This is a genomic window from Caecibacteroides pullorum, from assembly GCF_019239235.1.
Lineage (GTDB): Bacteria > Bacteroidota > Bacteroidia > Bacteroidales > Bacteroidaceae > Bacteroides > Bacteroides pullorum.
Genome location: NZ_JAAZTS010000009.1, coordinates 1 through 57671, shown reverse-complemented (window position 1 = coordinate 57671; position 57671 = coordinate 1). Strand labels below are relative to the sequence as shown.

The following is a 57671-nucleotide window of genomic DNA, read 5'->3' as shown; positions in this document are numbered from 1 at the left end:
CTTTCCACAGTGTGAAGTCGTTGCGCAGGTTCCAGTAGATGGGAGGAGCAGTGGTTCCCTGATAAATCTTATCGTTGTCGTTGTAAACAGGGATGCGAGTACCGTCTTCCAGAATTTGATCGTCTTCCGTATAGTGGTTCACTACTTTCGGATCACCCGGCTTCTGGCCTACCAGGGCAGCAGCCTTGATGTCTTCGGGAGTATTCTGCCAAACACCGTCTGTTTCGTAATACCAGATGGTTCCGATAGGCTGTCCGATGAACCAACCGTTGGAAGTATCATCTTTTTCTACACCATTCTCGTCATAATCGTAATAGATGTGGTTGATCTTGTTCTTGTTGATGGAGAAACCGGCAGAAGTGTTCCATGTGAACTTCTCGTTCTGGATGTTGGTGGAGTTCAAGGCAATTTCGAAACCTTGGTTCTGTACTTCACCCAAGTTGGCCATGATGGAGCTGAAGCCTGAGAAGTTCGGCAGACGCTGGCTCATGATCATGTCTGTGGTTTTCTTGAAATAGTAGTCCATGTTAGCGGTCAGTCGTCCGTTCAGGAATGAGAAGTCCAAACCGACGTTCCATGCCTGTGTCTTTTCCCATTCAAGGTTAGGAGCTGCCAAACGGCTCATGTAAAGCGGGTTGACAACATTGGAATTTCCGTTCTGGTAGTAAACCATGTTACCACCTGCCAGTGCCAGGTTGGCCAATGTAGAGTAAACATCACCGAACTCGCGGTTACCGTTGGTACCCCAAGACAGACGCAGCTTACCCATATCCATCCAGTCGTGTGTATCAGCCATGAAGCTTTCTTCTGAGAATACCCAGCTGACACCTACTGAACCGAAGTTACCCCAAGGATTGTTGGCTCCGAAACCGGAGTAACCATCGCGGCGGAACGTTCCGGTGAACATGTAGCGGTCCTTAAAGCTGTAGAACAGACGTCCCAGATAGGAAGCGGCGGTATAATGGCTGTCATTGGTGCTGAAGCTACTTTGGGTCTTGTTGGCACCTTGTGTGTAGTGGAAGCCCAGGGCATCGCTCGGCGTGATGTTACGTGCATTGATGACGTCGCTCCAATAGCGATGTTCTTCAGCTTCTTGTACTAACGTAGCAGTGAAGTGGTGGTCACCGAATATCTTATCCCATGTGATTGTGTTGTTCAAGTTCCAGTCGAAGTTTTTACTCCATCCGCGGTCAACTCCTTGGCTGGACGCAGAAGAGTTTGGCAGGTCGGCCGACATCCAGTAACGGTTGTAGTACCATTGGTAACGGGGAGCAATGTTGAACTGGTAGGTAAAACCTGCGGGCAGGGTGACTTTGGCATTGAAGATGGTGTTCAATACAGTATAGCCTTTTTCCAAGTCGTAATATTGACGATAGTGATAGTAGTTGTAACCACCGTTCGTGGGCAGGCCGGACATAGGATATTGTTCATAGCCACCGTCTTCAGTGTACATGGAAGCGTAGGGTGAGTTGCGGAGCATGTTGTTGTCCCAGTAGTTGCTGCCGAGGGATACCTGAATATCGCCGTCCGAACGATCCTGGAAGTTTACATTGGCACCTACTTCCAACCAGTCGGTAATCTTGGCATTGATCTTCATGTTGGAACGGAAAGCGTTGTATTCATTTCCCTGTACAGCACCTTCGTTGTTGATGTAACCCAATGAGAAGTAGTAGTTTACACGTTCGGTAGCTCCCGAAATGCTGGCGTTGTAGTCCTGGTTGAAACCGGTGCGGAAGGTATAGTCGTTCCAGTCAACCATACGACCGTTCAGGAAGTTCTCCATCATTAACGGAGAGTTGTTGAACTCCAGACGGCGCGCAAACAGGCTAAGCATAGACTCACCTTCGCTGAGACCTATACCACTTACACCAATATTGGAAGCCCAAGCGCTTTGCTCGGCTGCCGACATGGTACGGGGATCGTCATAATAACCTTCAGGGTACAGCAGGTTGCCGTTACCATCCTTGGCTTGATAATATCCATACAGTCCGTCTTCGCCTTGTCCGTAAGTATAGTACATCTTGCGCCAGTCCTGATGGAACTTCAGGTAGCCGGCAGCATCGTAGTAGTCACGATAGTCTGACTTGTTGGCTACTGAAAGGTTGGCACCTACATTAATGATAGGCTTACCCTGCTTACCTTTCTTAGTTGTAATGATGATGACACCGGCAGCAGCCTTGGCACCGTAGATGGCGGCAGAAGAGGCATCTTTCAACACGTCGATCTGGGCGATGTCATCGGGGTTGATTTCAGAAAGTTCACCATAGAAAGCCATACCGTCCAATACGATCATCGGGCTGGCGTTGGTTCCCAGTGAGTTCTGACCACGCAACTGGATGGAAGCGTCACTACCTTTGGCCGATGCATCGTAACCGATCTGCAAACCTGGTGTACCACGCAATACGTCCTGTACAGAGGTTGGGTTTTGGTCGGCTACCTTGTTTGCATTGATCTGTACAACCGAACCGGTCAAGTCTTTCTTACGCATTGTACCGTAACCGACTACCACAACTTCTTGAAGCATTTCGGTGTCGTCTTCCAGTACTACATCGATAGATTTTCCTGGTACGGCATCTACAACCACTGTTTTATAACCAATAAAGGAAATTTCCAGCTTGGTTGCTTTGGCAACGGACAAACTGAATTTTCCATCCAAATCAGTAATGGTTCCGTTTGTCGGATTGCTTTGTTCGCGCACATTAGCTCCGATTACGGGTTCACCTGTTGCATCTTTGATTACACCAGTTACGAACTTTTGCTGTTGCACCACGTTTAGTGATGAAACATCTTCTTTAGCTGACATTGCCAAAGGATGCATGGCAATGAATCCTGTGCAAAGAAGCAGAGCCATCATGGCTCGTCGATTGTTTTTGCAAGAATTAGATTTCATCATTCATTTTATTTTAGTTAAAAATTGTATGAGAATTAAATCGCTGCCAAAAGTAGGAGATAAATAAGAAAAAGAGATTATAAGAAATAAGCATATAAGATAGAAAAATTGTTCAAAGATGTCAAATGACGTTTTATTCTATCTTGCTTGCTGTTTTTATTGGTAGTTTTTAACATTTGAGAGGGGTGAAAAAGGAAACGTTTAGATGATTATCATGCATCAGAATCTGTGTTTTATAAGATGTGAACATCTAATTTCTCGTTATAAAACATCGTTTTTTTCGTCAAAATGCTATTTAAAAGTTTATCATTGTCTTTCTAAAGTCCATAGTTACGTCGCTAAAGTTCATAGTTACGTCGCTCAAGTTAATAGTTACGCTATAGGAGTGGCTGTTTTTCGTTTCCGGTCATTGATTGGGTATTGACGAAGGTGAAAGATTATTCAGATTAGCTGCAAATCTCTGTTGAAGTCTTTCTTTCAGAAAAAAACTTTCACGCTTTCACGGTCCTATAAATTATTGGAATTCAAAGGATTGTTGTGAAATCAATGTTTCATGCGTCCTTATAGGCATCTTTCACGGTAAATGCCTTGTACATAGTTGGTTACGGTGAAACTTCACGGGTGAAACTTCTTCATACACAATAGAAACGCTCGTAAACAGGATGAAGGATGTGAAACATCTTGAATAAATGGCACTACGTGGGAGATTTCATGCTTTTTGATAAGAACGGATAGAAAAAATGGTCATAAAGACTGTTCTATTCGGCTTATTTCATTATTTTTGCTGGGTACAATTAATCTGTTTAGTGTGATGATGATAAAAACCGGTTACCTTATATCGCTCATAGTATTATTGGGGTGTTTCCCTTTGAATGTACGTGCACTTCAGGACGATTTGATTTTGAAACGGATGGGTGTGGAACAAGGGTTGTCGAACAATTATGTGGTAGATATTACGCAAGATAACCAGGGCTGTGTATGGATTGCAACAGAGTCCGGACTCAACAAGTTCGACGGACGTTACTTCACTGTTTATAACCGAAACAATTCACAGATTAGCGGCAATGAACATAACGCATTGCTTTCCGTGCCGCAAGACAATACGATCTGGATAGGAACACAGCGCGATGGCATCAGTATCTTTGATGTGGGCAGCCAGACGTTTGAGACTTTAGACGTATATGGCGGACTGATTACAAACGACGTGACCGACCTGAAAATGGCGGCGGATGGTGGTGTCTGGATTACTCATTATCATTTGGGCATCGATCATTACGACCGGAAGACGAAGAAGATAGAGTGTTACAGCACGTCCAATGTCAAGGGATTTACGGGCCGTAACTGGACTTCGTGCGATGACGGGAAAGGTCATCTCTATGTGGGACACGTGAATGACGGTCTCAGTATCATAGACTTGAAGACACGTACTTGTGAGAATTTCCGCCATTCTACTGACGACCCCAAGAGCATTCCGAGTAATACGGTTCATGCCATTCTGATGGATAGCTCGGAACGGATATGGGTCGGTACGGAGAACGGCCTTTCTTTGTTCAATCCGGTTACGAAGGAGTTTACGACTTTCCGTAATCAGCCTGACAATCCCCGTTCCCTATTGTCCAATCAGGTGTACGATATTAGCCAGACACGCGATGGAGACATTTGGGTTTGTACCAATATGGGCGGAGTAAGTATTCTCGATTTACGCCAAAATTCTTTTATCCGTCCCGAACAGGTGCAATTTCGTAATCTTGTGGTTACAAATGATATTCACGGTCTGTCTTCACCCAATGCCCGGTGTTTGTTCGAAGATTCTTTCGGTAACATCTGGATCGGTAATTATCGGGGTGGAGTGGATGTCATCAGCCATTTGCAACCTTTGTTCAAAACGCTGCCTTATCAGATGAAACGCTATGGTGAGCACACCAACAAACAGGTGTGGGGCATCAACGTAGATTCGGACGGACACTTGTGGCTGGGCGGAGAGAATGAGGTTGCAGTATTCGACAAAGGGAAAATGAAAGATTTGCTAAGGCCACAGGCTGTGAAGAATACGCATGTGAATGTCATTTATACCGACCGTTCCGGCGACCTTTGGATGGGGATGTATCTGGATGGGGTGACGGTATATCGCCACAAAACGGGACGAATGGAGCGGATTAGCAGTGGATATCCTAATCTTGATGTCAGATGTTTCTATGAAGATACGGATGGTAAAATGTGGATCGGTACAGAGAGTGGTATCTACAGCTATGAAAACGGACAGCTTGGTTGCGAAGACAGCATCAATAATCAGTTGTCCGACAATATGGTTCACAGCATTCTGCGTGACAAGCAGGGAAAACTGTGGATCGGTACCTTTGGTAAAGGTATTCAGATATTGAACCGTCACAATAATTTGGTTTATAGCCTGACTACAGACAATGGAATGGCTTCGAATGCTGTATCCCATTTGGCTATGAATAGCCGTGGCGAAATCTGGGCTGCAACAAGGAATGGCCTTGTCTTTTTTGAACGGACAGACAATCCGAATGGATTCCGTATATATTCAGAGAAAGACGGCATAGAGAACAGTTATGTCAGAGCCATACAGGAGGATGAGAAAGGTAATATTTGGTTCAGTACAAACAATGGTATTTCGTGTTATGAGAAAGCGACAGGAATGTTCAGAAATTATAATTACCATGACGGCGTTCCCCGTGGTGACTTTATGGACGGATCGGTTTGTCGGACAGCTGATGGCACTATTTATTTTGGCTCGCAGAATGGTGTATGCTATTTTCATCCTGCTACTCTTGATAATGGTGACAAGGTGGCGCCAGTAGTCTTTACTGAGTGTCGGAGTATGACGGGGGATTTACGGCCGGAGTATGCCGAGGTAATGGTCCCCATCGTTAAGAATAAAATTAAGCTTTCTTATCGAAACAATAATCTGAGAATTGGCTTCAATGTGACCGATTTCTCACAAGCAGGTCAGGTGGAGTATATTTATCAGATGGAAGGGTTGAATGATTCCTGGTACAATACGCATGGTGAGAATCAGGTTACGTTCAGGAATCTGCCCTACGGAAATTATACGTTCAAGGTGAATGCCCGGATGAGAAATCAAGCTTGGACGGATGAGAATATTGCCTCATTGACGTTGGTAATCGAACCACCTCTATGGTTGGCGTGGTATGCAAAGTTGTTCTATGTGGCTGTAGCATGCCTGATTCTCTTTTTTATTCTGCGTTTCTATAAGCATAAACTTGATTTGGAGAATAAACTGAGTCTGGAGCACCAACAGCTGGAGAATGGAGAGAAACTTAATGCAGAAAGGCTTCGTTTCTATACCAACATTACACACGAGTTGCGTACGCCGCTTACGCTCATTATCGGGCCTTTGGAAGATCTCCTGTCGGATAAGTCGCTATCACAGAAACATGCGGAACGTATCGGTATCATACATAGCAATGCCAACAGGTTGTTGGCGCTGATTAACCAGATATTGGAGTTCCGAAAGACAGAAACTCAGAATCGGAAATTGCTGATAGAAAAAGCTAATCTTGGGAAGTTGGTAAGAGAAATCGGTTTGGGTTTTAAGGAATTGAATCAGAACAGTCGAGTCGATATCGAGGTGAAGATTGAAACGGAAGAAACAGAACTCTATTTCGATCCCGAAATAGTAAGGATTATCCTTAATAATCTGATGTCCAATGCCATGAAGTATACGCCTGAGGGAGTCATCACTTTATCTCTCGACAAGCGTGAGGAAGCCGGGCAGAACTATACTGAAATCAAGGTTAAAGATACAGGGTTCGGCATTGATCCGGAGTCAATACCTCACATTTTTGATCGTTATTATCAGGCGGAGGGCAAGCATCAGGCTTCAGGCACAGGCATAGGGTTGGCTTTGGTGAAGTCATTGGCCGATTTGCATGAAGCAAAGATCATGGTGGAAAGTGAACTGAATGAAGGTAGCTGCTTTACTCTCAGCCTTTTGACCGACAATACATATCCTCATGCACAACATAAGCAGGAGGTTTCAAGTAGTGCTAAAACATCTGTAGCTGAAACTGCTGTTAAGGATTCATTGGCTGAAGGGGAAGATGCACGTCCCGTTTTGCTAGTGGTAGAAGACAACAATGATATCCGTGAGTATATCCGAAGTTCCTTCGAGGATATGTATGAGGTACTTACTGCTTCCAATGGAAAAGAAGGCTGGGACATTGCCAAGGTGCGTATACCTAGTGTCATTGTCAGTGACATTATGATGCCCATTATGGATGGTATTGCTTTCTGTAAACGTGTGAAGCAGGATATGCGTACCAGTCATATTCCTGTGATTTTGCTGACGGCCAAAGATAGTATTCAGGATCGGGAAGAAGGGTATGCCGTTGGAGCCGATTCATTTATAGCCAAGCCTTTCAGTGCTCGTCTATTGACTCGGAGAATTGAGAATCTGCTGGCTGGTAGAAGAAAGTTGGCGGCCCTGATTGCTGCAAAGACTGTATCGTCGGTAGGTTCGTCTACTCAAGAGGCTTTAAAGGATCTGGGTGAAGGAAATCACACACTGAATAAGCTTGATCGCGAGTTTTTGGATAAGGTAGCCCGTATTATTGAAGAGAATCTCAGCATGGAAAAGATTGATGTGGGGTTCATTGCCGACAAAATGTGTATGAGTCATTCTACGCTTTATCGGAAAATTAAGTGTCTGACAGATATGTCGGTCAACGAATTTGTGAGAAAAGTGAAGTTGAAGAAAAGTGTGGATCTCTTGTTAGGTGGTGAGTATAGTATTGCTGAGATCTCAGACTTAGCCGGTTTCAGTAGTGTGGCTTATTTCAGACAGTGCTTTAAGGATGAATATGGCATGGCTCCTTCGGAATATCTGAAGCAGAAGAGCCGGGGTTGATATATTATATTTCAGGCACGAATGACAATTTATTTGTATCATTCGTGCCTGAAGGGTCGGACGCACCGTGGTGCGTCCCTACATGCTGTTATTATCAGAATAAATCCCACGTACGGATTTCATCCTTCCAATGGTGATCTTTGGGGAATGGTTGTTCGCTCCAAGCTCGTTTGCTGGTCCAGTCCTGGGGGGCATCGGTCCAGAATGGATGGCTGGCTGGCAGCCCCAAAGGCAGGAAAGCCAGGGAAGTCATGTATAAGCTACCATTGTTGGTGTACCAGTCTGCAATATTGGGCTGTCGTCCGCTGAATCCAATGGTCAAATAACCACCTTCATTGAAATTGTTGCCGCTGGCAAACATACGTCTCATGACGGCAGTGAGGGCGCAACGTACCTGAGCGTTGGTCACACCAGCCGGCAGTTCCTGATACCAGGCCATCAAAGCGAGGGGTTGCATGGTAGCCATGCGGTAGGGGATGGATCGTCCGAAGACAGGGAAGGTTCCTTCAGGTGAGATGAAGCGTTCCAGTATCAGGCTGTACTTCTGGGCACGGTGCAAGGCACGGTCATAATACTTGGAATAATGTATGCGTGTATAAGCCTTGACGTCTTTCATGGCCTGAAGAGTTTCCAGATACATGGGATGGAATACATAGCTACTGTAATAGTCGAAAGCAAAGCTTGGGCCGTCAGCATACCAGCCGTCTCCGGTATACCATTCTTCTACCTTGCGGATAGCGGAATTGATACGATAGGCATCATAAGGTGCCCCGGCTTTAGCCAGGAAACTTTCGATAGTGGATGAGAAGAGCAGCCAGTTAGTGTATGGCGGGTCGATACGGCGTAACAGCGTGAACTCTTCAATGTAGCGTTGCTTGGTGGTGTCATCCAAAGGTTTCCACAGCTGATCGAATGCACGGAGAAAGCTTTCTGCAATATAGGCTGCGTCTACTAGGGGCTGGCCTTCCTTACGCCACAGCAGGTAGTCGGGACTCTGAGGATCTACTGCGTTGGCGTAGCTTTTCAAAGCCCATTCGCGTAATTGCTTGCGCATGGCTCCTTCTGCTGTATTGTCATCGGGGAGGGTAAGCCATGGGGCGATACCTGCCATCAGACGGCCGAAAGCTTCCATGTAGGTTACTCTTTTGTCGCGACCGTCCCATGTAGGACTAACTTCTACAATCATGTTTTTTTGAAGTTCTCCTTTGGACATATTACTCAAGATCGGAGCAGCCATCTTGTAGGCAAGGTCGCACCAGTAAGCACGGTCTTGAGTCTTGGGAGCTTCCAGGTAACGTACATACTCACAGGCTGCCAACAGGAAGGCACCTACACCAAAGTTAGCGGTAGAGTTAGCATCGACAACCTGGCCGGGGATGGCTTTTTCGCCGATAGGTTGTACGTAACCCACAGCTCCGTTTTTCTGAAGAGCGGTTTTCGACAGGTAGTTCCATGCTTTGTTGACAATGGGCAGGTATTCAGCCTCGTCCAGATAACCGTTGTTGATGCCCCACAGGATACCATAAGTAAAGAAGGCAGTACCGCTTGTTTCAGGGCCGGGCGCATGTTCGGGATCCATCATACTGCGGGTCCAATAGCCTTCGGGTTGCTGGATGGCAGCTACTGCTTTAGCCAGTTTCTGGAATTTCTCCACGAAAAAGGCGCGATGCTTGTAGTCGGCCGGCAGATCTTTCAACACTTTAGCCAGTCCGGCCAGTACCCATCCGTCACCACGGGCCCAGAAGTCTTTTTTCCCGTTGACACTTTTGTGTTTGGGATAGACGTATTTGGCATCGCGGTAATAGAGATTTTCTTCTTTGTCGAACATGATCTGGTCGGAATAGGCGATATATTCGTATAACTTGTCCAGATAGAGAGAATTGTGAGTAATCTTATATAATTTTGTCATGACCGGCATAACCATGTACAGACCGTCGCTCCACCACCAATAGTCGTTTTGCGGAGTGCTCATCTGATATTCCATGACTTCGCGTGCACGCTTGATTTTATAGTCTTCAGGTGCCAGATTATAAAGGTCGGCATACGTTTGGAAACAAATCTGATAATCGCCGAACAGAACGTATTCGTCCGATTCTCCGTATGAATATTTCCACTGGGAACGGTCGTTGCTTTTGGCTCCTTTCCATTCGTTGTGTTTGGCCCATGCTTCGGAGTAGGCGCGGTAAGTCTCATTGCCTGTCAGGAAGTAAGCTTCCATGTTGCCGGTGTGATAGGCTGCGTTGTCCCAGAAAGAACGTACTTCTGGCTTGTTTTCAGCTTGCCAGTGTTGGTTCACTTTGTCAATGATCTTTCGGACCTGTTCGGCCTCGGAAGTCTTGGCAAATGTTGCAACCGGTAATAGTCCAATGAAACAGGCTGCAAATGTTTTAAGAATTTTGTTCATAAGTTTTGTATGTTAATTATTGTTTGGTATTGATCTCGAGTACATATACGGGAGTTGGTTCGGAAGCGATTTGTTTCTCGCCGTCGCCCTGATGGGTTTCTTGTACGAAAACATGAAGCTGACGTTTTTGTTTCCATAATTCTGTATCAAGACTGGGTTCCCATGCGTCGACACTGAAGTCGGTAAGATCAGTCACTTGCCATTCTCCGCTTTTGAGGTCAGCGGTATAGGCCATGGAGACCTTGCTGCCACGTTCAGCATCGCGAAAGAGGAAGAAAGCCCGTCCTTTGTCTACTGCAATGCGGGGGCGAGAAATGGGAATCATTTTGGTTCCTCCTCCTTTCAGAGAGAAGGCCTGTGTGCGATTCATGATGGGGCGGTTGTGCCAGTTGATGCCGTCATGCCAAACCAGACGATACTGGGGAATGGTATTGTCGGTATCGCGCCAGTAGGTGACAATATAAGGATGACCTTCCGTGTCGGCACTCATACTGGTTTGGTTGATAAGTTCGCTGTTTTGGGGGATACGGCAGGCGTATTCTGCATTAGCTTCACGTATGGGCAGATTATAAGTTTCGCCATTTGATTTTTGCCATGTTTTTCCACCGTCTGATGAACAGGCGTAGCACAGGTCGTGGTTGGTTTCTACCATCCATGTTTCCCGCCATACCCACGAAAGATGGATTACGTCTTTGGCATCTACGTACAGTTGCCAGTAGGCATTACGTTGTCCCTCGCCATCGATGAGCACGTCTTGGACACGTTGCCATTTACGTTGTTTCAATTTATAACGGTTTAATACGAGATTTCCTCTTCCGGATGCTCCTGAACGATAGACAAAGAGCAAATCTCCGGTGGAGAGACGGTAAAATTCTGGATAAGTGACATCGGCTTCGTCTTTACCGGTCATCGGTTCTTTCTCTCCTAAAACAAGGGATTCGGGAGCCGTACTGCGACAATAGTTCAGCGGTTGTCCATGATGATCAAAGGCAACATGCAAATAGCCTTCGCCATCTACCATTAGGCTGATGACATTGTGGGCATCAGTTACATTACCTTTGTATTGTGAACGCTGAAGTTCCCAATGTTCGGAACCTAGTTTGCGTTTACCGATAACCATATAGCCGTCGGCGTCGTAATAGGCTGTGTATTGATTTTGCTTGAAGGTAACAAGCGAACTGTTGCGGAATACGGTTGTGTTGACTGAAGTGGAACTGTAACCTTTTCCTATTTGAACTAAATGTTGAGCTGATACAGACAAGCTGCCTATAATGAATGTAAGTAATAAGGTGGCGTATTTCATGATAAATTATAGATTGTTTGTGCAATATTCGCAAAATTATTTGATACCCGCAATGTGTGGAGGGGTAATTTCGATTCCAACAGGTCAGATTGACGGATTTATGTATCTGAATGATTAATTTTTCGTTCTGTAATTGATCCATTTCTTTAGTAAATCAGTCGAAATTCTGCCCATACAGGCAGGTGATCGCTGATGCCTCCTTCGTATCGAGGGCCGATATAAGTACGGAAAGGCTGGACTCCGCCGAATCTTTTGTCCGGAACCAATAGGAACGGTAGGCGAGCTACTCCAGCATGTGCTTCACTGGTAGTGAGTGGAGCATCGGGCTTTAGCAGATTACCTGATACAATAAGGTGGTCAAGCAATCCCCATTCCCCCTGATATTTGTAACTTCCATAGTTTTTCTCCTTTTGGACCTTACGGGCTAGCAAGTGGTATAGCTGATCGTTACGAGGCGTATTGCCGGGAACGAGAGCTTCTGCCTGTATGATTTTCTTGATGGATCGATTGTGAGGATAGTCGTTAAAGTCTCCCATGATGAGTAGCTGTGGATATTGCCGAAGGCTGATGATACTGTCTGCTGTCTGTTTTAGCCGGTGGGCGGCCTTTAGTCGATATGGTTCACTCTCTTTCGCACCGCCTGAACGGGATGGGAAATGAGCGATCAGTATGTCTAAGGTATCGCCGTTCAATAATATCCCGCTTACATGCAAAATATCACGTGTAGGCCGGTCGGATGGTCGGGGTTTGTCGATGATTATGCTGTGATTGTCTAATAATTTAAACAAGCCACGTTGATAGAGTAAGGCCACATCAATACCACGTTCGTCGTTGGAGTGGGTCATCACATAACGGTATCCGACTTCACGCAATACGGAGTAGTGTGTCAGATCATACAATACACTGTCATTTTCAACCTCACATAGGGCTATTAGTGCTGGAGGTGTCCATTCGCCCACGGCAATGAGAGTGCGGCCGATGTCGTTCAGCTTTTTCTTGTATTTTGAATAGTTCCAATGGCGAACAGACTCGGGTAGAAACTCGTAGTCGTTTTTTAGTGAGTCATGATAGGTGTCAAAAAGGTTTTCTACATTGTAACTGACTACGCGGAAAGTCAAAGTATCATTGTTTTGTGCCTTGCATAACAGACTGTAGCTTGAAAAAACAAAGACACAGAAAGAATAAAATGCGAAACGCGGTTTCGTATTCTTCCTGTGTCTTTGTAAAAAGAGTATCATCCGTCTGTTCCGTAATTATTTAGTTGGAATGTTTTTCAGAATATCCAGCAGATGATCCCAGAATTTCTGAACCGTTGGTATCAGCATACGTTCGTCTGGTGAATGTACTCCTTGCAGAGTAGGACCAAACGAAATCATGTCGAGCGACGGATATTTGTCAAGGAACAGGCCGCATTCCAGTCCTGCATGGATTGCTTTAACCTTGGCATCGACGCCAAACAGGCGTTTATAGGAGGCAGTGGCCACTTCCAGTATTTCGGAATGTGGGTTGGGTTTCCAACCTGGATAACCGTCGCCAAAAGTAACAGTTGCGCCGGCCATTTCAAATACAGTACGTACCATGTTGGCAATGTCTTGTTTCGAGGAGGCCGTGGAACTACGTTGGCTGGTTTCGATACGGATAATATGGTTGGGTTTCATTTTGACAGAAGCCAGATTGGTAGATGTTTCTACCAGGCCGGGAATGTCCTGACTCATGGCAAATACACCGTGAGGACATGCGTAGAGTGCCTGAAGGAGTCGGCGTGTAGTATCGCGGTCAATTGCTTTTGCATGGAAGTTTTCTGATTCCATGATCAGTTGTAGATCTGGATCGATGACGTTATATTCATTTTGTATTTCAGCAGCAAATATATTCAGATCGGTTCGCAAACTGTGTTTGTCATTTTCAGGTATGGCAATGATTGCATGAGCTTCCCGGGCTATGGCATTACGCAAATTGCCTCCATCGATGTCACATAAGTAAAGGTCGTATTTTTGAGAAGCAAGACTCAGGAAACGAGTCAGAATTTTGTTGGCATTGCCCAATCCTAAGTGAATGTCTCCTCCTGAATGGCCGCCTTTCAGACCTTTTACTTGAATTTTACAGCAAAAGTATCCGGCTGGAACATCTATTTCGTGGTAATTGAATTCAGCAACAGAATCTACTCCTCCTGCACATCCGATGAACAGTTCGCCTTCATCTTCCGAGTCGAGGTTCAGTAAGATTTCTCCTGTCATGAATCCCTCTTTCAGGGCAAATGCACCTGTCAAGCCTGTTTCTTCATCCACTGTGAACAAGCACTCCAGAGGGCCGTGTTCAATCGTATCGTCGGTCAGAAGGGCTAATTCGGTTGCTACACCAATACCGTTGTCTGCTCCCAGAGTTGTACCTTTGGCTTTCAGCCATTCTCCGTCTACTTCGGTTTGGATGGGATCTGTCATAAAATCGTGTTTTACATCGTTATTCTTTTCACAGACCATATCCACATGGGATTGCAGAACTACGGTTTTACGGTTTTCCATGCCTGGTGTGGCCGGTTTCCTGATTAACACATTGCCAACTTCGTCCGATAATGTTTCCAAGTGGTGCTTTTGGCCGAATTCTTTCAGGTAAGCTATTATTTTTTCTTCATGTTTGGAAGGGCGTGGTACTTGGCAGATTTCCTCAAAATAGTGGAACACTCCTGCCGGTTTCAAATTTTTCTTTTCCATACTTCTTTTTGTTTTGGTTTTTGCCTTGTAGCAATCTGTTTTTCCTTTCTCTTAAGGACTGTTGCATGAACGATATATTGCTAAATATGGTTAAATAATGAATTATTCTGCCAACCCATCTTCTTTTTTTAGAAGAAAAAAGGCGGCTTAGTCCCTGCAAAGCCCTATATTTGCACCCACAAAATTAATGGAAATGCTCGAGACTGTATTGATAACTTTGTTAATAGTTGCTATTTGTGTGCTTCTGTTGGGTGTAAAGGTCTTTTTTGTAAAAGGAGGACGATTCCCTAATGGCCATGTAAGCGGTAATAAGGCGCTTCGTAAGAAAGGCATTGGATGCGTTCAGTCGCAAGACAGAGCTGCGCAGAAAAAATCTCGTTTTTCCATTGATGAATTGGAAAAAGCCTTGAATGAAAGTGTGAACTAATTAATTCTAAAAATATTATTGTATTCAAAATTATGAAGAAATTGAATTACCTCCTGAACGGTTTGGCTGCTTTGGCCTTTGTTGTTTTGTTTTCCCAATGTGCAGGCAATACAAACAATCAATCGGTTAGTGCTCCTGCTCAAGCCGGCCTGTCAGGCATGAAGATTGCTTATGTAGAGATAGACACATTGTTGGCCAAATACAATTTCTGCATTGACCTGAATGAAGCGATGGTGAAGAAGAGCGAAAATGTACGTCTGACTCTCAACCAGAAGGCTACTGAATTGGAAAAGCAAAAGCAGGAATTTCAGACCAAATATCAGAACAATGCTTATCTTTCGCAGGAAAGAGCTCAACAGGAATACAACCGTATTGCTAAGTTGGAGCAAGATTTGCAGGCCCTGAGCAATAAATTGCAGTCTGAACTGATGAGCGAAAATGAAAAAAACAGTTTGCAGTTGCGTGATTCTATTAATTCTTTCCTGAAAGAATATAACAAGACAAAGGGTTACAGCATGATTATCAGCAATACTGGTTTTGATAATCTGTTGTATGCCGATAGCGTTTACAATATTACAAAGGAAATTTTGGAAGGTTTGAATGCACGTTATTCTTCACCGGCCAAGAAATAAGGAAATAGGTGTAATCGATAGAAAGGGCGGTTCAAAAATGAGCCGCCCTTTTTTATGGGGTTATTCGTTATTTAGAAAATAAAATCTAATTCTTAAGAATAAGGAACATTAGATGTCTTCTTCTTCCGGTTCGTCTTTAGTGACTAGTAGTTTGTCTACTCGTCCGCGATCCATATCTACAATTTCAAAGTGCAGGTTTTTGTATGTGAAAAGATCACCGGCTTTCGGAACACGTCCTACAAGGAACATGGCCAGTCCGCTTAGTGTGGTGAAGTCTTCTTCTTTCAGATCATCATAATCGAGGATGCCCATGGCTTCCATGAAGTCGTCCAAATTCATGGAGGCTTCTACCAGTAACGAGCCATCCTGGCGTGCTACGATGTCTTGTTCTTCCATTTCGTTTTCTTCCAGAATATCGCCGAAGATGCTTTCTGTCAGGTCATGCAGGGTGATTATACCTTGTGTATTGCCATATTCGTCGACTACTACTCCAAATTTGTTTTTATTCTTCTTGAAGATTTCCAGAACTTTCTTTGCATAAAGGCTTTCAGGAATAAATTGGGCCGGACGAGCAATGCTGCGCAGGTCGAAACGTTGATTGGTATTGCCCATCATCAAGATGATATCTTTCACTGATACGACACCGATGATATCTTCCATGCTTTTGTCAGTTAGCAGGTATTTGCTGAAATGCTGTTCTTGGATTGTTTTCAGCACTTGTTCAGGACTGTCTGTCGGGTGGAGCACGACGATGTCGCGTCGGTAGGTCATCAAATCATTGGCACGTTTGTCCGAGAAACGGAATACGTCTTTTAGCATTTCGGTTTCGTCTTTGTCAATGACACCCTGTTCGGAGCTTTGGTGGAGTATCATTTTCAGTTCGTCTTGTGTCATTTGGCGTTCTTCGTTGTTTTCCATACCGATAAGACGGTTGGTCAGGCGTGTGGATGCGCTGAGGAGGCAGACAAACGGATAGGAAATTTTGCTGAGTACGATCATGAACGGACTGAGGCGGGTTGCCCATTTCTCAGGGTTGTTCATGGCAACGGTTTTCGGAACCAGTTCACCGATAATCAGGGATAGATAGGTGATAACGGCTACTGTGGTTATCATGGCCAGATTTGCTGCGTATGGCTCAGCTCCAGGAATCAGAGCAAATAGTGGAACCAGGTCGTCTGCAATATTTGCACCACCGTATGCACCGGAAACAATTCCGATGAGAGTGATGCCTATTTGGATTGTAGAAAGAAATTTTTCGGGTTCTTCCAGTTGTTTCAGTACCCCTTTAGCTCGTTTGTTTCCTTTGTTGACCAGAGTTTCTAGCCGTGCTTTACTGGATGATACAAGTGCGATTTCATACATGGCAAAAATGCCGTTCAATACTAATAAAAGTAGAATGATAATAAATTCCATATAATAAATGAAGTGTTTTCGCTGCAAACATACTAAATTTGGAGCAATTTTGTAGTCTTTTGTAATAAAACATCTGTAATTAATGAAAAAAGAGTTCTTTTTGGCAGGTATGCTGCTATGTTTGGTTGTGTTGTCTGTACAGGCGGCACGGGTGGATACGGTAATGGTTAAAAGCCGTTCCATGGATAAGGAGGTTCAAGTTGTTTATGTTGTGCCTGACAAGGCAGAAGGCGATCGGGCTCAGGCGTGTCCGGTAGTTTATTTATTACATGGTTACGGTGGAAATGCCAAGACATGGATCAATATCAAACCTCAATTGCCTTCCATAGCCGACGAAAAAGGTATTATATTTGTTTGTCCGGATGGAAAAAACAGTTGGTACTGGGATAGTCCGGTGAACTCTTCATACCGTTATGAAACATTTGTATCTTCCGAATTGATTGCTTATACGGATAGTCATTATAAGACGATTGCAGCACCTCAGGGTCGTGCGATTACAGGACTGAGTATGGGTGGCCACGGTGCTTTGTGGAATGCCTTCCGTCATAAAGATGTATTTGGTGCTGCCGGCAGTACCAGCGGTGGAGTGGATATCCGTCCTTTCCCGCTGAACTGGCAGATGAATAAACAGCTGGGAGAGTATGCTGCCAATAGGAAACGTTGGGACGAACATACAGCCATTAATCAGATAGACAAGATAGAGAATGGTGATTTGGCCATTATATTCGATTGCGGTGAGAGTGATTTCTTTCTTGAGGTGAATAAAGAACTTCATCAACGTTTATTGGGCCGGGGGATCGATCACGATTTTATTACCAGACCCGGCACACATAATAATATTTATTGGAATAATTCCATTGATTACCAGATTTTGTTTTTTGAGAAATTTTTCGGAAAACAGAAGTAACCCAGATTTTATTGGCTGAAAAAGAATTGATTGAAAGAAGCTTCGTGGGTTGACATTTACATGTGTATTGTCCTCGAAGCTTCTTCTCATTTATGACAGGTTGTCTTTCTTCACAACTATTTTATACCCGATGGCTGCCATCAGGATGCTCATTAGCGGACTGATGAGGTTGAAGAAGCAGAAGGGTAGATAGACCAGTGTAGGTACACTCAAGATGGTGGCCTGGGTCATGCCGCAAGTATTCCATGGAATCAGTACGGAAGTGACTGTTACGGCATCTTCGGTTGTTCGGCTCAACAGACGGCTTTCGTAGCCTTGTCTTTTATAAATGTCTCCAAACATATTACCCAGCAGAATGATGCTGATATATTGGTCGGCTGTGGCTATGTTCAAAAAGAGTCCTGAAAAAACCGTAGAAGCTACAGTGCTGACACGGCTTTTAATAAAACGTACACATACGGATGTGATACTACCCAACATGCCACTGGCCGTCATGGCTCCACCGAAGCACATGGCGCATAGGATAAGCCATACGGTATTCATCATACCTGACATACCCCGGGTGGCGACCAGTTCAGTCAGGATGCTATTATCGGTCTGCAGGCTGGTACTTCCATAGCAGGTCATCATTGTTCCTTTGAACAAGCTTCCACCTTCTGCTACTTCGCGCAGCAGGTCGGGCTGAAAGATGAGGGCGGCTGCACAAGCCAGTACGGTCGAGATGGCCAAGGTGACAATAGAGGGTACTTTGCGTGCAATAAGAATGCCTGTTACGATGGGAACAAGCAACAGCCAGGGAGTAATATGAAATTTGTTTTCCAGTGTTGCACCAAATGCAGCCATTTCTTGGGCCGTGCTACCGCCGTCGTGCGTTAACCCCATGATGGTGAAGAGTGTGATAGCTATGAGTAGGGAAGGCACAGTCGTAATCATCATGTAGCGGATGTGGGTAAAAAGAGGAGTATCTGTAACCGATGAAGCCAGAATGGTCGTGTCAGACAGAGGGGAAACTTTGTCTCCAAAATAGGCTCCTGAGATGATAGCACCGGCTATCCATCCTTCGTGGAACCCTTGTGCTTTGCCGATGCCCATCAGGGCAATGCCGATAGTAGCGATAGTGGTCCATGAACTTCCAGTCATTACGGATACGAGAGCGCAGATAAGGCAGGTCGAAGCCAGAAAAAAATCAGGATGGATTATCTGCATGCCATAATATATTAAGGTTGGCACTACACCACTGATCATCCAAGTTCCGCTTAATGCACCGATAATAAGCAGAATGAGAAGGGCGGTAGAGACACCTGCTATATTATTGGTTATTGCCCGTTCAAAGTTTTTCCAAGGAATGCGGTAGAAGGCCATTCCGATAAGTGCACAGCAGGCAGTGGTTACTAATAAGGAAATTTGGCTACCACCGTTCAGCGCATCACTTCCGAAAGTACTAATGGTGGCAAACAACATTCCTGCCAGCAACGCAATAGGCAGGAGGGATACGAGGGGAGAGGGAATCTTCTTCGTTGAATTCATGCTTATTTTTCAATTTTGCGGCAAAGGTACGATAAAATTTATGCTTATTCCGTATCCGTAGGGGAATATTGCATAAAAATAATGTTTTGATAGGGATACTTTGGCTTTTATATTATTTTGTGTGAATATATATTCGGATTTTTACTAGTTTTTTTCTTTTTTCGAAGTTGAACCGATTTTGTTATCCATTAAATTTGTACATTCGCAATCTCAAAACGAATTGAAGAATAAAACTTGGATAATCAGATGGAAAACAAGCGATTGAATATTGGAAAGAAAGTGGTTACTTTCGGTGAGGTGATGCTTCGTCTGTCTACCCCCGGTTTCCGGCGTTTTTCGCAGACAAACGAATGGATAGCCACGTATGGTGGTAGTGAGGCTAATGTAGCAGTGTCGTTGGCTCATTTCGGGGTGCCGACTGAGTTTGTAACTCGTTTGCCGGACAATGCCATTGCTCATGCCTGTATTGATTCGTTACGTTCTTATGGGTTGGGCACGGAAGGTGTCGTTTTCGGTGGCAAGCGTATGGGGATTTATTTTTTGGAACCGGGAGCTGCTTTTCGTAATTCCAATGTCGTGTACGATCGCGAGGATTCTGCATTTGCGACTCTTCGTCCGGGTATGATTGACTGGGAGAAGGTGTTCGACGGAGCGGGATGGTTCCATTGGTCGGGTATTGCTGCCGCCCTTTCGCAGGAAGGGGCTGATGCCTGTCGTGAGGCGTTGGAAGTAGCCGATCGCATGGGACTGATTATTTCGTGTGATTTGAATTTCCGCAAAAAACTGTGGAACTATGGACGGACAGCAGCTGAAGTGATGATGCCGCTTGTGCAGTACAGTGATGTATTGTTTGGTGCCGAACCCGAGTATCGGGAGATTATGGGAGTTGAGCCTGTCGGTTTTAAGGCTGTGACCGCAGCTGATGTTTCATTTGAAACCAATCTGCCTGCATTCGAAACTTTCATGCGTAAAGTAAGTAAGGCTGTACCACGTTGTCAGAAGGTTTTCCTTGAGTTGCGCAATTCACTTACAGCCAACCATAATTTGTTGGCAGCTGTCCTTTTGTCCGATGGAAAGTTGCACCACACAGGAATCTATGACATCGAGCATGAAGTAGACCGTGTGGGTGCAGGTGATGCCTTCGTAGGAGGTATGATTTATGGTTTGCGAGCTTATCCCGATGATGCACAGAAGGCACTTGATTTTGCTTTGGCTGCTTCTGCCTTGAAGAATACGGTCTATGGCGATTTCAATCTGGTGACAGTTGAGGAGGTAGAAAGCCTGATGCAGGGAAATACTTCCGGACGTGTATCAAGATGATGTAAGTGTAAAAAACGGAAAAATCCTGCAAACAGATGCCTTTCTCCATACCTTCTCCGTACCAGGTCCGTACCTGCTCCATGTTTGGGTACTTGTATACGGAGAATGTACGGAGGAGGTAGTGGGTGTGTCATGCCCATTTTGGGGGTTGAAATAGTAGCATGTAGTGGTTTTAATAGAGTGTGAAATGTTATATTGAGTTAAGTTTGCGTTACTTTATGTATGGTTTGCTTGTCATTTTGTATTCTATACTTTATATTTGCATCGTAATCTTTAAAACCATTACGATATGAAAACCGATTATCTTTTGTCGCCCTCCTGCAAGAAAGTAGGATTGTGGTTGGGTATTCCTTTTGTGTTGGGAGGTCTTTATCTCTTGCTTGATGGATCTTGGATGGATACATTCTTATCCCAAATGGGGATGAAGGATTGTTTTGATGAACTTGTTGTGGTAGGTCTTGCTGTCTGCTTGTTGCTGGCTTCCTTTTCGTGTGAGAAGGATGAGGACGAATGTATTGCTCATTTGCGCATGCAGGCTTGGACGTTGGCTATTGTGTGCAACTACCTGATTCTGATTGTGGTAACACTTTGCATTTACGGAATGCCATATCTCAATTTTATGGCTGTCAATATGTTTACCGTATTGATTTTGTTTCTTGTCATTTTTCATTGGAAACTTTTGCGTTTCAGAAAGGAGAATCATGAATAATACTTTGCGCGTGCAGCGCGCCATCCATCAGATGACGCAGCAGCAACTGGCCGAGGCGGTAGGAGTGAGCCGCCAGACCATCAATGCCATCGAGACCAAGAAGTATGTTCCTTCTACGGTGTTGGCCCTCAAGATAGCAAAAGTTTTCGGCCAGCCGGTCGAAACAGTTTTCCAGCTGGAGGAAGGTGATTGATTAACTTTGCCCGACTTCTATACAATTGTGGGGCTGTATCAATAACAAGAGAGAATGCGAACCATTCTATCATGTTGTTGATGCAGCTCCATTGCTTTTTTACTTTTGTGTCACCACCGTGATGCCCAGTGAAATCAGCGTCAGTAGGGAGGCGACGGCCGATACGCCGCCCCAGCCCCACAGCTCCCAACAGCTGCCGGCCAGGAAGGTACCCAGCGAGCCGCCGATGAAGTAGGTGGTCATGAAGATGGTGTTCAGGCGGTTGGAGGCCGAAGGGCAGAGGTGGAAGATGCTTGTCTGGTTGCTGAGCTGGATGCACTGCATGCCGATATCTATTAGCAGGATGCCTGCCACAATGGCGGCAAAGCTGTTTTGCCCGAAGTAGAAGCAACACCAGGACAGGAGGATGAGCCCGCATCCGATGTAGTTGAAGTTGCGTACACCCACTTTCTTTACCCAACTGCCCACGAAGGAAGCCGTCAAGGCGCCGGCCACGCCGCACAAGCCCAGGAAGCCGATGACGTCGCTGTCGGCATAGAACGGTGCGCTGCCCATCTTGAAGGCCAGGCACGACCACATGCCCAGCATGGAGCCGAAGGCCAGTGCGGAGCGGATGGAGTAAATGCGCAGTTCGGGATAGTCCCTTACTAACTGGAAGAGCGATTTCATCAGGTCGGAGTACCGTCCGCTGAAGGTGGGGCGGATGTCGGGCAGCACCTTGAGCACCACCACAGCACATACTACCATCATGCCGGCAGCTATGTAGTACATTTCGCGCCAGCCCAGCAGTTCGCCGATGTAGCCGCTGACCACGCGCGAGGCCAGGATGCCCGTCAGCAGACCCGAGATGACGATGCCTACGTTGCGCCCCTTGTTCTCAGGGCGAGAGAAGACGGAGGCGATGGGCACGAAGATTTGGGGAATCATGGAACCTATACCCGTGAGCAGCGACGCGGCCCAGATGACATGGATGTCCTTGCTGACGGCCATCGTCAGCATGGAGCAGATGAGCAGGGTGAAATTGGCCAGAATGATTTTCTTACGCGGATAGAGGTCTCCCAGCGGGATGATGAACAGCAGTCCCAGCGCATAGCCCACCTGCGTGATCATGGCGATGAGGTTGGCGCTGAACTCCGTGATGCCCAGTTCCTGCCGTATCAGGTTGAGCAGGGGCTGGTTGTAGTAGATGTTGGCTACAGACACGCCTGCCACGATGGCGAGTGTCCAAAGGATATGGGCGGGAAGGCCGCCATTTTCTTTCAATTCCTGTTTCATGCGGATGTTGTAACTGCTTATAAAAAGAAAATCCCCATAAGCTTTTGCTTATGAGGATTACCACTAGTGGGTGGCAGATGGGACTCGAACCCACGACATTCAGAACCACAATCTGACGCTCTAACCAACTGAACTACAGCCACCATGTTAGTGCATTTCCTAAATGCGGTGCAAAGATATGGATTATATTTGAACTGGCAAAGCTTTCGGGAAATATTTTTTGTTTTTCTGCATCATTTTGTTTGTTCGCCGATTCCTTTGTTATATTTGGAGAACAGCTTGCGGGTGCTTTCTGTGAAGATTTTCAGACGGTTACGGGCCGCTGCAGACAGGCTGTCTGTCGGAGTCGTGACGGGGTAGAGAATGAAATTCTTTTTTCCGGTCAGCGTGGGGCGCCCCGTCCATACAAGGTCGTAACTGCAGGAAGCCAACCGGATGCGTGGAACGGTGACCGCAGTCGGAGGAGTTTTCTCCAAGGTCAAGCTGACGACGGCACCGCCGTCGGTGTGGCGAGCGCTCATGTTGGAGAGGTAGTTCCCCAGTGAGTAGACCAGCAGATGACGGTCGCCGCTGAGGCTGTCTGTGCGCACTTCCATGGGTTGCACCACGTGCGGATGACTACCGATGATGTGGTCCACACCTTGGGCAAACAACCAGTCGGCCCACTCCTGTTGTTCATGGCTAGGCAGCTGCTGGTATTCGTTGCCCCAGTGCAGGCAGGCGATGAGGACGTCGGGGCGCCAGGCTTGGGCGGTGTGGATGTCTTTCAGCATCTGGCGGCGATCCAGGTAGTTTACTTGGTTGGGGGCTTTGGGGCGCAGGCCGTTGGTGCCGTAGGTGTAGTTAAGTAGGGCGATGCGAAAGCCGTTCTTTTGTAGGAGTAGTGGATAGCGGTGGTGGCGGTCGGTGGAATCGCGGTAGGTTCCGGCCGAGAGAATCTGAAGGGAGTCGAGCTGGTGGAGTGTACGTTCCAGTCCTTTCTGCCCGCGATCCAGACAATGGTTGTTGGCGGTGAGTAGGATGTCGAAACCGGCGTCGCGGATGGCGTAGAGGTATTCATCGGGAGCGCTGAAGGCAGGATATCCCTGATAGGGTTGCCCGCCTAGCGTTACTTCCAGATTGCCAATGGCGATATCGGCTGCCTGTATTTGTGGCTTGACAAGGGAAAAACAAGACGAGTAGTCGTAGGTTCCTTGTGGGGTACGGGCAGCGTCAATTTGTGCTTGGTGCTGCATCAGGTCGCCTACAAATAATAGCGTAATCCGCTCCTGTGCGGAGAGGGTTACGCTATAAAGGAATAAGGTAAGGAGCGCCCACGTCTTCATTGCCTTTCAGAGTTGGGAGGTGTTTTTAGTCGTTGTAAACGGCTTTTTTGCCTGCCAGCAAAGTATTTTTCATCAGCGAGACGATAGTCATAGGGCCTACGCCGCCCGGCACGGGGGTGATGAATGAGCATTTGGGGGCCACTTCGTCGAACTTTACGTCGCCCGTTAGTTTGAAGCCCGATTTTTTAGTGGCATCGGGTACGCGGGTGGTACCTACATCAATCACGACAGCACCTTCCTTTACCATCTCAGCCTTCACGAAGTTGGGCTGGCCCATGGCGGCTATGATGATATCGGCTTCCTGGCATTCCTTCACCAGGTCACGACTGCGGCTGTGGCATACGGTGACGGTAGCGTCACCCGGATAGGCCTTTTGCATCATCAGCATGGCCATCGGTTTACCCACGATGTTGCTACGACCCAGGATGACACATTTCTTGCCTTTTGTGTCGATGTTGTAGCGCTTCAGCAGTTCGAGGATGCCGTTTGGCGTGGCCGACACGTAGCAGGGCAGGCCAATGGAGAGACGTCCCACATTGATGGGGTGGAAACCGTCCACGTCCTTACGGTAGTCAATAGTTTCGATTACTTTCTGTTCGGAGATGTGCTTGGGCAGGGGGAGCTGCACGATGAAGCCGTCCACGTCGGGATCGTTGTTCAGTTCGCGTACCTTGGCCAGCAGTTCTTCTTCGGTCACGTCGGCTTCGTAGCGGATGAGACTTGATTTGAAACCGCATACTTCGCAGGCTTTTACTTTAGCAGCTACATATGTTTCGCTACCGCCATCGTGTCCCACCAGGATAGCGGCCAGATGGGGGCGTTTGCCTCCGTGGGCCACGATTTCCGCCACTTCGGCGGCAATCTCCTGCTTCACTTGTTCTGAAATTGCTTTTCCGTCTATTAAGGTCATTTTTTTGTGTTTTAATGATGGATATATAAGTATCGCAAAAATAGCGGATTTTGGTGAATAAACCAAGGTTCGTGAGAAACGATGTGATACAAAAAGGAACGGAGACTACAAAACCAACAAGAATTTGTTTCCTGTTTTTAGTTTGTAACCTCCGTGCTTTTACAGTGGTGGAACGCTATGAAGCGTATTTATCATTTTTTCAACTTCGGCATCATCATTTTGCCCATCTTGCTGCCAGTTACCATCTTCATCATCTTGCGAGTCTGGTCAAACTGTTTCAGCAGACGGTTCACCTCCTGGATGTTTGTGCCGCTACCTTTTGCGATGCGCTGGCGGCGTGAGCCGTTCAGGATTTCGGGGTTGGTGCGCTCTTTCGGCGTCATGGAGTTGATGATGGCTTCGATACTCTTGAAGGCATTATCGTCGATGTCGATGTCCTTGATGGCCTTACCTACACCCGGTATCATGGAGGCTAGTTCCTTCAAATTTCCCATCTTCTTGATTTGCTGGATCTGGCTCATGAAGTCATTGAAGTCGAACTGGTTTTTCTGAATTTTCTTCTGAAGGCGTTTGGCCTCTTCTTCATCATACTGTTCCTGTGCACGTTCTACCAGTGAGACGATATCACCCATACCCAAGATACGGTCGGCCATACGGCTGGGGTGGAATTGGTCGATGGCATCGAGCTTCTCGCCAGTACCCACGAACTTGATAGGCTTGTTCACCACCGAACGGATGGAGAGGGCTGCACCCCCACGGGTATCACCGTCGAGCTTGGTCAGTACTACGCCGTTGAAGTCCAGACGGTCATTGAATTCCTTGGCCGTGTTCACAGCATCCTGACCGGTCATGGAATCGACCACGAAGAGGATCTCGTTGGGATTGATGGCCTGTTTGATAGCTGCGATTTCGTTCATCATCTCCTCGTCTACGGCCAGACGACCGGCAGTATCGACAATGACCAGGTCGTAACCTTTGGCCTTGGCTTCCTGAATGGCGTTTTGCGCAATCTTTACAGGGTTCTTGCTGTCCAATTCACAGTACATGGGTACTTCGATTTGTTCGGCCAATACGCGCAGCTGTTCGATGGCGGCAGGGCGGTAGACGTCGCAGGCAACAAGCAACGGCTTGCGGTTCTTCTTCGTCTTGAGCATGCGGGCAAGTTTGCCGGAGAAGGTTGTCTTACCCGAACCTTGCAGACCTGACATCAGGATGACTGTCGGTTTGCCGCTCAAGTCGATTTCGGAGGTTTCTCCACCCATCAATTGGGTCAGCTCATCGTGGACAATTTTCACCATCAATTGACTGGGTTTAACGGCAGTGAGCACGTTTTGTCCCATGGCTTTTGCCTTGACGGTGTCGGTAAAGTTTTTGGCCACCTTGTAGTTGACGTCGGCATCCAGCAGGGCTTTGCGTACGTCTTTCAGGGTTTCGGCTACGTTGATTTCGGTGATTTTGCCTTCACCTTTCAATATCTTGAACGACCGTTCGAGCCGTTCGCTTAAGTTATCGAACATAAGGTATTATCAATTATCAATAGTTCATTGTAAAGGGTTCATTATTCTCAGCTGTTCATGCTCATGAGGAACTCGTCGTTGTCTTTGGTCTTTTCCAGACGGTCCTTCACGAAATCCATGGCTTCGAGGGCATTCATGTCGGCCAGGTACTTACGCAGAATCCACATGCGGTCGAGTGTTTGCTTGTCTTGCAACAGGTCGTCGCGGCGTGTGCTCGAAGCAACGATGTTGACGGCGGGGAAGATACGCTTGTTGGCTAGGTTGCGGTCGAGCTGGAGCTCCATGTTGCCCGTACCCTTGAATTCCTCGAAGATCACTTCGTCCATCTTGGAGCCTGTATCAATCAAGGCCGTAGCCAGAATGGTGAGTGAACCGCCACCTTCGATGTTACGGGCGGCACCGAAGAAGCGTTTGGGCTTGTGCAGTGCGTTGGCATCTACACCACCTGACAGTACCTTGCCTGATGCGGGCGAAACGGTGTTGTAGGCGCGGGCCAGACGGGTGATGGAGTCGAGGAAGATGACTACATCGTGGCCGCATTCTACCATGCGCTTGGCTTTTTCCAGCACAATGCCGGCAATTTTCACGTGGCGTTCGGCCGGTTCGTCGAAGGTTGAGGCGATGACTTCAGCGTTGACGGTGCGGGCCATGTCGGTCACTTCCTCAGGACGCTCGTCGATGAGCAGCATAATCATGTATACCTCGGGGTGGTTGGCTGCGATGGCGTTGGCGATGTCCTTCATCAGGATGGTCTTACCTGTCTTGGGCTGTGCTACGATAAGGGCGCGCTGTCCCTTGCCGATGGGGGCGAAGAGATCTACTACGCGAGCCGAGAGCGAGTCGCTGTATCCGCCTTTGCAAAGCTTGAACTTTTCATCGGGGAAGAGCGGCGTTAGGTGTTCAAAAGGAACACGGTCACGTATGAAGGCCGGGTCGCGGCCATTGATCTTAGAAACTTTTACCAGCGGGAAATATTTTTCTCCTTCTTTCGGCGGACGGATGACACCGTCTACTACGTCGCCTGTTTTCAAGCCGAAGAGCTTGATTTGCGACTGCGATACGTAGATGTCGTCGGGTGAAGAGAGGTAGTTGTAGTCAGACGAACGGAGGAAACCGTAGCCGTCGGGCATGATTTCTAATACGCCAGTACCGCCGAGGATATCGTCGAAGTCGTATGCTTTTTCACGCTCCGGCTGTTTGCGCTCCGGCTGAGGCTGCGGGGCATTCTCTGCATTATAGGGCTGGATGGCTCGTTGTTGAGGTTGAGCGGCAGGGCGCTGTTGCTGATTGTTGTTGTTATTCTTGTTCTCAGCATTGTTGTCACGACGGATGCGTTGACGTTGCTGCGATTGTTTTTGTGGAGCTGGTGCCTGTACAGGTGGCTCTACACGAGTTGCTTCGAATTTGCCGATCAGTTCGGAAGGCAGTTCTATTTTTTCAGTCGGGAGATCTTCAATGGGGATGAAGTCGTTGTCGGCATTGACTGGGAGTGGCATCTCTTCTTTAGGTTCTGTTACTTCAGTTTTAGCCGTTTTTTCCTCTTCTGCCACTACTGCTTTGGGAGTTTCTTCTTCTTTGTTTACTGATGGTTCAGCAACGGTTTCTTTTTCTTTTTTCTCAGCTTTTTCTGCTGTCTTTTTTCCTTCTGCCTTAGTCTTGCGAGGACGTCCGGGTTTGCGTTTGGTCGATTCGGTAGTTTCTTCCGTCTCGTTTGTGCTTTCTACGGTCGGTTGGGCAGGAACTACAGCCGTTTTTTCAATGGTAGGAGCTTCGTTCGGATTGGGCTTGCTTAGCTCTCCGTTTTTGTCTGCCGAGAATACTTTATCCACGTTGTCCTTCTTGACAGTGACGCGTGATCTTTTCTGGCGTTCATTTTTACGCTCTTCTTTTTGTTTGTCAGCAGCAACTTTTTTAGTTGCGCCTACAATGGCTTGTTCATCAAGAATCTTGTAGACCAACTCTTCTTTTTTGAGTGATTCGGTCTTCTTGATACCTAATTCCTGCGCAATACTTTGAAGTTCCGACAAACTTTTGTCGTTCAGTTGAATAATATTGTACATATATACGTGTATGAATTATATTGTATAGGAGGGGGTAGCTTACTTAAAGCAGCCGTTGCCGACAATTAAGCTGAACCACCTTTTTGAAATCTATTATTTAAATAGGGATTATTTTTAGTCTATTGATGTCTTTTTGACGGCGCAAAGATAGAAAATTATTTTGGGTTTCATATACAATCAGCCTGTTTTTTTGAATAGAATATCCTATCTTTGTTTCGTGATAAACGTTTAGTTATGACTATTACTGAAATAAATCTGATTACTTTTTCGCCTACTCATACATCTAAACAAATAGGAGAGGCGATTGTTCGCGGCATGGGTATTGCCGACGTTTCTTTTGTAGATATGACCTTACAGGCGCCTGAGAAAAAGGAGTTTGGCTCTGACGCTCTGGCGGTGATAACGGTACCTGTATATGGCGGCCATGTGGCTCCTCTGGCTTTGGATCGGATGAAAGACCTTTGCGCCGACGGTACGCCAGCCGTGATAGTTGTGGTTTATGGTAACCGTGCCTACGAGAAGGCTTTGGTGGAGTTGGACGCTTTTGTTAGCGGCTTAGATTTCAAAGTGATTGCCGGCGGAACGTTTGTAGGTGAGCATTCGTACAGTAGCGACCGTTATCCCATTGCGGCCGGCCGTCCCGATGACGACGACCTGAAGTTTGCCGAAGAGTTTGGTGCCAAGGTGCGTATTAAACTTGCGAATGCCGCCGATGCAGAGCATCTGTATGGAGTGGATGTGCAGAATATTCAGCGGCCGAAGCAACCTTTCTTTCCTCTATTCCGTTTTCTGCGTCGGGTGATAAAGTTGCGCAAGAGTGGTGTGCCCATGCCTCGCACGCCTCAAGTGGACGAGAACCTCTGTACACATTGCGGCTTGTGCGTGAAGCGTTGTCCTGCAGGCGCCATTGTGAAAGGGGAGGAGTGCGTGACGAATGTTGAGAAATGCATCCGTTGCTGCGCTTGCGTGAAGGGATGCCCTCAGAAGGCACGTACGTTCGATACACCCTTCGCCGCTTTGTTGCATGATTGCTTCCAGCGCCCGAAGGAGAACCGAATCATTCTTTGATCATACGGACGATCGTCACTTTACGTGTGTGTTTGTCCACTCGAAAGCGGTTGTCTGTCCGTTCGCCCACCAGCCAGGCGATGTCTTCGCCGCAACACAACACCCATTGGCGTTGTTTTTGCAGGAGGGAGAATTTGCGGTCGGTCAGATAATCGCTTACTTTTTTGCGCCCCTTCATGCCGAAGGGCACGAACGTGTCGCCCGTCTGCCACAGGCGCAGGGTCAGTGTGTGGTGCAGTTTGGAGGTGTCGAAACAGGCGGTCAGCCGGTCGCGGGGGATGATGAAGTCGGGCGTCAGCTCCACTTCCGTCATTTCCAGTCGGGGCGGGCGGTTCATGGTTTGCTTGTCTTGCATCAGCAGCAGGTCGCGGTCCTTTACCACCAGCCAGCCTTCCGATTCGAAGGCCTTGCCTGCCTGCCCGTCGAGCGAGCGGAAGATGTCGTCCGTCTGTGCTTCGTTGAAGCCCAGCGGGTGGAGGATTTCATGGAGCAGCGCCTGCGGCTCTGCTTCCTTGAGCAAGGCGGCTATGCAGATGCCTTCGGGGCAGAGCACCCTTTCCCTGGCTTCGGCTATACCTATATTATATAAGGTGGCGGCTTCGTCCAGATGGGCAGCTGTGCGGAGGATGCTACGTCGGACGGACGGGTTGATTTCCTGCATCAGGGGCAGGAGGTTCAGGCGTATCTTGTTGCGCGTGTATTCGTCCTGCAGGTTGGTGCTGTCGGTGACGTACGACTGGCCTTGGCGGTCGAGGTAGTGCAGGAGGTCATCGCGCGTGAGGCAGAGTAGGGGGCGGACGATGTGGCCGTTGCGTGGGCGGATACCTCGCAAGCCGTTGATGCCCGTGCCCCGCATCAGGTTGAGGAGGAAGGTCTCCACGCTGTCGTCGGCATGATGGGCCACGGCTACGGCTTCGGCGCCTAGCTCTTGACGGAGGGTCTCGAACCATTGGTAACGCAGCTCGCGTGCGGCCATTTCGATGGAGATGTGCCGGTTGGTGGCGTGTTGCGTGGTGTCGAAGTGGACAACGTGCAGGGCGACGTGCCGCTCCTCGCACAGGCGGCGGACGAACTGCTCGTCGCGTTCGGACTCCTCTCCGCGCAGGTGGAAGTTGCAATGCGCCGCTTCGCATGCATAACCCAGCTCCGTCAGCAGGAGCAGGAGGGCCACGGAGTCGGCACCGCCGCTCAGGGCCACGATGACTTTGCCGCCTGCTTTCAGCAGACGTTCTTGGGCAATGTATTGGGCGACTTTCTTCTTTTCCATACCTGCAAAGGTAGTATAAACCGAGAGAAATACAAAAGACGAAAACAACGTTTTCGGGCTTTTTTATTTCCGAGGCGGCGTTGTCTTATTAGCAGGTCAGCATTCCTTTGGAAAGCACTGCTTTGCAACCTTTAAAGCATTGCTTTCTTCCTTTGAAAGCATTGCTTTCCGAAATGGCGCGTAGCGCGATGCGGACGGGGTTTGCTATCAGTTTCTTACGCCTTGTTATTTAAAAACATTCTAAATTGCTTGCGGGTTGTCGGCATATCTCGTATCTTTGCATCCGAAAAATCATAGAGAAAGGCAAATACTATGCGTTTATCCGAATTGAATACCGGCGAGAAAGGCGTGATTGTCAAGGTGATGGGCCACGGAGGTTTCCGCAAGCGCATTGTGGAGATGGGCTTCATCAAGGGCAAGACGGTGGAGGTGCTGCTTAACGCGCCTTTGCGCGACCCTGTGAAATACAAAGTGATGGGCTACGAAATCTCCCTGCGCCGCCAGGAGGCCGACATGATTGAGGTCATCAGCGAACAGGAGGCGAGGGAGCACAACGTGCAACCCGGCTACCACAAGGGACTGGAGGAAAACATCCGCCTGACCGAGGACGAAATGAGAACGCTGGCGCGCGACAAGCGCCGCACCATCAACGTGGCGCTGGTGGGCAATCCAAACTGCGGCAAGACGTCGCTCTTCAACATAGCTTCGGGGGCGCACGAGCATGTGGGCAACTACAGCGGCGTGACGGTCGATGCCAAGGAAGGCTTCTTCGACTTCCAGGGCTACCGCTTCCGCATCGTCGACTTGCCGGGCACGTATTCGCTTTCGGCCTATTCGCCCGAGGAAATCTACGTCCGCCGCCACATCATCGACCAGACGCCGGACATCATCATCAACGTGGTCGACGCCTCCAACCTGGAGCGCAACCTCTACCTGACCACCCAGCTGATAGACATGAACGTCCGCATGGTGGTGGCGCTGAACATGTACGACGAGCTGGAGGCCAGCGGCAATACACTGGATTACGTGAAGCTGGGCGAACTCTTCGGCGTGCCGATGCTGCCCACCGTGAGCCGTACGGGCCGCGGCGTGGAAAACCTTTTCCACGTCATCATCACCCTTTACGAAGGAGGCGACTTCCTCGACAAGAAGGGAAAGGTGCGCGCCGAAATCCTCGAAGACTTCCGCCAGTGGCACAAGGAATATGTGCCCGACCACGCTTTCGGCACCCATCAGGAAGAGGAGGAGCATCCGCGAGGTTTCTTCCGCCACATCCACATCAACCACGGCCCCGAACTGGAGCGCAGCATCGATGCGGTGAAGCTGGTCATTAGCGAAAACGAAAACATCCGTCACAAATACTCCACCCGTTTCCTTTCCATCAAGTTGCTGGAGAACGACAAGGACCTGGAGGGCATGGTGAAGACCCTGCCCAACGGCGATAAAATATTGGAAGTGCGCGACCGCGAGAAGCAGCGCATCCGCGAGGTGATGAACGAGGACAGCGAGCAGGCCATCACCGATGCCAAGTATGGTTTCATCTCGGGTGCCCTGCGCGAGACGTTCGTGGATAACCATCAGGACAAGGAGCGTATGACGCGCGTGATAGACGCCATCGTGACCCACCGCGTCTGGGGATTTCCTATTTTCTTCCTCTTTATGTTCCTGATGTTCGAAGTGACTTTCGTGCTGGGAGCCTACCCGCAGGACTGGATTGAGAGCCTGGTGAATGTCATCGGAACCTTCATCAGCAACAACATGACCGAAGGGCCGTTGAAGGATTTGCTCATCGATGGCATTATCGGCGGCGTGGGAGGCGTCATAGTCTTCCTGCCCAACATTCTGATACTCTATCTGTTCATTTCGCTGATGGAGGATTCGGGCTACATGGCCCGTGCAGCCTTCATCATGGACAAAATAATGCACAAGATGGGCTTGCACGGCAAGTCGTTCATCCCTCTCATCATGGGCTTCGGATGCAATGTGCCTGCCGTATTGGCTTCGCGTACCATCGAGAATCGCAAAAGCCGGCTTGTGACCATCCTCATCAATCCCTTGATGTCGTGCAGTGCGCGCCTGCCTATCTACCTGTTGCTGGTAGGCGTCTTCTTTCCCCATCATGCCAGCCTGGTGTTGCTGAGCATTTATAGTTTGGGCATCATTCTGGCCGTGGTCATGGCGCGTCTCTTCAGCCGCTTCCTTGTGAAGGGCGACGACACGCCGTTCGTCATGGAGCTGCCTCCCTACCGCATGCCTACCTCGAAAGCCATCTTCCGCCACACGTGGGAGAAGGGTGCACAATACCTGCGCAAGATGGGGGGTGTCATCATGGTAGCCTCCATCATCATTTGGGTGCTGGGGTATTTCCCGCGTCCCTCCGAGTCGATGGACCTGGCGCAGCAACAGGAGAATTCCTATATCGGCCGCATCGGCAAGGCCATCGAGCCGGCTATCGAGCCATTAGGCTTCGATTGGAAGCTGGGTATCGGCATCCTGTCGGGTGTGGGAGCCAAGGAACTGGTGGTCAGTTCGCTGGGCGTGCTCTATGCTGATGATGCCGAAGCCGACCAGACGACCTTGGCCCAACGGTTGCCCATCACGCCGCTTGTGGCTTATGGCTATATGGTTTTCATCCTGCTTTATTTCCCATGCGTGGCTACGCTGGCTGCCATCAGGCAGGAGGCGGGCGGCTGGAAGTGGGCGGCATTTGCGGCTGCCTATACCACTATATTGGCATGGATCATGTCCTTTGCCGTTTATCAGATAGGAGGATTGTTTGTATGACCGACTGGCAACATTGGGCGGTAGCCCTGATCGTACTGCTATGCTTGTGGAGCATTGTAAAGAGCATCCGCTCCTTTTTTCGCCGTTCGCGGAAAGGGGAAAATCCTTGTAGCGGATGCTCTTGCGGGTGTTCGGGCGGTTGTCCTTCGGCGGCCGTGAAAAAAGAAATGAAGAAAAAATGCTGCGGATAGTTGGTAATTAGAAAAATTGTACTACCTTTGCATCCGCAATCGGGAAGTAACCCCTTGCAAATCGATCTTGGTACCTTGGATGAGTGGCTTAGTCAGCGGTCTGCAAAACCGTGTACGGCGGTTCGAATCCGCCAGGTACCTCGAAATCCAATAGAAGCCCTGCCTTTAAAAAGGCGGGGCTTTTTTGTTTTTCTTGGTCCTATAGCATAAGTTTTGTGTTGAAAGTATATTGGGTTCGTTTCATATTGATTATATTTGTGTTTTAATAAAAATAGAATGAATATGAATACTCGGACACACTTGGATCTGAATCCTTTGCATGGAAGGCTTCCTCAGCTGATTCGTCATGAAAAAGTCTATCGGACCATTCATCGTCAGTTGATGAAGAAATGGTTTCAGTACTTTGTGTTGTTCTTTATTATCGGTTCAATCATTTCTATTGTATATGGTTCGTTTGCAGAGTCAGCTCCCTATCGTAGCTGGCTGTATTCATTCAATTATTTGGCTTCGTTTGTTTTTACAATCGAATATATCTTGAGGATTATAGCGGCTCCTGTCCAGTATGTCGATTGTAAGCATGCCTGGAAAGCCCGTCTGCGTTATCTGTTCTCCTTCTATGGCATCATCGACTTTGTGGCGGTCTTTCCGTTTGTGGTCATTTATCTCTATCAGGAGAGTCCGCACGTACATCTGGTGGTGCTGGCCTATATCCTGATCATATTCAAACTCATCCGTTATTCACGTTCTTTCCAGTTGATAGGTACGGTGCTCAAGACGGTAAAGGAGGAACTGATCACTGCTTATACGGCCTGCGGTATTATGTTGGGCTTTTCGGGGATATTGATGTATTACATTGAACGGGGAGCTCAGCCGGAAGCCTTTGCCAATATAGGTGACGGATTCTGGTGGGCCATCGTGGCTTTTACGACGGTGGGTTATGGAGATATCTATCCCATCACGGCATTGGGCAGGCTTTTGAGTAGCATTATCAGTTTGATAGGCATAGCGATGATTGCCATTCCTACGGGTATTATCAGCTCGGCTTTCATGAGCATGCTTTTGGATAAGAAGAAAAAGGAAGAGAAGAAAACTTCGTCGGAGTCGGAATGACGGCTCTTTTTTGCCCGAATCAGATTAAAGTGTATCTTTGCGAATGTGACAAATTTATAAACTCGAAACAACATGAAACGACTGAATCTATTCTTTTTCTGTCTGCTGACAATGATTGCTCTGGCAGGCAATGCTCAGGAAAAACAGGCTGACGCCAACGGGTATATTGTTAAGGTGGGCGAACAGGCTCCCGATTTTACAGTAAAGTTCACGGACGGGCAGAGCGTGAAGCTGTCCAGCCTGCGTGGCAAGGTGGTGATGCTCCAGTTTACGGCCAGCTGGTGTGGCGTGTGTCGCAAGGAGATGCCATTTATCGAGAAGGATATCTGGCAGAAGCACAAGGATAACAAAAACTTTTATCTGATGGGCATCGACCGCGACGAGCCTTTGGAGAAAGTCATTGCTTTCGGAAAGGCCACCAAAGTGACCTATCCGCTAGCTCTGGATCCGGGGGCCGATGTCTTTGCCCTTTATGCACAACGACAGGCAGGCATTACCCGCAATGTGCTGATAGACCGTGATGGGAAAATCGTTATGCTGACCCGTCTGTACAATCCGGAAGAATTCCAGCGGCTGGTCGAAAAGATAGACGAGATGCTGGCCGAGGAGTGATTCAAGCTTTCGGGCGAAGCCGGGCCAGGTAGTCGTAATGTTTTCCCTCTTTTACCAGTTCGGCTTCGAATCCGTTTTGTGCGGCGTAGAGGGAAAGGGTCTGGAAGTCGATGTAGAGCCAGTCGAACGGATCGCCTATGATATCCTTGTATTGCATCTTGAAATCTACCTCGCCGTAATAGTCGCCTGCGATGTCGATGACGAAACTTCCGTCTTCGTCTTCATACAGGTAGCGCAGGTCGCTGGAATCCATCAGGATGCTGCCTCCGGGGCGCAACAGTTGTTTGGCCTTCCGGAAGAAAGCGGGCAGGTTCTCCAGCCGTCCGATGATGCCGGATCCGTTCATCAGCATAAGGAGGGTGTCGTAGGAGCCGCAAAAACTTTCATTGAAGAGGTTGGCTTGTGTAACTTGCTTTACACCGCGTTTGCGCATGGCTTCTACCGATAGCGGAGAGATGTCGATGGCTTCCACTTCCTTCCCGGCTGCTTGAAGGATCAGGCTGTGGCAACCGCTTCCGGCACCTACATCGAGGATGCGGCCGGTAGCGAGTTGCAGGGCTGTCCGTTCCAACGGGGCCATCTGTTTTTCTGTGCGGAACAGGGTACGGACCGGTATCTCGTCTTCATCGAACTGGGAAGAGAATACGCGCAGCTTGTCGGCTTTCCCATGTTTCAGGTAGTCAAGGATGGCTGTTCCCATCGGGTCTTTGTCGGTTGTCAGCAGGTCGGTGTATATCATTTCTTATGTCTGTTGGCGCGTTTGCGGCGGATTTCGGCTTTCATTTTGGCGGCTCCCGAATTGTGGAGGCCGGTAATATAGGTTTTCTTTTTGGCTTTGGTTTTCACTTTGGCTTCGCCTTTGGGTTTCTCTTTTTTCCCCTTAAAGACGATACCGCCCATCATAGCTTCTTCTATACTCATAAGTTTTATTGTTTACGGGTGAGGAATGTGGATTATCGGGCAGGCAGAATTTCAATCCAGTAGTCATCGGGGTCGTTGATGAAGTACAGACCCATGGCTTCGTTCTCGAAGCATACCCAACCATTCTCTTTGTGATACTGGTGGACAGCATCGTAATCACCGTTGACACGGAAGCACAGATGACTTTCGTTTTCACCCAGTTCGTAGGGTTGGGTATGGTCTTTCAGACAGGTAAGCTCCAATAGGAAGGGGCTGCATCCGTCAGTCAGATAGACCAGGGTGAACGAACCGTCGGCTGCTTCTTTGCGGTGGTCTTCCTTGAGGCCCAGGGCTTTTTCATAGAACGCGATGCTGCGTTCGAGGTTGGTGACGTTGATGTTGAAATGGTCGAATTTGCTTTTGATTTCCATGATTGGTTTTGAATAATGGTTTATCGGGCGCGGGATTTACTGGAATCCCGCGCCCAGAGGTTTATTTCATTTGTGCTTTCACGATTTCGCCAATGTACATGCGTGGCTGGCCTTCCAACGGTTCCTGTGAGGGGAGTTTCTTACACTCGAGTACGACGCTGGGTTCCTGTTGTCCGTTGGGGTAGAAGCGGACGGTATAGGTGGCTGCCTGATCGAGCTGTTCGTGGGGTTGGTCGGGCGAGAGGAAGGTGTAGATGACTGCCTTGCCTGACATCTTGCCTAGCGAGCCTCCGGCGTTGGCTGTCATCATGGTCATGTTGAAGGCGTCGGTGCCGATGACGATAACCAGCTTACCTGCGCCTATCTGAATAGCATTGGCAGGTAATTGGTCGGGGGCTACTTCCTTGTACGCGCTCTGCTGCGAGGAAGGAGCGGGGGTTTGTTCAACCACAGGCTGGGCTGCGGGTGCTACAACGGGTGTCTCGGCCTGCTGGGCTACGGGCTGCTGTTTGGTGTTGATAACCGTGGTACCCGAGTTGACAATAGCTTTACTTTCTTTCTTTTCTTTTGCTTCTTCAACTTCTTCGTCGGTAAGGACCACGATTTGGTCAATGTTAGCGACGCTCAGTGCTTGGGTGGCTTCTTTGCAGAGTTCGTCGGCGAAGTCTACGGTCTTTCTGCGCCATTTGGCCAGACCCAATACCAGTTTAGTCTGGCTTTTGTTCAGGGCATAGTCATCGGTGATCCATTTTTCGGCTACATATTTTTCTTGGTCGCGGCCTTCGCGGTAGGTATAGCGTATCTTTTCAATGCGGAACTCACACTTTTCCGGTTGACAGAAGGCGCTGAGCTGATAGTTGATGAGGGTGCGATCCAGTGATAGGGCGCTGGAGCTGAACACGAGCCATTCTTCGCCTATGCCTATCACCTGGCCTTTTTCTTTGTTGGTATAGACCACACGACTGGTTTCGTTCTGGTTTTTCTTCAGGCGGAGGTCCATCCACTTCTGCATGCGTTCGAAGATTTCGTCCTGCGACATGCCGGGGATGCTGAATTCTTTGCTGAATACGACTTTGCCGTCTTCTTCGGGAACGGCTCCGGCCAGGTACTTGCTGTCGTCGCGCTTCTGGGCCTGGAGTACGGTGGGCAGGCAGAGGCAGAGGACGATGAATAGGAGTTTAGTCAATTTTTTCATTGCGTTCTATTTTTTTGATGTTAGATGTCGAAACTTTCGCCACGGTGGTCGATCGTGAGGAAGCGGCAACCGTGGGCTTCGGCTTGCGGACGGAAGGCGTTGCCACCTTCGTAGTCGTCGCCGAAATGCATGGGCACAAAGATACGGGTTTTTATCCGTTCTACGAACTGGAGGGCACCGCGCATGTAGTCACGGCCCATCCGGCGGTCTACGGGGAAGAGGGCAACGTCGACGGCAGGCGATTCCTGCTGCAGGTCGCGGATTTCGGCCAGGTAGTCGCCTTCGGCCTTGCGAATTTCCTGCGGGGTAGATTCCTCGCTCCAGTGCCAGTTGTTCAGGTCGCCGGCATGGAAGAGGCGGACGCCCTGCACGTCGAGTAGGAAGGAGACGCCTACGTCGGTAGAGCCGAAGGCCTGGATGCGTAGGTGGTCGTCTTCGTAGACGCCACCTTTATTTATATAGAAAGCGTCGTCGGCCTTGGCGCGGCGGTGCTTCAAAATGTCTTTCGAGAAAATGTAATGGATGTCAGGACGGACTTCATGCCAGCGGAGCACCTCGGGGTTGAAGTGGTCGGGGTGGAAGTGGGTGGCGAGGACGTAGAAGGCGCCGGGCCTGTGGAGCAGGCGGTCGCGCACCAGTCCCTGGCCCGCTTCGGCGGACGAGTCCTTCCAGTAGTCGATGAGGATGGTCGCGCCGTCGGCCTCGATGGCAAAGCCGCTGTGGTAGATGTAGTCCAGTTTCATGCTCGTTTTCTTTGTTACACCCTGCAATATTACGAAAAACTGGCCGAAACTCCGCCTGCGGGTGGCTATTTTATTGATTTTTTTGATAGGGCGGGGGCGGCTTGATGCCACTCTCCGCTTCAGAGCTTCACCTCGTTTTCCAGCGGCTTGCCCAGGGTGAAGTCCCTGACGTTCTGCAGGGTGGTGGTGGCGATGTTGCTCAGGGCCTCCTGTGTGAAGTAAGCCTGGTGGGAAGTGACGATGACGTTGTTGAACGACAGCAGGCGCGCCAGCGTGTCGTCGTCGATAATCTTGTCCGAGCGGTCTTCGTAGAAGTACTGGCTCTCCTCCTCGTAGACGTCCAGTCCGGCCGACCCGATCTTTTTGTTTTTCAGTCCTTCGATGAGGGCGTTGGTGTGGATCAGCTGTCCGCGGCCGGTGTTGATGATCATCACGCCGTCCTTCATCTTGCTGATGGAGTAGTCGTTGATGAGGTACTTCGTCTGCTCCGTCAGGGGGCAGTGCAGGGAGATGATGTCCGAGCTGTGATAGAGCTCGTCGAGTGTGGTATAGACCACCTGGTTCTCGCGGGCAAAGTTGTAGTCGGGATAGAGGTCGTAGGCCAGTATGTTCATGCCGAAGCCGCGGAGGATGCTGATGAGCTTCTTGGCAATCTTGCCCGTGCCGATGATGCCGGCCGTCTTGCCGTGCATGTCGAAGCCCAGCAGGCCGTGCAGGGAGAAGTTGCCGTCGCGCGTGCGCCACGAGGCGCGGTGGATTTTGCGGTTGAGCGAGAGCATCAAGGCCACGGTATACTCGGCCACGGCATAAGGCGAGTAGGCGGGCACGCGCACTACGGTGATGCCACACTCGGCGGCGGCCTTCAGGTCCACATTGTTATAGCCCGCGCAGCGCAGGGCCAGTAGCTTGACGCCGTTTGCGGCCATCAGGCGGATGACTTCGGCGTTGGCCGTGTCGTTCACGAAGATGCAGACCACGTCCACGCCTTGCGTCAGGATGACGTTGTTCTTGTTCAGGTGACCTTTGTAGAAACGGAGTTCGAAACCGAACTCTCGGTTTTTCTCGTTGAACGAAGCCTCGTCGTAGGGCTTCGTGCCGAAGAATGCGATTGTTGTTGCCATGATATTTGAGTCGTTTTTTAGGGGTTATCAGTCCATGCGTATGTCTCCATAACAATTCGGCGGCGGAAATGTTTACTTCTGCTCCCTCCGGCGGCGGATTGCCGGTGTAAAGATAGCGATTTTTGGCCATAGAAAGGCTTTCGGAGGTTCGGAAACTTTTTTCGCCTGCCTTCCGAAATGATATGACGGAGTGAAAATGCGACTTTTCATGCTAAAATATTAGTCTGATTGAATGAAAATGCACCTTTTCATTTTGAAATATTGATATGACGGAGTAAAAATGCGCCTTTTCGTACCAAAATATTAGTACGACGGAATGAAAATGCGCCTTTTCATGCCAAAATATTAATACGACGGAGTAGAAATGTACCTTTTCATGCTGAAGTATTAGTGCGACGGAGTGAAAATGTACCTTTTCATACAAAAATATTAATACGATGGGGTGAAAACGCACATTTTCATTCCGTCGTACTAATATTTTGGCGTTATAAGGCGCTTTATAGCCTCGTCATACTACTTCTTCGACCTGCCGAAAGCTTTCCGCGGCCCTCGGCGTCACTTCAGGCGTCTGCCGACGGCCGTAGAGGGGCCCCGGAAGGGGTTGTTTCATCCGAAACGGTTTCTTTTTCCGCCTCCGCAGGACGTTCGGAAGATAAATTTTGCACAATTTCATTGCCGGTGTGCAATTTTATTGTACCTTTGCCGCCGAAATCAATAAAAATACGAATAGATGAGAAAAAACTTGTTAATCGGCACAGCGCTGCTGATGGTTTCAATCCCAACTTTCGCGGGAGGTTTCCTGACAAATACCAATCAGAATGTCCTATTCTTGCGCATGCTGGCGCGTGATGCTTCGACCCGTATCGATGCTGTTTACTCCAATCCGGCTGGCTTGGCCTTCATCGAGGGTGGCGACGGCCTGCATCTGTCGCTGAACATCCAGAGCGCCTATCAGACGCGTCAGATAACTTCTACCTTCGCTCCCTTTGCCTATGGCGTGCAGAACGGGGGCAATGCCACCAAGCTCTTCAAGGGCGAGGCTTCGGCTCCCGTCATTCCCAGCTTCCAGGCGGCCTACAAGAACGGCGACTGGGTATTCTCGGGCAGTTTTGCCGTGACAGGTGGTGGCGGTAAGGCTACGTTCAACCAGGGCTTGGCCTCGTTCGAGTCCATCATCTCCATGCTGCCCGTCTTCGGACAGAGCATGGGCATCAACCGATACAATGTGGACAGCTATATGGAGGGCAGCCAGTTCTTCTACGGGCTTCAGTTGGGCGTCACATATAAGATCAACGAACATTTTTCTGCTTTCGTCGGTGGTCGCATGAACTACGTAAACAATAATTATACGGGCTACCTGCGTGATATCCAAATTAATATGCCGGGTACGAAGACAATGGTACCTGCATCTGCTACTTTCGAGTCCATGGCGGCACAATTGCCTGACGGGCAGCAGAAAGTTCTGTTGGGTATGCTGGCAAAAGCTACTGAGGATAAGGAATTGGATTGTGATCAGAAGGGGTGGGGGCTTACACCGATTATCGGCCTCGATTTCAACTGGAACAAACTGAATGTCGGTGTGAAATATGAGTTCAATACCAATTTGAATGTGGAGAATGACACACGCATCAATACGACTGGTTTCCCCGCCTACGACCACGGCATCAATACCCCCAGCGACATCCCCGGCCTGCTCACCGTCGGTGTGTCCTACGACCTGTTGCCAACGCTCCGTGCTTCTGTGGGCTATCACCACTTCTTCGACAAGCAGGCCGATATGGCCAACGGCAAGCAGAAGTTGCTTTCGGCCGGTACGAACGAATACCTGGCCGGCATCGAGTGGGATGTGCACAAGCGCATACAGATCAGCGGTGGTATGCAGCGCACGAAGTACGGCCTGACGGACGACTACATGGAAGACATCAGTTTCGTTACCAGCTCCTGGTCGTTTGGTTTCGGTGCGGGCATCAAGCTGGCGAAGAATCTCAACCTCAACATTGCCTACTTCTGGACGAACTACGACGACTATACCCGCGAAAGCAGCGACTACAACAACATGGTGCAGAAACTTCAGAACATCGGCCTGCCTGAGTCGGTGGCTTCCCAGCTTCCCAAATTGCCAGGTACTGATGTGTTCACCCGCACGAACAAGGTGTTCGGCGTAGGTATCGACTATAAGTTCTGACACTCGTTTTTCCCTTTGAAGCATTTACTTGAGAGGTTGTCGGCAGTATTTCGGCAACCTCTTTTTGTTTTCTCCTGTTGGCCATTTACGCAGAAAAGTTTATCTTTGCAGCCGATTTTTGAAATGAGATGCCGTGAATAGCGGCCGTGTATTCTAGGACAACCACGTAAAAAACAGGAGTATGAAGCAAAAAGTATCCGTATCTTTTATGCTGATGGGCATCGTGTTCAACGTGTGCCTCATCGCAGCCAATCTTCTTGAGACCAAGGTCATCCAGCTGGGCAGCCTTACCGTTACCGCCGGATTGCTGGTTTTTCCTATTTCTTACATCATCAATGACTGTATTGCCGAAGTCTGGGGGTTTCGCAAGGCTCGTCTCATCATCTGGAGTGGCTTTGTGATGAATTTCTTCGTTGTTACGCTGGGGCTGATAGCCGTGTCTCTGCCTGCTGCTCCGTTTTGGGAGGGCGAGGAACACTTTAACTTTGTTTTCGGCATGGCGCCGCGTATCGTAGCGGCCAGTCTGATGGCTTTTTTGGTAGGCTCTTTTCTCAACGCCTACGTCATGAGCCGCATGAAGATAGCCAGCCGCGGGCGCAACTTCTCGGCGCGTGCCATCTGGTCCACCGTGGTGGGCGAGACAGCCGACTCGCTCATCTTCTTCCCTGTTGCCTTCGGCGGTGTCATCGCCTGGCGCGAACTGGTAGTAATGATGGGCTTGCAGATTTTGTTGAAGTCGGCCTACGAGGTGGTTATCCTGCCCGTTACCATTCGTGTGGTGAAGGCTGTGAAGCGCATTGACGGTAGTGATGTTTACGACGAAGGCATCTCTTACAAGGTGTGGAAAGTGAAGGATATCTGAGTGTACCCATCTGCCTCCATCTGCGCAATCTGTAGTCGTTTTTCTTAACAGTATACCTAAATTATTATTGTATATGAACCGTGATACAGCTTTGGTTGTGTTCAGCGGAGGGCAAGATTCAACTACTTGCCTTTTCTGGGCCAAACGTGAATTCAAGAAAGTAGTAGCCCTGAGTTTCCTCTACGGGCAGAAACATCAGAAAGAAGTGGAACTGGCACGGCAGATTGCCGCAAAGGCCGGTGTCGATTTTGATGTCATGGATGTGTCGTTCATTGGTCGGCTGGGCCACAATTCGCTGACCGATACCTCGATGGTGATGGATCAGGAGAAGCCGGTCGATTCTTTCCCGAACACTTTTGTGCCGGGCCGCAACCTGTTCTTCTTGAGCATTGCCGCCGTCTATGCCCGTGAGCGAGGCATTAACCATCTGGTGACGGGTGTGTCGCAGACCGACTTCAGCGGTTATCCCGACTGTCGTGACGCCTTCATCAAGTCGCTCAACGTGACTATCAATCTGGCTATGGACGAGCAGTTCGTCATCCACACCCCATTGATGTGGATTGATAAGGCCGAGACTTGGGCGCTGGCCGACGAACTGGGTGTACTCGACCTGGTGCGCCACGACACGCTGACGTGCTACAACGGCATTCCCGGCGACGGATGCGGACATTGTCCTGCCTGCAAGCTGCGCCGCGAGGGACTGGAGAAATACCTGGCGAACAAAAACATGTACCTCAAAAAGAAATTTCTTTAAACCATCCGAACAATGACTGAACTGAAAGACCAACTGACCCTGCTGGGCCGCAAGACTGAGTATAAGCAGGACTATGCTCCCGAAGTACTCGAAGCTTTCGACAACAAACATCCCGAGAACGATTACTGGGTGCGTTTCAACTGCCCCGAATTCACCAGTCTGTGCCCCATCACTGGCCAGCCCGACTTTGCCGAGATACGCATCTCCTACATCCCTGACGTGAAGATGGTAGAGAGCAAGAGTCTCAAGCTTTATCTCTTCAGCTTCCGTAACCACGGTGCTTTCCACGAAGACTGTGTGAACATCATCATGAAGGATCTCATCCGCCTGATGAATCCCAAGTACATCGAAGTGACAGGCCTGTTCACTCCTCGTGGCGGTATCTCCATTTATCCGTATGCCAACTACGGCCGTCCCGATACCAAATACGAGCGCATGGCCGAGCAGCGGTTGATGAGCCGGGAATAATATAAAAATGCCCTCCGTCAGCGGAGGGCATTTCCAAGTAAAATCTATGGTCGTTGCAGGTTACCTGATGCGTCGGTAGCCATATACGGCCAGGTCGCCACCGAGTTCCTCCTCGATGCGGAGCAGTTGGTTGTACTTGGCCATGCGGTCAGAACGGCTCAGGGAGCCGGTCTTTATCTGCCCGCTGTTTGTGGCTACGGCAATGTCGGCAATGGTGGCATCCTCCGTCTCGCCCGAACGGTGGGAGGTGACGGTGGTGTAGCCGTGGCGGTGGGCCATCTCGATGGCATCGAGCGTTTCGCTCAAAGTACCTATCTGGTTCACCTTGATGAGGATGGAGTTGGCACAACCCATTTCAATACCTTTGCGCAAGAATTCCACGTTGGTAACAAAGAGATCGTCGCCCACCAGCTGGCAGCGGTGTCCGATGCGTTCTGTCAGCTGTTTCCAGCCTTCCCAATCCTCTTCGCTCATGCCGTCCTCGATGGAGTCAATGGGATATTTCGTGATGAGCTCTTCCAGGTAGGCTATCTGCTCGTCCACGCTCAGCTTCTTGCCGTCCGGGTCTTTGGGCATGCCGTTCTTCAGGTGCGTGTAGTCGTAGTAGAATTGGCCGTCCTCCTTCACGCAGAACTCGGATGCGGCACAGTCCATCGCAATGCGGACGTCTTCTCCCGGCCGATAGCCTGCTTGCCTGATGGCCTCGATGATGCAGTCCAAAGCGTCCTCCACACCGTTCAGTTTCGGGGCGAAACCGCCTTCATCGCCAACGGCCGTACTCAGTCCGCGCCCTTTCAGTACTTTCTGCAAGGCATGGAATACTTCAGCGCCCATGCGCAAGCCTTCACGGTAAGTGGGGGCACCGACGGGACGAATCATGAATTCCTGGAAAGCAATAGGGGCATCGCTGTGGGCGCCTCCGTTGATGATGTTCATCATAGGCACAGGCATCACGTAGGTGTTGGCTCCGCCGATGTAGCGATACAGAGGGATGTCCAGATAAGCGGCGGCGGCCTTGGCTACGGCCAGCGACACGCCGAGGATGGCATTGGCTCCCAGGCGGGACTTGGTGGGGGTGCCGTCCAGTTCGAGCATCTTGTGGTCGATGGCACGTTGTTGCAAGGCCGACATGCCGATGAGGGCGGGGGCAATGACCTTGTTTACGTTCTCTACGGCTTTCAGTGTGCCTTTGCCCAGATAGCGGCTCTTGTCGCCATCGCGCAGTTCGAGGGCTTCATTCTCTCCGGTAGAAGCACCGGAAGGCACGGCGGCTCGTCCCATGACACCACATTCTAACATGACGTCCACTTCTACAGTGGGATTGCCGCGCGAGTCGAGTATCTCGCGGGCTACAATCTTTTCAATCTTCATACTTTTCCTTTTTTTGAATATCATAATTGTATAGGAGGAATGTCCCCCATGAATCCTTGCAAAGTTCGATAAAAATCCGTTCCCTTACAATACCTACTAATAGGGAATTTGAGGGCGTTTTGTTGCCGGATAATTCCCATGTCGGGCAGTCGGGTAAAATCCCTAAAAATAGGTATTGCCGGACAAATTCAAGCCCTGTACCTTTGTGATGTTAAAAAACATGATTGCGCATCTTTCTCACAATCGGCAAAGCAAATATGAAATTGCCTTGCTCTCACTCAATCGAAACATTCACTATTAAATTGCGATATACAATGAAACAGAAACACGAATTTAAGAGCATTGTGGCGGAAACACTGCTCATTCCGCTATACATGCGGGCGAAAGAGAGCCGTCGTGCCCATCCCATTCTGAATGATAAGGCTGCGGAACGGTTGGCAGACAGTCTGGAATATGATTATTCCCAATTCGACGGGGCCAGGCTGAGCGAAGTGGGCTGCGTGGTGCGCGGCTGGTATTTCGACCGTGCCGTGCGGCGGTTCATCGACACGCATCCTCGGCCGGTAGTCGTAAACGTAGGCTGCGGACTGGACACCCGCTACCAGCGCATCGGAAACGGGAAAGCGGTCTTCTATGACATGGACCTTCCGGAAGTCATCGCGCTGCGCCGCGAACTGATACCCGAACAGCCGGGCAACCCTTATATCGCGGCTTCCTTGCTGGAGACCGAATGGATGGACGGCCTGCGCTGCAAGCATCCCGACGGGGCGTTTATCTTCATTGTGGAAGGCGTGCTGATGTATTTCTACGAGAAGCAGGTGAGGAGCTTCCTGCACCACGTGGCAAGCCGCTTCGGCGGAGGAGAAATCTGGTTCGATGTCTGCGGGACCATGATGAGCCGGCACGGCGTCAAACCGGATTCGCTGCGTAAGCACGAGGCACAAATCCGCTCCGGGCTGAGCAACGGGCACTTGGTGGAGCAATGGGAACCCGCCCTGCACCTGCTGGACCAAGCCAACTACATGAAGTTCTTCCGTCCGCGCTGGGGATTTTTCTTCGGACAGATATTGGGGCGTATCCCTTGGCTGTGCTACAAATTCAGCTCGCTGCTCGGATATAAAATCCTATCTAAATAACCTTTATATGGAACATCCGTCAGATGCCGATGCCTTGTCTCGGACTGAACCGTATCGAAGTACGGACTTGGCAAGGAATCATGTAGGATGATTGTAGGAATCATGTATGATGATTGTAGGAATCATGTAACATGATTGTAGGAATCATCCTACATGATTCCCTATCGGCTTACTACATGGATGCTGCCATGATACGGAGGAAACGGTGTCATGTGCCAGGCTTGGGGGTGAGTTGTCTTGTAGAGTTTTCCCTAAATATAGGGATTGACGGGCATGTTTTCTCAGGAAGAGTGGCGGGAGGGGCTTCTAAAATACCCATAACAGGCGATTGTGGGGGCGTGCTTTTATCCCGACCTTTGCGGCGGAATAAATAAGCACATAGAGGATGAAAACAATCGCATTTATATTATCGCTCGTGACGGGCATCGGAAGCCTGTATGCCCAAGGGCATCGTGGTGCCCATCATCACCACCACCGGGGCGACCGCACCGTTGTGACGGGAAGGGTGACATCGACGGAGAAGGAGACGGTGGACTTCGCCACAGTATATCTGAAGGGGACTTCTTTCGGTGGTGCCACCGATGAGAAAGGACAATATCGCATCAAGGCTCCGGCAGGCGAATACACCCTGGTCGTGTCGGCCGTCGGCTATCAGACCCTGGAGAAGCCGGTCACCTTGGGAGACGAGGAGCGGCTGGTGCTGAACCTGACCATCCGGCCGGACATTCAGCAGCTGGAGGAAGTCGTGGTCGTGTCCAGCGGAGTGAGCCGCGTGAAGCGCAGCGCGTTCAACGCCGTGGCCGTAGATGCCACCGAGATGCAGAACACGGCCAAGAGCTTGAGCGATGTGCTGGCCAAGGCGCCGGGCATGAAGCTGCGTGAGAGTGGGGGAGTAGGTTCGGACATGCAGCTGATGCTGGACGGATTCAGCGGCAAGCACGTGAAGGTGTTCATCGACGGTGTGCCGCAGGAAGGCGCGGGCAAGGCGCTCGACCTCAACAACCTGCCCGTGAACTTTGCCGAACGTATCGAGGTGTATAAGGGCGTGGTGCCCGTTGGCTTCGGCACGGACGCGCTGGGCGGTGTGGTGAACATCGTCACCAACAAACAACGCCGCCGCTGGCACGTGGACGCGTCCTACAGCTACGGCTCGTTCAACACGCACAAGTCGTACGTCAACTTCGGGCAGACGCTGAAGAACGGCTTCATGTACGAGGTGAACGCCTTTCAGAATTATTCGGACAACGATTATTACATTGACAACTATATCACCGAGTTCGGCGAGGACGGGAGCGAAAGCACTGACACCAAGAAAATCTATCACGTTAAGCGATTCAACGACACCTTCCACAACGAGGCTGTCATCGGCAAGATAGGTGTGGTGGACAAGTCGTGGGCCGACCGCCTGGCCTTGGGCTTCAATTACTCCAATTATTACAAGGAGATACAGACGGGCGTGTACCAGTATATCGTATTCGGGCAGAAGCACCGCAAAGGGCATTCCTTCACGCCTTCGTTGGAGTACACCAAGCGCAACCTCTTCACCCGCGGGTTGGACGTGGTGGCCACCGCCAACTACAACCACAATATCACTCAGAACATCGACACCGCTACCTACAAATACAACTGGCTGGGCGATCGCAAATACACCGGTACGCCCGGCGAGCAGTCGTATCAGAACAGCGAGTCGAAGAATCTGAACTGGAACGCTACCTTCACCGCCAATTACCGCATCAGCCGGGCGCATACGCTGACGCTGAATCACGTGCTGAGCACCTTCAAGCGCACCAGCCGCAGTTACGTGGAAGGCAGCAACAAACTGTCGGACTTCAGCATCCCCAAGGTGACCCGTAAGAATATCACCGGCCTGTCCTACCGCCTGATGCCTACCGAGAAGTGGAACCTCTCCGCCTTCGGCAAATATTATAATCAGTATAACCGGGGTCCCGTGTCGCAAAGCTCGGACGGCATTGGTGACTACGTCAGCATGACTCAGCGGGTCAGCTCTTTGGGCTATGGTGCGGCGGGCACGTACTTCATCCTCGACGGACTGCAAGCCAAGGTCTCCTACGAGAAGGCCTACCGCCTGCCCACGACCGACGAGCTTTTCGGCGACGAGGACCTCGAAGCGGGTAAAGCCGACCTCCGTCCGGAGAAGAGTGATAACATCAACGTCAACCTCAGCTACAACCGCCAGTTTGGTAAGCACGGCCTCTACCTGGAAGGCAGCTTCATCTACCGTGACACGCGCGATTACATCCAGCGCGGACTGGACCGTGTGGGTGGCATGAGTTTCGGTTACTACGAGAATCACGGCCGCGTCAAGACCAAGGGCTTCAACGTCTCCGCCCGCTATAGCTACGGCAGATGGTTTAACGTAGGAGGTACATTCAACAATACTAACATACGTGACAACGAACGCTACGTGGCGGGAGGCACTCAGCAGGAAAGCCTCACCTACGGACAGCGTATGCCCAATCAGCCGTATATGTATGCCAACTTCGATGCCACCCTCACGTGGCACGGCCTGTGGGGCAAGGGCAACGTATTGACGCTGACGTATGATGGCTTCTACCAACACGACTTCCCCCTCTACTGGGAAGCCTTCGGCGATGCGTCGACCAAGAGCCGCGTGCCCGAACAGTTGTCGCACAACCTCACGTTGGGATACTCGCTGAAGAACGGACGCTACAACCTGTCCTTGGAGTGCCGTAACCTGACCGATGCCAAGCTCTACGACAATTTCAGCCTACAGAAGGCGGGGCGGGCGTTCTACGGCAAGGTGCGTGTGTACTTTGGGGGATGATGAAGTATCAGATGAGTGAATAATTATAATCTATAATATAATGAGTTTATGAAGACTAATCAAATGACCTGGGCATTGGCTGCAGCCCTCACCACAAGCAGCCTGTTCATCGCATGTGATGAAAGCAGTGACCTCCTGCCGGACACGCCGGACACACCGCAGGCGGGCGAAACCATCAGCCGTTACGTCGTGGCGGCACAGTCGGGCGGAAGCAGCAGCACCGCCATGTACCTGGCCACGAGCGAGACGCTGGACGAAGGCACCCTCACCACCGTGGGCAACGGACTGGAGACGGAGAGCGGCTCGAACCTCATCTTCTATAAAGATGCCTACCTGTTCAACTTCCAGTACAACGACGGCGGGCAGGGAACGGCCTTCGCCTACGCCCTCAACGCGCAGACGGGCAAGGTGGAAGAGGCGCGCCGATACACCTTCAACCGCACCACGACCTACGGCACTTGGGGCGACAACGTCATCACCGCCTCCACCAACGTGGGTACGCAGGAGAACGTGACCAACGAGGCGGGCGAGACGCTCTATGCCAAGTATCTGCAGTTCAACTACCTGAGCGCCGTGGACGCCACCACCCGCACGGGCAGCCGCCTGGCGGAGAACTTCCTGGGCAACGGTGAGAGCGTCTCCTTCGCCGGCTTTGTGGAGGCCAACGGCAAGCTCTACACCTCCGTCGTGCCCATGGGCATGAGCCACTACGGCGTGGTGAAGTACCCCGACCTGGTAAGCGACTCCCGCCTGGTGACCGACCACACGGGCGGCAGCGGCAGTGGCAGCTATACGCCGGGGCAGATACCCTCGACGCAGTATCCCGACAGCGCCTACGTGGCCATCTACAGCGGAGACTCGTTCGACGAGACGCCCGTCATCGCCCGCACGGGACGGATAGGCTTCGCCAGCGGACGCATGCGCTCGCAGTATTACCAGACCATTTGGGCGGCGGACAACGGCGACCTCTACGTCTTCTCCCCCGGCTTTGGCCGCACTGCCAAGGCAGAGTCGACCGTAGAGGCCGAGGACGGTACGCATACATTATATAAGGTGGAAGGCAAGCTCCCCTCCGGCGTGGTGCGAATCAAGGCGGGCGCAACGGAGTTTGACGACGCCTACTACGTCAACCTGGAGGAGCAAGGCAACGGCAACCCCATGTTCCGCTGCTGGCACATCACGGAGGACTACTTCCTGCTGCAGATGTACGGCAAGGGCGTGGAAGACATGGTGGCAAATTCCACCAAGGCCGACCGCAGCGAACTGGCCATCTTCCAGGGCAGTACGCAGGAGCTTACGGTGCTGACAACAGGTATGCCCGATAAGAGCCTTATCTCCAGCTTCGGTACTCCGTATAGCGACGGCGGTTACGCTTATATTCCTGTCGTGACGACAGACGGTGCCCAGCCTGCCATCTATAAGATCGACCCCAAGGCGGCAACAGCTACGAAAGGCATCACTATCGAAGCAAACAGCGTGACTGCATTGGGTAAACTGAGCGCATTTTAATGAAGAATGAAGAGTTAAGAATGAAGAATGAAGAATTAGGCTGCGCTGTCTGTATACGCTATATGCCGCATGGTAAATTCTTCATTCTTCATTTAATTATCTTTGTCATTATGAAAAGTATTTTCCGTAAACTGCACCTTTGGCTGTCACTGCCTTTCGGCGTCCTCATCACGCTGATATGCTTTTCGGGAGCCATGCTGGTGTTCGAACAGGAGATTACGGTGTGGGCTCGTCCCGACCTTTATCGGGTGGAGCAGCTTTCGGGCCCCCTGCTTACACAGGAAGAAGCGGCGGCCAAGGTTGCAGCCACGCTTCCCGATGGAGTAAAGGTGAAAGGCGTGACCGTATATCCCGACCCGGAACGTTCTTACCAGGTAAATCTTTCCAAGCCCAAACGTGCCGCCGTGTTTGTCAATCCCTATACGGGCGAGTTGCTGGGCAAGTATGAACGTTTACCGTTCTTCCGCACCATGTTCAGTCTGCACCGCTGGCTGTTGGGCAGCAGGCCGGATGGCGGCGGTATATTTTGGGGAAAGATGATTGTGGGTGTCAGTACGTTGTTGTTTGTCATCGTGTTGCTGTCAGGAATCATCATTTGGTGGCCCCGGACGAAGAAGGCGTTGACCAGCAGCCTGAAGATTACGGTGCATCATGGTTGGCGACGGTTCTGGTACAGTCTCCATGTGGCAGGCGGCATGTATGCTTTGCTATTGTTGTTGCTTATGGCCTTGACCGGACTTACTTGGTCTTTCGGCTGGTACCGCGAATGGTTCTATGAGTTCTTCGGGGTAGACAAGCGTTGGGTCTATGGCGTGCATGTAGGCAGTTTCGGCGGGATGATTACACGCATACTCTGGTTCCTGGCTGCGTTGCTGGGGGCTACGTTACCGCTGACCGGATATTATTTGTGGTGGAAACGTATTCGGCGAAGACGATGAGGATGTGCATATAGTAAGAAGGCGTGGAAATTTCCACGCCTTTTTTATTATATAGCGCGTGCAATCATTTTCCGATGATGCTGTTCACCATGGCTTCCGTCCCGTTGAACGGGCCGTGTGCTTGTAGCTTGAGGGTGCACATGGCGGCGGCGAAGCATCCGGCTTCCTGGTGGGAGGCTCCCTGGCTTCGTTTGTAGAGGTATCCGGCCATGTAGGTGTCGCCACATCCGGTGGCGTCCACCACTTGCAGTGTGGGGTATGCGGGTATGTCGTAGAACTGCCCCGCGGTGTAGATGAGCGAACCCTTGTCGCCCAGTGTCAGGAGTACCGTCTTCACGCCCCAGTCGGCTATGAGCAGGGCGGCTTCATGCGGCTCGGCGCATCCGGTGAGCACTTCCATCTCGTTCTCGTTGGCCTTCAATGTGTGGATGTACCTCAAGGCCTCGCGTTTCTCTTCCCAGTCCACGGCATAGACCTTTTCGCACTCCACCTTTCGCAGGAAGCCTTGTACGTCGGCAGCCAGTGTGCTTCGTCCTGCCAGGTGCCTGATGACGTCCAGCGAGAAGTCGTCGGCCAGCAGTGTGCCCAGGTGGATGATGTCGGCCCGCACGTCCTCCAGGTCGGCGACGCGGAAGGGGTCGGCTTGTGCGGTGACGCGTTGTCGGCGTTCGTTGGGATTGTCTCCGTAGATGTTTTCGAAGCTGTGTGAGTGTGTGGTGGGTACCAGCTTCACTTCGATGCCCTCGCGGATGATTTCTTCGGCCGCCGCCTTGTCTTCCTCAGCCAGTGCGCTGACCAGCAGGAAGCCTTCGGCCTGTAGCCGGCTGATGGCTTTGGCGAAATAGAAAGCCGTGCCTCCAGGCATATAGACTGTGTTGTCTGGGGTTACAATTTTGTCGCGGGTGATATACCCTATGCAGCATAACTTATGATTCATCTTTCTTTTCTCTGGTTTTCGGGCTGCAAAGGTACACATTTATTTGGTTTAAGTTTCGAAAACTCGATAACTTTGTTTCAGTTTTCTGTCAAATCGTTTGGAAGTGCTTTGTAAGGCGAGGTGATGCGTGCGGTCTTTACCTTGTCTGCAACGGAATTCTTCACGATGAGCATACGGGGTGATGCCAAGGTGCGGGTAGTCGTTTCGGTGCTGGGGAAACTGCCTGTTGCCATGCGGATCAGGATGGGTTGTATCAGTGGATCCGTTTCTGTGCCCAACTCACCTAAACTTCCTCCGTACGATTCTGATTGAGTATAGTCGGCAGGCAATCCTTCTGCATCGTAGTCTTTGTAGCCTTTTGAATTACTCAGGTAGTAGGTTGTCAGCCACAGTTCGAGTTGGGGATATTGGTCGTTGGTGTAGAGTGCCTGTGCTACGTTCTTGCCAAAAGTTGCTTGGCCTACTTGATAAAGATTGCCGGTCATGTAGGGGCGCAGGCAGTTGATGATAATTTCCGAAGCCGAGGCTGTATTGTTGGAAGTAATAACATAGAGATTCTGGTAACTCAGTGCACTTCCACTGGGCAACAGGTTGGCATCGAATGTATAGGTTTCGGCTTTGCCCAGTTTATCATTGCCTGTCATGGTGAGCATCGTTTGTCCGAGGGCATTCTGAGGTGCCAGCAAGGTACCGACAGCTTGTGCTGTGGATACGTATCCGCCCGGATTGTAGCGCAGATCCAAAATAATGTCGTTGGGCTGGGTGGCGGCCAGTTGGCCGTATAGTGCCTGCCATTGCGCGATATCATTTTGTCCGAATTCGTTGTACAGGATGTAGGCAGCTTTGCGTGTTCCTGTATCAAGAAGTGTTGTCTTGAGCAGATTTTGTATTTCAATAATACGCGGGGCAGGCATTTCTACAGTGCCTGTCGTGTCTATCTGGCCTGTATCGGCATTATAATTTCCCAGTATGAAAGAATGTGCAGTCGTTGGGTTGGTGACATATTTGGAGTAGTCGCCTGAACTGATTTCCGTATTGTCGGCTCCGATAATAAGATCGCCACGCTTTAATCCAGCTTCTTCAGCAGGTGATTGGGGCTGAGTATAAAGTACTTGCATGGCATAGGAACCTTGTTGCGTTTGGAGCATAACAGCTTCGAAACCGAAGGTCGGTGATTCGCTCAACGAACGGGTATCGGCGGTCTTTATTGAGTCGATATGTGAATAGGTTACGCCGTTCTTTCCGTCTTTCTCTGATACTACACTACTCAGAAACTCAGCCGGCTTCTGGAAAAAATCTAGTTCGCTTTCTTCCGGCAGGTCCTGATAGTATAAGTAATATTCCTGCATGGTAGTATAAATCCAGTTTTTAGATCCCACCAAAGCGTAATATTCACCGCTGCGATCTTGCCAACATGAAGTTGTAGCGACCAACAACATCAGGTATGAGGTTATCAGGTGGAAAAGATTTATTCGTTTCATAAGTTTCCATTTTGTATTGGTCGCAAAGATAGTGTAAACCGAGAGAAGTACAAAAGCGTAAACAAGGTTTTCACTTTTTTGTACTTTTCTCGGTGCAGTCTGTTTTATTGAGAGATAGGTTCTAGGGCTAAGTTTATTCTTTCCTTTTCCTGATCTTCAGCCATCTTAAAAGAGAAGCAGGAATGGTGTGGCTAAGTGAATTGAGCTGGTCGCTGCGTTCGTCTACACTTTCATACAAACGTTCAGCGTCTTTGTCCGATAGGATACCGTCATTCTGCATTTGCCGGATGGTACGCCGTTCGTTACAGAGCAACATGCGTATGGCTTTCTGCGTCAAAGCATGTTTGTAGGCTTTCGGGAAGTTACTCGAAAGTTTGCCCAGTACGCTATCCATCGCGTTGATATTATGTAAGATTTCTTCTCTTAATGGTTTTAGAACAGGGGCTTGTTCGACATTTAGCATGTTAGAGGTTTCTAGATCATCCAATAGCTTGAGATCTTCCTTTTGCAAGATGATAAAACCTCGTCCCAGGTCGTAGACCACTCCAATGCGTTCTTTGAAATAAAAGCTTATCCAAGAGCCTATACCTGGTATCTTCTGCATGTTGTCAAGGATAAAAGTACGATTACAGAAATTGAAGATAGACTTCCGGTTGTCTAACGGGCTGTTCCCGTCATGGTCGTAAAGTTCGTCCAGCGAGTTGCTGAGTAACATGAAAGAAGTTTTTGCAATAATGCCTTCGTCGTAAATTTGACGTGTGAGCATTTTTTCCTTATCCAACACGCGTAGTCTGATTTCGTTCATCACGTCGTTGTCTATTGGCATATTCTGTTGTTCATTGGGGCGACTGGCTATGTATCGGGTTACTTTTTTCCAGTTCGCACCATTGAGGGCATCACGTGTTTGTAGACGTTCAAAATATTTTTCGGAATTCTCGTGCAGATGGTTCTGTATTTTGTTTTCCATCATGGTGCGTGCCGTTGGAGTATATATCAGTCCCAGTTTATTCAGTAGCCAGCGCATGGTGGTAGCATTGACACACAGGGTGAGGGTTACGATGCCTGCGGTGAAGAATAGCACTTGGCTACGTATTTCTTCTGGAATAGCTGGAGTATAGGAAACCATTAATGCTAGGGTCATTCCCAATGCGCCACGTAGTCCGCCCCAGGTCAGAATGATGGATTCTTTTTTATTCAATCCGTATCCTAACCGTTTCATGATAGGGTAAAGTATCATGATCGTTGTATAGCGGAAGAGATTCAGGAAAGCATAGACGAGTAACAGAATACCGAAATGTGCCCATGAGAAATCGACTTTCTCAGCGATTACAACACCTACAATGATAAAAATGAGCGTGTTGGCAATGTAAGTAAGTAATTCCCAAAAACGGCCCATAAAAACGTTTACCTGTGGTTTAAGTCGAGGCTTTCCTACATAGGAAATGGTTAGTCCGAAGGCAACTAAGGCAATGACGCCTGAAATACCCAGATAAAATTGTGAGAGAATAAATACTAAATAAGCCGAAAGAATGATAACACTGTTTTGTATCATCTCTTCTGAATTGATGCGAGTTATGAACCAGATGACAAGGCGTGCTGCTAGGAAACCTAAAATAGCTCCTCCTGCTACAACTTGGAAGAATTCCATAACTGGAGTCATGTCGTTACTCATACCTGAAGTGGTGATGCCAAAGAACAGCATAAAACAGACGATACCGGTACCATCATTAAGTAGTGATTCTGCGTCAACCAGAGTAGAAAAACGTTTACTTGTTTTCAGTTCGTGCAGTAAAGCTACAACAGCGACGGGATCGGTAGCACTGATGAGGGCACCAAACATTAAGGCGGCAGTCCAGGTCCATTGTTCATATCCTGGAACAAATAGACTTAGTGCCATTAATAGGACGGCTGTCAGTAACATGCAGATGATCAGGCCGGGAACAGCCAACAAAGTGGCGTTTGCCAACGTTTTTTTAAAGATATGCAGATTCAATTCATAGGCTGCATCGAAAATCAGTATGGGCAGGAAGATATATAGGATAAGATCTGGGTTGATATTGGCTACACTGTCTAATGCTTGGCTGAGTTGAGAAGTATTTTGAAAAACTCCGGCTCTGTTTAGAATACCTGCAATCAGTCCGATGGCAAACAGTCCGACTGTGTAAGGGATACGCGTCCGTTGGAACAGCGATTTAAAGATAGCTCCTACCATAAGACCGGCAATTGTCAGTAGCAAAGGGGCTAATAGGTTTGTTTCTTCCATGGTATATATCATTTAAGTTTATATTCTTTTTCCCGAATCCTGTTTTTATGCTAATTGGTTTAAGGTATTTTCGGGGTTGTAAAGATATAAAATTAATCTGATAGCAGGGGCGTTTCATTATACCTTTTGGAAGAAAATCTTCATCTTTTTCGCTTGTTTCCGTAGAGGTTAATAATGTGTTGCGTAAAGTGGCACTTTAGCAAGCTAAAGAGGCACTTTACGCTGCTGAAGTAGATGTTTACAGGCACAGTGTATGTACTTATTGTTATCTGCCTGTAGCTTGTAAGTATTCCCGCTTCCTGATTTCGTATTGTGCATAGGATTCCATGTACCTGTCACGGCTCTGTTGATATAAAGTTTGTGCTTCGAGCAAGTCACTCATGGTACATGTTCCGGCCCGGTAGTAATCGTTCTGGAGACGAAGGTTTTCTGAAGCTTGTCCGATGGATTCGATTGCTATCTTTACTTGTTTGTAGGCTTCGGTCAGATTGTTCCAGCAGTTGTTCATGCGGATGATCAACATTTGGCTTTGGTCTGTAAACTGGTTTTCGGCATTGCGAATTTGTAATTTCTGTTTCTTTATGTCATGTGAGCCTCCCCACCATCCAGAAAGGGGCACGCTGACGGTCGCAAATCCCATCCAATACGAATGATCCTTGTCCATCAGATTGTCGTATATATATCCGCCACCGATCGCAATTGTTGGCAGATTTTTTCCAACAGTCATTTTGTATTGCAATCGAGTAGCTTTTACGTTTTGTTGTAACAAATTGTATTCATTGGTTAGGGGAAGTGACGATTCAGGTTGTCTGTAGTAAATTTCAGGATGTTCGGGCAGTGAATCACTTACTACTTGAGCTACATCAATACTGTCAGCCGGATGTCCGATATATTGTGCCAGCATGCTGAGTGATACGGAAAGGCTATTTTCTACCTGAATGCGGGTGCTGTGCGTTTCATTCTCTTTGAGTTGTATTTGCAGCAGGTCATTTCTGTTGGTGATTCCAGATTGTACGGAGAAGGTGTGTCAAAAAGCACACCTTCTTTGTTTAGCACAAAGCCCCGACTTTCACAAGCTGGGGCTTTGTTATTACCTAAAGATTTTGTATCTTTAAGCCTAAAGAT

The 57671-nt window shown here is 49.3% G+C and carries 43 protein-coding genes, 2 tRNA genes and 1 pseudogene (1 of these 46 running past the window's edge); 20 read left to right on the top strand and 26 right to left on the bottom strand.

Features of this window, described 5'->3' with window-relative positions:
- A protein-coding gene (locus tag HF894_RS08075; protein WP_204971621.1) for a SusC/RagA family TonB-linked outer membrane protein crosses the window boundary here: on the bottom strand, nucleotides 1-2890 show its 5' portion. The gene continues 419 nt to the left of window position 1, outside the view; 2890 of the gene's 3309 nt are visible here — the first part of the coding sequence; it begins with the start codon at nucleotides 2888-2890; its stop codon lies beyond the left edge, outside the window.
- Nucleotides 2891-3707: 817 nt separating this feature from the next.
- Here HF894_RS08075 and HF894_RS08070 point away from each other — a divergent pair.
- Nucleotides 3708-7781, top strand: coding sequence for a hybrid sensor histidine kinase/response regulator transcription factor (locus HF894_RS08070; protein WP_394369833.1), 4074 nt, complete (start codon nucleotides 3708-3710; stop codon nucleotides 7779-7781).
- Nucleotides 7782-7875: 94 nt separating this feature from the next.
- On the opposite strand, the gene HF894_RS08065 is transcribed toward HF894_RS08070, so the two are convergent.
- From HF894_RS08065 to HF894_RS08050, 4 genes are all read right to left on the bottom strand, one after another.
- A complete protein-coding gene (locus HF894_RS08065) occupies nucleotides 7876-10185 on the bottom strand; it encodes a DUF2264 domain-containing protein (RefSeq protein ID WP_204971588.1) in 2310 nt (769 codons plus the stop codon).
- Between the two features lie 16 nt (nucleotides 10186-10201).
- Nucleotides 10202-11488, bottom strand: coding sequence for an alpha-l-rhamnosidase (locus HF894_RS08060; protein ID WP_204971587.1), 1287 nt, complete (start codon nucleotides 11486-11488; stop codon nucleotides 10202-10204).
- Nucleotides 11489-11634: 146 nt separating this feature from the next.
- Nucleotides 11635-12726, bottom strand: a complete 1092-nt coding sequence (locus HF894_RS08055; protein WP_204971586.1) for an endonuclease/exonuclease/phosphatase family protein — start codon at nucleotides 12724-12726, stop codon at nucleotides 11635-11637.
- A gap of 15 nt (nucleotides 12727-12741) precedes the next feature.
- Nucleotides 12742-14199 carry an aminoacyl-histidine dipeptidase gene (locus HF894_RS08050; protein ID WP_204971585.1) on the bottom strand — a complete coding sequence of 486 codons (1458 nt, stop codon included), beginning with the start codon at nucleotides 14197-14199 and terminating at the stop codon, nucleotides 12742-12744.
- A gap of 193 nt (nucleotides 14200-14392) precedes the next feature.
- Here HF894_RS08050 and HF894_RS08045 point away from each other — a divergent pair, with 193 nt between their 5' ends.
- Nucleotides 14393-14626, top strand: a complete 234-nt coding sequence (locus tag HF894_RS08045) for a hypothetical protein (protein ID WP_075319077.1) — start codon at nucleotides 14393-14395, stop codon at nucleotides 14624-14626.
- A 32-nt stretch (nucleotides 14627-14658) separates the two neighbouring features.
- Nucleotides 14659-15258, top strand: a complete 600-nt coding sequence (locus HF894_RS08040; RefSeq protein WP_021847508.1) for an OmpH family outer membrane protein — start codon at nucleotides 14659-14661, stop codon at nucleotides 15256-15258.
- 108 nt (nucleotides 15259-15366) lie between these two features.
- Here HF894_RS08040 and HF894_RS08035 read toward each other — a convergent pair whose 3' ends face one another.
- Nucleotides 15367-16671 (bottom strand): hemolysin family protein, encoded by a 1305-nt coding sequence (locus HF894_RS08035; RefSeq protein WP_204971584.1) that lies wholly within the window; start codon nucleotides 16669-16671, stop codon nucleotides 15367-15369.
- Between the two features lie 82 nt (nucleotides 16672-16753).
- On the opposite strand from HF894_RS08035, the gene HF894_RS08030 reads away from it, so the two are divergent.
- Nucleotides 16754-17578, top strand: coding sequence for an alpha/beta hydrolase (locus HF894_RS08030; protein ID WP_204970170.1), 825 nt, complete (start codon nucleotides 16754-16756; stop codon nucleotides 17576-17578).
- A 90-nt stretch (nucleotides 17579-17668) separates the two neighbouring features.
- Here HF894_RS08030 and HF894_RS08025 read toward each other — a convergent pair whose 3' ends face one another.
- Nucleotides 17669-19105: a Na+/H+ antiporter NhaC family protein gene (locus HF894_RS08025; RefSeq protein WP_204970169.1), complete on the bottom strand. Its 1437-nt coding sequence runs from the start codon at nucleotides 19103-19105 to the stop codon at nucleotides 17669-17671.
- A gap of 246 nt (nucleotides 19106-19351) precedes the next feature.
- Between HF894_RS08025 and HF894_RS08020 the strand changes: the two genes are divergently transcribed.
- The 3 genes from HF894_RS08020 to HF894_RS08010 all read left to right on the top strand — a co-directional run bounded on the left by HF894_RS08020 (nucleotide 19352) and on the right by HF894_RS08010 (nucleotide 21327).
- Entirely contained in the window at nucleotides 19352-20425 is a 1074-nt protein-coding gene (locus tag HF894_RS08020; RefSeq protein ID WP_204971583.1) for a sugar kinase, read from the top strand.
- 289 nt (nucleotides 20426-20714) lie between these two features.
- Entirely contained in the window at nucleotides 20715-21134 is a 420-nt protein-coding gene (locus HF894_RS08015; protein ID WP_021847513.1) for a hypothetical protein, read from the top strand.
- Nucleotides 21127-21327, top strand: coding sequence for a helix-turn-helix transcriptional regulator (locus HF894_RS08010; protein WP_021847514.1), 201 nt, complete (start codon nucleotides 21127-21129; stop codon nucleotides 21325-21327). The genes HF894_RS08015 and HF894_RS08010 overlap by 8 nt, the downstream gene beginning before the upstream one ends.
- A 99-nt stretch (nucleotides 21328-21426) precedes the next feature.
- On the opposite strand, the gene HF894_RS08005 is transcribed toward HF894_RS08010, so the two are convergent.
- From HF894_RS08005 to rho, 6 genes are all read right to left on the bottom strand, one after another.
- Nucleotides 21427-22602: an MFS transporter gene (locus HF894_RS08005; protein ID WP_075317821.1), complete on the bottom strand. Its 1176-nt coding sequence runs from the start codon at nucleotides 22600-22602 to the stop codon at nucleotides 21427-21429.
- Between the two features lie 69 nt (nucleotides 22603-22671).
- Nucleotides 22672-22745 (bottom strand) — tRNA-His (locus tag HF894_RS08000).
- Between the two features lie 90 nt (nucleotides 22746-22835).
- Complete coding sequence (locus HF894_RS07995) at nucleotides 22836-23927, bottom strand: CapA family protein (RefSeq protein ID WP_204971582.1); 1092 nt, start codon at nucleotides 23925-23927, stop codon at nucleotides 22836-22838.
- A gap of 25 nt (nucleotides 23928-23952) precedes the next feature.
- On the bottom strand, nucleotides 23953-24837 hold the full coding sequence (folD, locus tag HF894_RS07990) for a bifunctional methylenetetrahydrofolate dehydrogenase/methenyltetrahydrofolate cyclohydrolase FolD (protein WP_075317395.1): 885 nt from the start codon (nucleotides 24835-24837) through the stop codon (nucleotides 23953-23955).
- Nucleotides 24838-25028: 191 nt separating this feature from the next.
- A complete protein-coding gene (gene ffh, locus HF894_RS07985; RefSeq protein WP_204971581.1) occupies nucleotides 25029-26354 on the bottom strand; it encodes a signal recognition particle protein in 1326 nt (441 codons plus the stop codon).
- A 47-nt stretch (nucleotides 26355-26401) separates the two neighbouring features.
- Nucleotides 26402-28414 carry a transcription termination factor Rho gene (gene rho / locus HF894_RS07980; protein ID WP_204971580.1) on the bottom strand — a complete coding sequence of 671 codons (2013 nt, stop codon included), beginning with the start codon at nucleotides 28412-28414 and terminating at the stop codon, nucleotides 26402-26404.
- Between the two features lie 234 nt (nucleotides 28415-28648).
- Between rho and HF894_RS07975 the strand changes: the two genes are divergently transcribed.
- Nucleotides 28649-29482, top strand: coding sequence for a 4Fe-4S binding protein (locus HF894_RS07975; RefSeq protein ID WP_204971579.1), 834 nt, complete (start codon nucleotides 28649-28651; stop codon nucleotides 29480-29482).
- Here HF894_RS07975 and tilS read toward each other — a convergent pair.
- Complete coding sequence (gene tilS / locus HF894_RS07970) at nucleotides 29472-30749, bottom strand: tRNA lysidine(34) synthetase TilS (RefSeq protein WP_204971578.1); 1278 nt, start codon at nucleotides 30747-30749, stop codon at nucleotides 29472-29474. The genes HF894_RS07975 and tilS overlap by 11 nt on opposite strands.
- A 312-nt stretch (nucleotides 30750-31061) precedes the next feature.
- Between tilS and feoB the strand changes: the two genes are divergently transcribed.
- The 4 genes from feoB (at nucleotide 31062) to HF894_RS07950 (ending at nucleotide 35446) form a co-directional block, all read left to right on the top strand.
- Complete coding sequence (gene feoB, locus HF894_RS07965; RefSeq protein WP_204971577.1) at nucleotides 31062-33533, top strand: ferrous iron transport protein B; 2472 nt, start codon at nucleotides 31062-31064, stop codon at nucleotides 33531-33533.
- Nucleotides 33534-33793: 260 nt separating this feature from the next.
- Nucleotides 33794-33865: transfer RNA gene (locus tag HF894_RS07960), tRNA-Cys, on the top strand.
- A 141-nt stretch (nucleotides 33866-34006) separates the two neighbouring features.
- Nucleotides 34007-34834: an ion transporter gene (locus HF894_RS07955; protein WP_083610600.1), complete on the top strand. Its 828-nt coding sequence runs from the start codon at nucleotides 34007-34009 to the stop codon at nucleotides 34832-34834.
- A 72-nt stretch (nucleotides 34835-34906) separates the two neighbouring features.
- Entirely contained in the window at nucleotides 34907-35446 is a 540-nt protein-coding gene (locus HF894_RS07950; protein WP_021847525.1) for a TlpA family protein disulfide reductase, read from the top strand.
- 1 nt (nucleotide 35447) lies between these two features.
- On the opposite strand, the gene HF894_RS07945 is transcribed toward HF894_RS07950, so the two are convergent.
- The 6 genes from HF894_RS07945 to HF894_RS07920 all read right to left on the bottom strand — a co-directional run bounded on the left by HF894_RS07945 (nucleotide 35448) and on the right by HF894_RS07920 (nucleotide 39836).
- Nucleotides 35448-36185: a class I SAM-dependent methyltransferase gene (locus tag HF894_RS07945; protein WP_204971576.1), complete on the bottom strand. Its 738-nt coding sequence runs from the start codon at nucleotides 36183-36185 to the stop codon at nucleotides 35448-35450.
- Nucleotides 36182-36367 (bottom strand): hypothetical protein, encoded by a 186-nt coding sequence (locus HF894_RS07940; protein ID WP_021847527.1) that lies wholly within the window; start codon nucleotides 36365-36367, stop codon nucleotides 36182-36184. The genes HF894_RS07945 and HF894_RS07940 overlap by 4 nt, the downstream gene beginning before the upstream one ends.
- A gap of 32 nt (nucleotides 36368-36399) precedes the next feature.
- Nucleotides 36400-36777, bottom strand: coding sequence for a VOC family protein (locus HF894_RS07935; RefSeq protein ID WP_204971575.1), 378 nt, complete (start codon nucleotides 36775-36777; stop codon nucleotides 36400-36402).
- Between the two features lie 61 nt (nucleotides 36778-36838).
- Nucleotides 36839-37972: a DUF4468 domain-containing protein gene (locus HF894_RS07930; RefSeq protein WP_021847529.1), complete on the bottom strand. Its 1134-nt coding sequence runs from the start codon at nucleotides 37970-37972 to the stop codon at nucleotides 36839-36841.
- A 20-nt stretch (nucleotides 37973-37992) separates the two neighbouring features.
- A complete protein-coding gene (locus HF894_RS07925) occupies nucleotides 37993-38715 on the bottom strand; it encodes an MBL fold metallo-hydrolase (RefSeq protein WP_204971574.1) in 723 nt (240 codons plus the stop codon).
- Nucleotides 38716-38834: 119 nt separating this feature from the next.
- Entirely contained in the window at nucleotides 38835-39836 is a 1002-nt protein-coding gene (locus tag HF894_RS07920) for a 2-hydroxyacid dehydrogenase (RefSeq protein WP_204971573.1), read from the bottom strand.
- A 730-nt stretch (nucleotides 39837-40566) separates the two neighbouring features.
- Here HF894_RS07920 and HF894_RS07915 point away from each other — a divergent pair.
- The 4 genes from HF894_RS07915 to queF all read left to right on the top strand — a co-directional run bounded on the left by HF894_RS07915 (nucleotide 40567) and on the right by queF (nucleotide 44105).
- Complete coding sequence (locus HF894_RS07915; RefSeq protein ID WP_204971572.1) at nucleotides 40567-42021, top strand: OmpP1/FadL family transporter; 1455 nt, start codon at nucleotides 40567-40569, stop codon at nucleotides 42019-42021.
- A gap of 181 nt (nucleotides 42022-42202) precedes the next feature.
- Entirely contained in the window at nucleotides 42203-42883 is a 681-nt protein-coding gene (locus HF894_RS07910; RefSeq protein WP_204971571.1) for a queuosine precursor transporter, read from the top strand.
- A 73-nt stretch (nucleotides 42884-42956) separates the two neighbouring features.
- Complete coding sequence (gene queC, locus HF894_RS07905) at nucleotides 42957-43637, top strand: 7-cyano-7-deazaguanine synthase QueC (protein WP_204971570.1); 681 nt, start codon at nucleotides 42957-42959, stop codon at nucleotides 43635-43637.
- Nucleotides 43638-43649: 12 nt separating this feature from the next.
- Complete coding sequence (queF, locus tag HF894_RS07900; protein ID WP_204970628.1) at nucleotides 43650-44105, top strand: preQ(1) synthase; 456 nt, start codon at nucleotides 43650-43652, stop codon at nucleotides 44103-44105.
- Nucleotides 44106-44165: 60 nt separating this feature from the next.
- Here the strand turns inward: queF and eno are convergent, their stop codons facing one another.
- Nucleotides 44166-45476 (bottom strand): phosphopyruvate hydratase, encoded by a 1311-nt coding sequence (gene eno / locus HF894_RS07895; protein WP_204971569.1) that lies wholly within the window; start codon nucleotides 45474-45476, stop codon nucleotides 44166-44168.
- Nucleotides 45477-45790: 314 nt separating this feature from the next.
- On the opposite strand from eno, the gene HF894_RS07890 reads away from it, so the two are divergent.
- The 4 genes from HF894_RS07890 to HF894_RS07875 all read left to right on the top strand — a co-directional run bounded on the left by HF894_RS07890 (nucleotide 45791) and on the right by HF894_RS07875 (nucleotide 51865).
- Entirely contained in the window at nucleotides 45791-46612 is an 822-nt protein-coding gene (locus tag HF894_RS07890) for a class I SAM-dependent methyltransferase (protein WP_204970530.1), read from the top strand.
- Nucleotides 46613-46997: 385 nt separating this feature from the next.
- Nucleotides 46998-49418 carry a TonB-dependent receptor gene (locus tag HF894_RS07885; protein WP_204971568.1) on the top strand — a complete coding sequence of 807 codons (2421 nt, stop codon included), beginning with the start codon at nucleotides 46998-47000 and terminating at the stop codon, nucleotides 49416-49418.
- A gap of 48 nt (nucleotides 49419-49466) precedes the next feature.
- Complete coding sequence (locus HF894_RS07880; RefSeq protein WP_204970528.1) at nucleotides 49467-50927, top strand: DUF4374 domain-containing protein; 1461 nt, start codon at nucleotides 49467-49469, stop codon at nucleotides 50925-50927.
- Nucleotides 50928-51037: 110 nt separating this feature from the next.
- Entirely contained in the window at nucleotides 51038-51865 is an 828-nt protein-coding gene (locus tag HF894_RS07875; protein ID WP_204971567.1) for a PepSY-associated TM helix domain-containing protein, read from the top strand.
- Between the two features lie 64 nt (nucleotides 51866-51929).
- Here the strand turns inward: HF894_RS07875 and HF894_RS07870 are convergent, their stop codons facing one another.
- The 5 genes and pseudogenes from HF894_RS07870 to HF894_RS07850 all read right to left on the bottom strand — a co-directional run.
- The gene (locus tag HF894_RS07870; protein ID WP_075317319.1) at nucleotides 51930-52802 is read right to left on the bottom strand and encodes a PfkB family carbohydrate kinase; all 873 of its coding nucleotides are present in this window, start codon (nucleotides 52800-52802) and stop codon (nucleotides 51930-51932) included.
- Between the two features lie 77 nt (nucleotides 52803-52879).
- Nucleotides 52880-54283 (bottom strand): S41 family peptidase, encoded by a 1404-nt coding sequence (locus HF894_RS07865; protein ID WP_204971566.1) that lies wholly within the window; start codon nucleotides 54281-54283, stop codon nucleotides 52880-52882.
- 133 nt (nucleotides 54284-54416) lie between these two features.
- Nucleotides 54417-56546: a cation:proton antiporter gene (locus HF894_RS07860; protein WP_204970525.1), complete on the bottom strand. Its 2130-nt coding sequence runs from the start codon at nucleotides 56544-56546 to the stop codon at nucleotides 54417-54419.
- Between the two features lie 265 nt (nucleotides 56547-56811).
- Nucleotides 56812-57564 (bottom strand): annotated as a pseudogene (locus tag HF894_RS07855) (TolC family protein); the annotation flags it as partial.
- Nucleotides 57477-57671, bottom strand: a 195-nt coding sequence (locus tag HF894_RS07850) for a hypothetical protein (protein ID WP_204970532.1), incomplete at its 5' end; no start/stop codon positions are given. The pseudogene HF894_RS07855 and the gene HF894_RS07850, both read right to left, overlap by 88 nt.

Coding starts and splice junctions, on each gene's coding strand:
- HF894_RS07865 (WP_204971566.1), bottom strand. CDS start 54,283: ATGAAACGAATAAATCTTTTCCACCTGATAACCTCATACCTGATGTTG.
- HF894_RS08035 (WP_204971584.1), bottom strand. CDS start 16,671: ATGGAATTTATTATCATTCTACTTTTATTAGTATTGAACGGCATTTTT.
- HF894_RS07920 (WP_204971573.1), bottom strand. CDS start 39,836: ATGGCAACAACAATCGCATTCTTCGGCACGAAGCCCTACGACGAGGCT.
- HF894_RS07955 (WP_083610600.1), top strand. CDS start 34,007: ATGAATACTCGGACACACTTGGATCTGAATCCTTTGCATGGAAGGCTT.
- queF (WP_204970628.1), top strand. CDS start 43,650: ATGACTGAACTGAAAGACCAACTGACCCTGCTGGGCCGCAAGACTGAG.
- HF894_RS08045 (WP_075319077.1), top strand. CDS start 14,393: ATGCTCGAGACTGTATTGATAACTTTGTTAATAGTTGCTATTTGTGTG.
- HF894_RS07950 (WP_021847525.1), top strand. CDS start 34,907: ATGAAACGACTGAATCTATTCTTTTTCTGTCTGCTGACAATGATTGCT.
- HF894_RS08040 (WP_021847508.1), top strand. CDS start 14,659: ATGAAGAAATTGAATTACCTCCTGAACGGTTTGGCTGCTTTGGCCTTT.
- HF894_RS08020 (WP_204971583.1), top strand. CDS start 19,352: ATGGAAAACAAGCGATTGAATATTGGAAAGAAAGTGGTTACTTTCGGT.
- HF894_RS07880 (WP_204970528.1), top strand. CDS start 49,467: ATGAAGACTAATCAAATGACCTGGGCATTGGCTGCAGCCCTCACCACA.
- HF894_RS07915 (WP_204971572.1), top strand. CDS start 40,567: ATGAGAAAAAACTTGTTAATCGGCACAGCGCTGCTGATGGTTTCAATC.
- HF894_RS07925 (WP_204971574.1), bottom strand. CDS start 38,715: ATGAAACTGGACTACATCTACCACAGCGGCTTTGCCATCGAGGCCGAC.
- folD (WP_075317395.1), bottom strand. CDS start 24,837: ATGACCTTAATAGACGGAAAAGCAATTTCAGAACAAGTGAAGCAGGAG.
- HF894_RS07940 (WP_021847527.1), bottom strand. CDS start 36,367: ATGAGTATAGAAGAAGCTATGATGGGCGGTATCGTCTTTAAGGGGAAA.
- HF894_RS07860 (WP_204970525.1), bottom strand. CDS start 56,546: ATGGAAGAAACAAACCTATTAGCCCCTTTGCTACTGACAATTGCCGGT.
- HF894_RS08005 (WP_075317821.1), bottom strand. CDS start 22,602: ATGAAACAGGAATTGAAAGAAAATGGCGGCCTTCCCGCCCATATCCTT.
- HF894_RS08060 (WP_204971587.1), bottom strand. CDS start 11,488: ATGAAATACGCCACCTTATTACTTACATTCATTATAGGCAGCTTGTCT.
- HF894_RS07930 (WP_021847529.1), bottom strand. CDS start 37,972: ATGAAAAAATTGACTAAACTCCTATTCATCGTCCTCTGCCTCTGCCTG.
- HF894_RS07910 (WP_204971571.1), top strand. CDS start 42,203: ATGAAGCAAAAAGTATCCGTATCTTTTATGCTGATGGGCATCGTGTTC.
- HF894_RS07870 (WP_075317319.1), bottom strand. CDS start 52,802: ATGAATCATAAGTTATGCTGCATAGGGTATATCACCCGCGACAAAATT.
- HF894_RS07995 (WP_204971582.1), bottom strand. CDS start 23,927: ATGAAGACGTGGGCGCTCCTTACCTTATTCCTTTATAGCGTAACCCTC.
- HF894_RS07885 (WP_204971568.1), top strand. CDS start 46,998: ATGAAAACAATCGCATTTATATTATCGCTCGTGACGGGCATCGGAAGC.
- HF894_RS08030 (WP_204970170.1), top strand. CDS start 16,754: ATGAAAAAAGAGTTCTTTTTGGCAGGTATGCTGCTATGTTTGGTTGTG.
- HF894_RS08065 (WP_204971588.1), bottom strand. CDS start 10,185: ATGAACAAAATTCTTAAAACATTTGCAGCCTGTTTCATTGGACTATTA.
- rho (WP_204971580.1), bottom strand. CDS start 28,414: ATGTACAATATTATTCAACTGAACGACAAAAGTTTGTCGGAACTTCAA.
- HF894_RS08025 (WP_204970169.1), bottom strand. CDS start 19,105: ATGAATTCAACGAAGAAGATTCCCTCTCCCCTCGTATCCCTCCTGCCT.
- HF894_RS08015 (WP_021847513.1), top strand. CDS start 20,715: ATGAAAACCGATTATCTTTTGTCGCCCTCCTGCAAGAAAGTAGGATTG.
- tilS (WP_204971578.1), bottom strand. CDS start 30,749: ATGGAAAAGAAGAAAGTCGCCCAATACATTGCCCAAGAACGTCTGCTG.
- HF894_RS07890 (WP_204970530.1), top strand. CDS start 45,791: ATGAAACAGAAACACGAATTTAAGAGCATTGTGGCGGAAACACTGCTC.
- HF894_RS07935 (WP_204971575.1), bottom strand. CDS start 36,777: ATGGAAATCAAAAGCAAATTCGACCATTTCAACATCAACGTCACCAAC.
- HF894_RS07945 (WP_204971576.1), bottom strand. CDS start 36,185: ATGATATACACCGACCTGCTGACAACCGACAAAGACCCGATGGGAACA.
- eno (WP_204971569.1), bottom strand. CDS start 45,476: ATGAAGATTGAAAAGATTGTAGCCCGCGAGATACTCGACTCGCGCGGC.
- HF894_RS08050 (WP_204971585.1), bottom strand. CDS start 14,199: ATGGAAAAGAAAAATTTGAAACCGGCAGGAGTGTTCCACTATTTTGAG.
- HF894_RS08055 (WP_204971586.1), bottom strand. CDS start 12,726: ATGATACTCTTTTTACAAAGACACAGGAAGAATACGAAACCGCGTTTC.
- HF894_RS07875 (WP_204971567.1), top strand. CDS start 51,038: ATGAAAAGTATTTTCCGTAAACTGCACCTTTGGCTGTCACTGCCTTTC.
- HF894_RS07975 (WP_204971579.1), top strand. CDS start 28,649: ATGACTATTACTGAAATAAATCTGATTACTTTTTCGCCTACTCATACA.
- ffh (WP_204971581.1), bottom strand. CDS start 26,354: ATGTTCGATAACTTAAGCGAACGGCTCGAACGGTCGTTCAAGATATTG.
- queC (WP_204971570.1), top strand. CDS start 42,957: ATGAACCGTGATACAGCTTTGGTTGTGTTCAGCGGAGGGCAAGATTCA.
- feoB (WP_204971577.1), top strand. CDS start 31,062: ATGCGTTTATCCGAATTGAATACCGGCGAGAAAGGCGTGATTGTCAAG.
- HF894_RS08010 (WP_021847514.1), top strand. CDS start 21,127: ATGAATAATACTTTGCGCGTGCAGCGCGCCATCCATCAGATGACGCAG.